The organism is Companilactobacillus crustorum JCM 15951, from assembly GCF_001434585.1.
Classification (GTDB): Bacteria; Bacillota; Bacilli; order Lactobacillales; family Lactobacillaceae; genus Companilactobacillus; species Companilactobacillus crustorum.
Map to the genome: position 1 here is coordinate 1 of NZ_AZDB01000018.1, position 42,174 is coordinate 42,174.

General features: G+C 35.3%; 40 protein-coding genes. 31 read left to right on the forward strand and 9 right to left on the reverse strand.

Features of this window, described 5'->3' with window-relative positions:
• The first annotated feature begins 225 nt into the window (after positions 1–225).
• Positions 226–558: a helix-turn-helix domain-containing protein gene (locus FD26_RS06230; RefSeq protein WP_057867606.1), complete on the forward strand. Its 333-nt coding sequence runs from the start codon at positions 226–228 to the stop codon at positions 556–558.
• Here the strand turns inward: FD26_RS06230 and FD26_RS06235 are convergent.
• Entirely contained in the window at positions 541–906 is a 366-nt protein-coding gene (locus tag FD26_RS06235) for a winged helix-turn-helix transcriptional regulator (RefSeq protein WP_057867569.1), read from the reverse strand. The genes FD26_RS06230 and FD26_RS06235 overlap by 18 nt on opposite strands.
• A 183-nt stretch (positions 907–1,089) precedes the next feature.
• On the opposite strand from FD26_RS06235, the gene FD26_RS06240 reads away from it, so the two are divergent.
• Together FD26_RS06240 and FD26_RS06245 are read left to right on the forward strand one after the other, a co-directional pair.
• Positions 1,090–2,280 (forward strand): MFS transporter, encoded by a 1,191-nt coding sequence (locus tag FD26_RS06240; protein WP_082596244.1) that lies wholly within the window; start codon positions 1,090–1,092, stop codon positions 2,278–2,280.
• 112 nt (positions 2,281–2,392) lie between these two features.
• Positions 2,393–4,144 (forward strand): collagen-binding domain-containing protein, encoded by a 1,752-nt coding sequence (locus FD26_RS06245; protein ID WP_057867570.1) that lies wholly within the window; start codon positions 2,393–2,395, stop codon positions 4,142–4,144.
• A 94-nt stretch (positions 4,145–4,238) separates the two neighbouring features.
• On the opposite strand, the gene FD26_RS06250 is transcribed toward FD26_RS06245, so the two are convergent.
• On the reverse strand, positions 4,239–5,318 hold the full coding sequence (locus tag FD26_RS06250; RefSeq protein WP_057867571.1) for an acyltransferase: 1,080 nt from the start codon (positions 5,316–5,318) through the stop codon (positions 4,239–4,241).
• 112 nt (positions 5,319–5,430) lie between these two features.
• On the opposite strand from FD26_RS06250, the gene FD26_RS06255 reads away from it, so the two are divergent.
• Positions 5,431–6,096, forward strand: a complete 666-nt coding sequence (locus tag FD26_RS06255) for a CPBP family glutamic-type intramembrane protease (protein WP_057867572.1) — start codon at positions 5,431–5,433, stop codon at positions 6,094–6,096.
• 584 nt (positions 6,097–6,680) lie between these two features.
• Here the strand turns inward: FD26_RS06255 and helD are convergent.
• A complete protein-coding gene (helD, locus tag FD26_RS06260) occupies positions 6,681–8,954 on the reverse strand; it encodes an RNA polymerase recycling motor HelD (RefSeq protein WP_057867573.1) in 2,274 nt (757 codons plus the stop codon).
• Between the two features lie 351 nt (positions 8,955–9,305).
• Here helD and trpS point away from each other — a divergent pair, with 351 nt between their 5' ends.
• The 9 genes from trpS to FD26_RS06310 all read left to right on the forward strand — a co-directional run bounded on the left by trpS (position 9,306) and on the right by FD26_RS06310 (position 18,866).
• The gene (trpS, locus tag FD26_RS06270; RefSeq protein WP_057867575.1) at positions 9,306–10,322 is read left to right on the forward strand and encodes a tryptophan--tRNA ligase; all 1,017 of its coding nucleotides are present in this window, start codon (positions 9,306–9,308) and stop codon (positions 10,320–10,322) included.
• 130 nt (positions 10,323–10,452) lie between these two features.
• Complete coding sequence (locus FD26_RS06275) at positions 10,453–10,890, forward strand: MarR family winged helix-turn-helix transcriptional regulator (protein WP_057867576.1); 438 nt, start codon at positions 10,453–10,455, stop codon at positions 10,888–10,890.
• A gap of 24 nt (positions 10,891–10,914) precedes the next feature.
• Positions 10,915–12,420, forward strand: a complete 1,506-nt coding sequence (locus FD26_RS06280; protein ID WP_057867577.1) for an MDR family MFS transporter — start codon at positions 10,915–10,917, stop codon at positions 12,418–12,420.
• Positions 12,420–13,151, forward strand: coding sequence for a DUF4811 domain-containing protein (locus FD26_RS06285; RefSeq protein WP_057867578.1), 732 nt, complete (start codon positions 12,420–12,422; stop codon positions 13,149–13,151). The genes FD26_RS06280 and FD26_RS06285 overlap by 1 nt, the downstream gene beginning before the upstream one ends.
• Before the next feature lie 211 nt (positions 13,152–13,362).
• A complete protein-coding gene (locus tag FD26_RS06290) occupies positions 13,363–14,577 on the forward strand; it encodes a C39 family peptidase (RefSeq protein ID WP_235525343.1) in 1,215 nt (404 codons plus the stop codon).
• Between the two features lie 11 nt (positions 14,578–14,588).
• Positions 14,589–16,046 (forward strand): NlpC/P60 family protein, encoded by a 1,458-nt coding sequence (locus tag FD26_RS06295; protein WP_057867580.1) that lies wholly within the window; start codon positions 14,589–14,591, stop codon positions 16,044–16,046.
• A 417-nt stretch (positions 16,047–16,463) separates the two neighbouring features.
• Positions 16,464–17,108, forward strand: a complete 645-nt coding sequence (locus tag FD26_RS06300; RefSeq protein ID WP_057867581.1) for an ABC transporter ATP-binding protein — start codon at positions 16,464–16,466, stop codon at positions 17,106–17,108.
• Positions 17,101–17,874, forward strand: coding sequence for an ABC transporter permease (locus FD26_RS06305; protein WP_057867582.1), 774 nt, complete (start codon positions 17,101–17,103; stop codon positions 17,872–17,874). Before FD26_RS06300 ends, FD26_RS06305 begins: the two co-directional genes overlap by 8 nt.
• Positions 17,875–17,945: 71 nt before the next feature.
• Entirely contained in the window at positions 17,946–18,866 is a 921-nt protein-coding gene (locus FD26_RS06310) for a Ppx/GppA phosphatase family protein (protein WP_057867583.1), read from the forward strand.
• A 5-nt stretch (positions 18,867–18,871) separates the two neighbouring features.
• Here the strand turns inward: FD26_RS06310 and FD26_RS06315 are convergent, their stop codons facing one another.
• Positions 18,872–19,378, reverse strand: coding sequence for a YbhB/YbcL family Raf kinase inhibitor-like protein (locus FD26_RS06315; RefSeq protein WP_057867584.1), 507 nt, complete (start codon positions 19,376–19,378; stop codon positions 18,872–18,874).
• 31 nt (positions 19,379–19,409) lie between these two features.
• On the opposite strand from FD26_RS06315, the gene FD26_RS06320 reads away from it, so the two are divergent.
• The 14 genes from FD26_RS06320 to FD26_RS06385 all read left to right on the forward strand — a co-directional run bounded on the left by FD26_RS06320 (position 19,410) and on the right by FD26_RS06385 (position 32,575).
• Positions 19,410–20,366: a hypothetical protein gene (locus tag FD26_RS06320; RefSeq protein ID WP_057867585.1), complete on the forward strand. Its 957-nt coding sequence runs from the start codon at positions 19,410–19,412 to the stop codon at positions 20,364–20,366.
• A gap of 23 nt (positions 20,367–20,389) precedes the next feature.
• Positions 20,390–21,091 carry an NAD-dependent protein deacylase gene (locus FD26_RS06325; protein ID WP_057867608.1) on the forward strand — a complete coding sequence of 234 codons (702 nt, stop codon included), beginning with the start codon at positions 20,390–20,392 and terminating at the stop codon, positions 21,089–21,091.
• Positions 21,092–21,136: 45 nt separating this feature from the next.
• Entirely contained in the window at positions 21,137–23,158 is a 2,022-nt protein-coding gene (metG, locus tag FD26_RS06330) for a methionine--tRNA ligase (RefSeq protein ID WP_371862031.1), read from the forward strand.
• A complete protein-coding gene (locus FD26_RS06335) occupies positions 23,158–23,919 on the forward strand; it encodes a TatD family hydrolase (RefSeq protein WP_057867587.1) in 762 nt (253 codons plus the stop codon). The genes metG and FD26_RS06335 overlap by 1 nt, the downstream gene beginning before the upstream one ends.
• Before the next feature lie 2 nt (positions 23,920–23,921).
• Positions 23,922–24,497, forward strand: a complete 576-nt coding sequence (gene rnmV, locus FD26_RS06340; RefSeq protein ID WP_057867588.1) for a ribonuclease M5 — start codon at positions 23,922–23,924, stop codon at positions 24,495–24,497.
• Entirely contained in the window at positions 24,484–25,365 is an 882-nt protein-coding gene (gene rsmA / locus FD26_RS06345; RefSeq protein WP_057867589.1) for a 16S rRNA (adenine(1518)-N(6)/adenine(1519)-N(6))-dimethyltransferase RsmA, read from the forward strand. Before rnmV ends, rsmA begins: the two co-directional genes overlap by 14 nt.
• A 75-nt stretch (positions 25,366–25,440) precedes the next feature.
• On the forward strand, positions 25,441–25,722 hold the full coding sequence (locus FD26_RS06350) for a Veg family protein (RefSeq protein WP_057867590.1): 282 nt from the start codon (positions 25,441–25,443) through the stop codon (positions 25,720–25,722).
• Between the two features lie 175 nt (positions 25,723–25,897).
• Complete coding sequence (gene purR / locus FD26_RS06355; RefSeq protein ID WP_057867591.1) at positions 25,898–26,740, forward strand: pur operon repressor; 843 nt, start codon at positions 25,898–25,900, stop codon at positions 26,738–26,740.
• Between the two features lie 74 nt (positions 26,741–26,814).
• Complete coding sequence (gene glmU / locus FD26_RS06360; protein WP_057867592.1) at positions 26,815–28,203, forward strand: bifunctional UDP-N-acetylglucosamine diphosphorylase/glucosamine-1-phosphate N-acetyltransferase GlmU; 1,389 nt, start codon at positions 26,815–26,817, stop codon at positions 28,201–28,203.
• Positions 28,204–28,217: 14 nt separating this feature from the next.
• Positions 28,218–29,192 (forward strand): ribose-phosphate diphosphokinase, encoded by a 975-nt coding sequence (locus tag FD26_RS06365; RefSeq protein WP_057867593.1) that lies wholly within the window; start codon positions 28,218–28,220, stop codon positions 29,190–29,192.
• Between the two features lie 185 nt (positions 29,193–29,377).
• On the forward strand, positions 29,378–30,247 hold the full coding sequence (locus FD26_RS06370) for an alpha/beta hydrolase (protein ID WP_103429339.1): 870 nt from the start codon (positions 29,378–29,380) through the stop codon (positions 30,245–30,247).
• Positions 30,247–30,594, forward strand: a complete 348-nt coding sequence (locus FD26_RS06375) for a tautomerase family protein (protein WP_057867594.1) — start codon at positions 30,247–30,249, stop codon at positions 30,592–30,594. The genes FD26_RS06370 and FD26_RS06375 overlap by 1 nt, the downstream gene beginning before the upstream one ends.
• Positions 30,595–30,608: 14 nt before the next feature.
• Positions 30,609–31,724, forward strand: coding sequence for an NADH-dependent flavin oxidoreductase (locus FD26_RS06380; RefSeq protein ID WP_057867595.1), 1,116 nt, complete (start codon positions 30,609–30,611; stop codon positions 31,722–31,724).
• A 5-nt stretch (positions 31,725–31,729) separates the two neighbouring features.
• Positions 31,730–32,575, forward strand: coding sequence for a DsbA family protein (locus FD26_RS06385; RefSeq protein WP_057867596.1), 846 nt, complete (start codon positions 31,730–31,732; stop codon positions 32,573–32,575).
• Between the two features lie 97 nt (positions 32,576–32,672).
• Here the strand turns inward: FD26_RS06385 and FD26_RS06390 are convergent, their stop codons facing one another.
• The 5 genes from FD26_RS06390 to FD26_RS06410 all read right to left on the reverse strand — a co-directional run bounded on the left by FD26_RS06390 (position 32,673) and on the right by FD26_RS06410 (position 37,802).
• Entirely contained in the window at positions 32,673–33,032 is a 360-nt protein-coding gene (locus FD26_RS06390) for a winged helix-turn-helix transcriptional regulator (protein ID WP_057867597.1), read from the reverse strand.
• Between the two features lie 153 nt (positions 33,033–33,185).
• Positions 33,186–33,596: a large conductance mechanosensitive channel protein MscL gene (gene mscL, locus FD26_RS06395; RefSeq protein ID WP_057867598.1), complete on the reverse strand. Its 411-nt coding sequence runs from the start codon at positions 33,594–33,596 to the stop codon at positions 33,186–33,188.
• 134 nt (positions 33,597–33,730) lie between these two features.
• Positions 33,731–35,425, reverse strand: a complete 1,695-nt coding sequence (locus FD26_RS06400) for a glycerol-3-phosphate dehydrogenase/oxidase (protein ID WP_057867599.1) — start codon at positions 35,423–35,425, stop codon at positions 33,731–33,733.
• Positions 35,426–35,550: 125 nt separating this feature from the next.
• Positions 35,551–36,894 (reverse strand): HD domain-containing protein, encoded by a 1,344-nt coding sequence (locus FD26_RS06405; RefSeq protein WP_057867600.1) that lies wholly within the window; start codon positions 36,892–36,894, stop codon positions 35,551–35,553.
• Positions 36,894–37,802: a lipoate--protein ligase family protein gene (locus FD26_RS06410; RefSeq protein WP_082596245.1), complete on the reverse strand. Its 909-nt coding sequence runs from the start codon at positions 37,800–37,802 to the stop codon at positions 36,894–36,896. The genes FD26_RS06405 and FD26_RS06410 overlap by 1 nt, the downstream gene beginning before the upstream one ends.
• On the opposite strand from FD26_RS06410, the gene FD26_RS06415 reads away from it, so the two are divergent.
• The 4 genes from FD26_RS06415 to FD26_RS06430 all read left to right on the forward strand — a co-directional run bounded on the left by FD26_RS06415 (position 37,762) and on the right by FD26_RS06430 (position 41,993).
• Entirely contained in the window at positions 37,762–38,202 is a 441-nt protein-coding gene (locus FD26_RS06415; protein WP_057867602.1) for a YwiB family protein, read from the forward strand. The genes FD26_RS06410 and FD26_RS06415 overlap by 41 nt on opposite strands.
• Before the next feature lie 46 nt (positions 38,203–38,248).
• Positions 38,249–38,902, forward strand: coding sequence for a DNA-directed RNA polymerase subunit delta (rpoE, locus tag FD26_RS06420; protein ID WP_057867603.1), 654 nt, complete (start codon positions 38,249–38,251; stop codon positions 38,900–38,902).
• A 162-nt stretch (positions 38,903–39,064) separates the two neighbouring features.
• Positions 39,065–40,678: a CTP synthase gene (locus FD26_RS06425; protein WP_057867604.1), complete on the forward strand. Its 1,614-nt coding sequence runs from the start codon at positions 39,065–39,067 to the stop codon at positions 40,676–40,678.
• A 34-nt stretch (positions 40,679–40,712) separates the two neighbouring features.
• Positions 40,713–41,993 (forward strand): UDP-N-acetylglucosamine 1-carboxyvinyltransferase, encoded by a 1,281-nt coding sequence (locus FD26_RS06430; protein WP_057867605.1) that lies wholly within the window; start codon positions 40,713–40,715, stop codon positions 41,991–41,993.
• Positions 41,994–42,174: the final 181 nt, after the last annotated feature.

The following is a 42,174-nucleotide window of genomic DNA, read 5'->3' on the forward strand; positions in this document are numbered from 1 at the left end:
CAACTCTATTTATCGTACAGCCTAAAAAATTCGATTTTTGTGGAAGGCGGCATCCCTTAATCAAAACCAGTTTAATATTCTAAGCGTTTTGCCATCGTTATGAGGAAGTGCTACCACAGTTGCAACCGGTGGTTGACGTTTTCTCTAATAATGTGCGGCTTTTATTGATGACAAATAAATTGAAAGAGAACATACTCAAATTAATTTAAAAGGCGGTGATTGATGATGATCTTAGGAACAAGAATTAAAGAAGAACGTGAGAAAAAAGGCTGGAGTCAAAATGATTTAGCAGAAAAATTACATGTCAGCCGTCAGTCAGTTTCTAAATGGGAATTGGGTAGTGCTTATCCAGACATCGAACGCTTGATTCAAATCAGTGATCTTTTTAATGTGACGTTAGATAGTCTAATTAAAGGCGACAATCGGCTACAAAAGAATATTAAAGTTGAACATTCTACAGAGTATCATATGAATGTTTGGGATTTTTTAAGCCGTTATTGGTGGCTGATTTTTCCAGTTGGAGGATTTTTGTATGGGATTTTAAATAATCTCAGATGAGGTAGTATCTTGGATTGTTTTGATATACATCTCTCCCCACTGGTCCATTGATTTGATAAGAGGAACAAGTGATTTACCTAGATCGGTTAGATGATAACTAGTTTTTATGGGAATAAAAGAAACGTCAATTTCTTTTGCGATAATTTGATCCTGTTCCAATTGTGAGAGTTGTAAGGATAACATACGTCTTGTACAACCGGGCAATGTCTTGAGTAGTTCACTGTAACGAAGTTCCTGTTCCATTAGGCGACAGAGAATAATAGATTTCCATTTTCCGTCGAGAATTTTTAAAGTAGTGTCCAATGGGCAGAGTTCTCCATGACGAGTTTTCATATCTAGAGCATCCATAAGTGAGCCTCCTAAATAGTCATAATTTAAGTGAATTGTAGCATTTTATTAGTTGGAAATATAATAATTGAAAAAGCAATACGGGAATTTAATGATACTAAGTATGATTAAATTCCCGTATTGTCTTTTTTTTAATTTAACTTATATTTCGAGATGAATAAAATTATTAAGGAAGCCTTAAAGATGATTAAAAGAATAGATTTTAAATTGAATGAATTCATGATGGTTGTTGGCTTGTTTTTGGTGGTTTTTGTTATGGGTGCTGATTCATTTATTATTTCTCCGTTATTGCCGGCAATAGCCAAAGATTTCAATGTATCAGTTGAAGCCGTGGCTTTAGCAGTAACTATTTACGCACTCTGCTATGCTTTGAGTTCGCCATTTTTTGGACCATTGGGCGACAAATTTAAGCAAAAGAATTTATTAATGCTAGGTATTTTGTTTTTTCTTATTGGCAGTTTCTTATGTGCGGTCTCGCAAAATATTTATCAATTTTATTTTTTTAGAGCAATAGCTGGATTAGGAGCGGCTCTATCGATGCCCAATGTTTGGGCTATAATTGGCAATCATTTTGAAGGCAAAAAATTAAATATAGTTATGGGCATTGTTATGTCAGCTTTATCGTTGTCTATTGCGGTTGGAGTTCCTTTAGGGACAACTTTAGCTCAATTAGCTAATTGGCATATGGCTTTTTGGGGATCAGGTATTTTGATTCTATTAGTTTTACCAGTTCTTTTAGAAGTAATTCCTAAGAATGGAGGGAATTCAGAGAATACTTTGAACTATTTAGAAGGATTTAAAAATCTTTGGAATTCTAAAGAAGCTCTGTGGGCATTATCAATAAATCTTGTCTGGATGTTCGGTTTTTATACGATTTATACGTTTTTGGGAACTTATTTGCACGATGCTTTCAACTTAAATGTCTCAAAAACAGGCTATGTATTCATTGTTTATGGATTGAGCAATTTTATTGCTAGTTTTTTTGGAGGAACGATAATTTCTAAAATTGGGGCTTTGAAAAATATCATTATTAATGGGATATTATCTAGTATTTTTATTTTAGGATTGTCCTTTTATGACAGAAGACTCGTTAATATACTGATTTTTTTGATTTTGATTGCCTTAACTCAAGGAATTGGTGTTACAGCATTAACAGCCTATATAGTTAACGTTGTTCCTAGCAATCGATCAACTGTAATGTCATTTAATAGCTCCTTCTTATACTGGGGGCTAACGTTAGGATCAACATTTGGATCGATTTTTTATGAACAGATTGGATTTAAGGGATTGGGAATTTTTTCGTCACTATTGATTTCATTAGCTGTGTATGCAACTTATAGGTTAAATAATCGTCATAAAAATATAATTAAATAGTAATTTGACAATGATATAGAGTAGAGCAATAATTTTCATAAATAAAATTATTACCGATTTTTATTATTTAGATAATAATTATTCTAAATTATTGAGGGAGATTTAGTTAATTATGTTTATGAAAAAGGGAAAAGAATGGGCTTTATCTTGTGCTGCTGTAAGTACTCTGATTTTAACGGGAATGTGTACAACGGTTCATGCAGATACAACTACGGCTCAAGATACAGCTGCAAGTACAACATCAACAGCTACTGCTAATAACGATAGTTTAAATAGTGTGACAACGGCTACGACACAAGCCAGTTCACAAAATTCTGCCGTAACACAAGCAGCTAACAGTGATGTTCAAGATGGTGGCAAAGTTAGCGATGACTTTTCGAATGAGAATAATAATCAGTTAGGATATGCTTCCAATTTTCATATTTTTGCCAATGAAGCTACTTTAAATGCCCATACAAATGGAAATATTGCCGTGGGAAGACTAACGGGTCATGTTAATTTTGGTACTAATGTTCATGAAGGACACGTGGATAAAGATGTTTCTTATGTACAAGCACATAACAATATTGCCAATAGTTCCTTTGTAAGCCAAACTGAAAATAGAACTAATAAAGTTGTTTTTGGTGAAGGAAATACGATCGATGTATCTAATCCTAATAGAACAAAGGTTGACCAAACTGATATCGATCATTTAACTAAGGATGAAACTTATCAGGATAAGAATGGAAACCAATATATTGATTTTTCAAATTATTTTGGAAAATTAGAGAGTAAATCGAATTCTTTAGCTAACCAAGATCCTCAAGTAACAGTTTCTAATAGTGATTTTCCTGATCAAAATCAAAGAGTTATTAACCTCGAGGATTATCAACCTAATGCTAATAATCAAATTGTCATTAATGTTGATCCAGACGTATTGACTAGCGGTACACCATTAACAATCTTTGGACTCTCGAAGGACAATGGTGGAACCAATATTATTATTAACGTTGATACTAAAGGTCAAGATCCCTATACTGTCAATTCTCAAATCAAACTGATTTATAATGACGGTAAAACAAACGACAATACAGAACGTCCTAACCAAGAGACTGAATATTTTGATGATAATCATTTGCTTTGGAACTTTTATGACAGTACCGCTAGTGACAAATTATATGATGGTCAAATAAATATTGATCGTCCTTTCCAAGGGAGCGTTTTGGCTCCAAAGGCAACTATTAATGTTAACCAAAACCTTGATGGTAATATTGTGGCTGATAAGGTAAACGTTAATGCTGAAACCCATAGATGGGATCTTCAAGATGATGATAGTGATAAAGATGATGAAACCGAGTTTGAACTTGCTGTCACTATTCCTGGCGAATTACCGGATTTACCAGGTGAAGAGGAAAATAACGGTGAAAACATTTATAAGCATGATAAAGAAATAGAAGAGGATATTGATCCTGATACCGGTGGCCTAGTAGAGGTTGATGGCGGCAGTGAAGCTGAAAAGCCTGATACAGATGATAACGAGAACGGCAACGAAGAAGATAATAACGGTTCTGAAGAGAACAATGAAGGTAATGAAGAAAACACACCTGATGAAAATACCGATAATGAAGCTGGTTTAATTACTAACGGTGGCTCAGAAGGAAATACTTCTAATGAAAATAATAATAATTTAGAGGATGGATTGTTATCAGGCGTTGTTGGCAATAATAAAGATGAATCGCAAACTCCAACAACTGACTCAACTACTTCAACAGGTACTTTGCCACAAACCGGAGAAACAACGGGGATAATGGCAACAATTATTGGCTTGATTCTAGCTGCCTTTGCATTTATTTTGAAAACAACTCGAATTAAAAAAGAAGATTAAGTAGTAAATACAGAGCCAAAATAATTTTTTCCACATAAAAATCCAGTGTGACAACCAATAAAACGGTTGCTACACTGGATTTTCTTATTGCTAGTTATTTAGAATTTCTTTTGCGTGAATTTCCGGTTAGTAAGTAATTGATACCAGGAATTAAATTTAAAATCCAAATGATAATAATTGAAAGAACTGTTACTACAATGTAACGAATAAAAGTTGCAATCAAACCATGGATAGCAATATGGTTCATAAAGAAAGGTTCGATATAAAGAATCAATAAGTTATGAATTAGATAAACACCGAAAACTAAAGGTGATAGGAATTCAAAAACTTTGATGGTTGTGGCAGATGTAATACGATTACCCCATTTTTGTAACAGAATAAAGGCCGCTACAGACATGATCGGGATGAAAATAGAAGTGACATAGTAATTATTGTTTGTATCAAAAATATTAGGAAAAATTTCCGAAACAAAGTTGCCACCAATACCGACGACCAAAAAGATTACTATCAAAATTAAATTATTAGTATTTTCAACTTTTAATTTGGTTAATAGATAACCTAGAATGAAATATCCTGTAAAGCCACCGACTAAGAAAAAGTTTGCTACAGGCGATAACTCTAGTACATGTTCAAAATTCTTAGGTAACATGACAGCAATTGATGGGATTAAAGAGCAGGTTACAAGCCAGATACCAGTAACATAGATAAGCATCCCATTAGTAGCATTTTGAACGAATGTTTTGATCACAGGAGAAAGAATATAGATTCCTACTAGAGGGTACATAAACCAAAGTGTAGGGGATGTCGGTTGATAGAGAATTGTTTTAACAGCGCTTAAAACATTATGTAACGATAGTGAGTGAGCGTAGATCCCAACGACAATTGGTGAAATAATTGACCAAAGAACAAAGGGAATTACTACTCGAGGAATTCTTTGCTTCCAAGTGTAGGACAGAGAAGTAGTTTTTTTACTGTTAAGTAATAAAGAACCAGAAATCATAAAGAAGATTGGAACACTAATATGAGCTAAATAATTTAAAATTTTAGTTATTTGCCACTGACCAGTTCCGACATTTAAAGTAGTGTCGATAGCCGAAACGTGAATAAAAATAACTAGTAAAATAGCGATAACACGGATGAAATCAAGATAAAAAATACGATGGTTTTTATTCATTAAAAATCCCTCCATAAAATACTCTATTAATAATAGTTGAAAACGGAATGAAAATGAAGTATTGGCGTATGATATAATGACAAAGTAAAATTATTGATTGGAAGAAGTTATTATGCGCGTAGGAGAATCCCCAGGAACAGATTTCGTTAGATATATAATTTGGATTGCATTTTCTATCGTTACTTTAATGTTAAAAAATAATTCAGCCAATAAAAGCGGCTTAGATACACCAATAGTAATTGCCTTTTTTGTGGTTGGCTTAGTTACATTATTTTTAATGATAAGAAAGTATATACGTGAGGAAAATTCGTTTTCTGACACGGCTGAAGGATTTGTATATTCTTTAGTTTCTAATATCGGCTTAGTTGGTTTGATGATTATTTTAGTTTGTCTGCTGAGAATTATGGTCAGTTATTTACAAGTAACTGGTAAATTACCTAGTTTTCAAAATGATGATGTTTTAAGTTCAGATCAAAATGTTTTTGTCTTCAATATGGTTGCAAATGTCTTTATTGTAACAATTCAACAACAGTTAGTTCAGACAGGATTTTTCTTTAATTACTTCTTTAGAAAGAGTTCTGCATACAGTGCTATCATGGGTATTTTGTTGAGTGGAGTTGTAGCTGGATTGATCAGTCTACCTGGTTCCCTCATTCAATTTTTGATGATGATGGCCTTGGGCTGGTGTTATGCTTTGACTTATCTATATACCAAAGATGAAAAAATGGCCATTTTTGTAGCTATGGTTAGTGCCGCCGTTGGTACAATAATTATTTAGAGAAATTAAATTAAAAAAATAGATTTAAGTAAGCTTCTAGTGTTTCTTGCTTAAGATTGGTTAAATCGCAAGTATTAAAGGATGCCATCTTCCACTGCGCTAGGAATGGTCTGGAACGTAGTGGGCGGACTTGGAGTCTCTTGGCTTTGCCAACAGTCTTCAAGCTCCACCTTTATCTAAGTGTGTTCCACACTAAGATAAATATCACTACTGAGACCATCCTAGCTCCGTTCCAGATTAGTTTATTAGTTAATATTATTAACCTTCAAACTTGCAACAATGATAAAATTCAAATCTAAAAAAAGAGCTAATGACTTTTTATATTATAGTCATTAGCTCTTTTCGTGTTTAAAATATTTAAAATGAAAAATTATATAACAGTGACATTAGCCTGGAACGAAAATTGAAATTGGCTCAGCTGTGAGATTATTCTTGGCAATTTATTGCTTAGAATAAGGCCGAGCTTGGAAATTATGCGTAGCATAAGTTTCAAGTCGTGCCCACAGCGTTCCAGCCAAATTTCAATTTTTGTGGAAGGCGGAATACTTATACTTTAACCAAGTATATGAAGAATCAAGCTTAGTTTACTTCTCAGAAATAAGTTCGGCAGGTTCGCTGTTCAATAAAGGTGAAATATTTTTATCAACGCACAAGGTTAAACTGTGCATAGCTCTGGTACAAATAGTGTAGAGAACATCAACACTACGTTGATCAGGATAATTGGTAGCAGAAATGTCATGACCAATTACAGCGTCAAATTCAAGTCCCTTAGCCAAATAAATTGGTAAAATCAAAATTCCCTTAGGAATGGAACGGAAATCAGCATCAACTAAAGTAACAATCGATTCATCGCTAAAGTGAGTATAAATTTGTTCAGCCTGAGCTTGGTTTCTAGTTAAAATTGCTACAGTTTCGTATTTTTTATTAAGATCTTTGGCAGTTTCTTTCAAGCCTTGGTAATAATTGTCATCTTCAAAAACTTTAATGACAGGATCTTCGCCTTGGCGTGAGAAAGCTTTAACTTCATCGCCATTAGGCAACAGTTTGGTAGCAAATTTAGTGATCTCGGCGGTAGAACGATAACTTTGATTGAGGGTAATTGTAGTTATTCTCTTTTTGCTAAAGAGATCGTTAACTTCTGTAACTAAATCGTTTTGACGATAAGAACTTGTTAATACGTCTTGAGCTCGATCGCCCAAGAGTGTCATTTTGGCATTAGGGAAGGCATGAGAAATATATTTCAATTGAGCCATTGTGTAGTCTTGAACTTCATCGATAAAGATATGTTGAATGGCATGATTGATACCACCATCGGTAATAATATCGCGAAGATAAAGAATTGCTATAGAATCGCTAAGTTTTAACTTGTGAGATTCTATTTGATCATCAATTGATTCAATCATTGTCTGCCAAATATTGTCAGAAACTAAGTTTTGCTTCATTGTGCCCAATAAGAAAAGATATTCTTTATAGGGATTGAAGAAATAGTTATTGAGCAAGGCATTATAGATAGGAGCATAGCGTTCACGTAAGAATTCTTCTGCAATAATTTCACGTTGGTTCGAAGATTCCTCAATATTATGATCAGTAATGATCTGTTGGAAATCTTCATCTGAAAGATTATCAATTTCTGCTTGAACCCAATCTTCATTACGATCTTCATGGATTCGTTTTTGAAGTTGTTTAATTAAGATGTTTTTAGTTTTGAGGAAGCGGTCAGGAATGTGATAAGCATGGTTAACATGATCATAGATATCTGAAATTTCCTCTTTAGTAAAGAATGGTTTACCTTCAAAAATAACATTTTCAAAATGCAAAATATGTTCGGGATGTTGTTCTTCAAGTTCCTGCAATTTATCTAAGAAGTCGCCACTTTCTTTATACAAACGCATCTTGATAGCTGTACTAGGAAGATTATGTTCATCTCTTTCATAACGTTCAAAGAGTGTTTCAACCTGAACTCCGGTTAGACGTAAGAAAATGAACTCGTTTAAAGTAACTTGGCGCATATTTCTTTCACCTAAACTAGGCAAAACTTCAGAAATATAGTTACTGAATAATTTATTGGGTGAGAACAAAACAATATTGTCCGCATTCATTGTTGAACGGCTGTGGTAGAGCAAGTAAGCAACACGTTGCAAGATAGCTGATGTTTTACCAGAGCCAGCAACACCTTGGACTAATAGGACGTCAGAGTGAGTATCACGGATGATTGTATTTTGTTCATGCTGAATGGTAGCAACAATATTTTTTAAGTATTCGTCGCTGTATTCGCTTAAGACAGATTGGAGTATTTCATCGCCGACGGTTTCGTTGGTATCGAACATGGTACGAATTTTGTTATGAACGATTTGAAATTGACGTTTTTTCTTTAAATCGACCTCGGCAGTTCCATTAGGTGTTTGGTAATGAACTTTGCCTAACATTCCGTTGTAATAAATACCTGAAATAGGAGCACGCCAATCGTAAATCAAAAATTCGCCATCATCATCCTGAAGGGTAGAAGTACCTATATAAAGCGTGTCTTTTTCACCATCTTCAACAATATCGATTCTGCCAAAATAAGGCGATCCTTGTAAGTTTTCGAGTTTCAAGCGATTAGAATTTAAAATATTTTCATTTTCAACAGCCAAAGCCACCAACTGTTTCTGTTGTTGAACAGAGGCGTTAGTTTCCATTTGGTCATCGACTTCGGTAGTATTGACTTTGGTATTTTCACCATAGTTACGCTCAATTCGATTTGTTTCTTGATGAGTTTGTTCAATACTTTGATCAACACGTTCAATTTTGTCATCAATTTTTTTAGCAACTGAATTAACACGTTCTTGTTCTTCAGCTTTGGTTTGGTTAATCGTCATTAAAAACACCTCTCGTTGACAATTTGTCGGTTTTTAATTATGCTAATAGCAATTAGAGTACATTAAATCATAGACATTTTTGAGTACTAATTCAAGTAAGTTAGTTCAGAGAATAACTCCATGGCTGGAAGAGTTATTAACCTTGATTTAGGAAATGGGTACGGGTGGCTACCTTATAGCTTTGAGTGGTAGATTATTTAGATCTACAAAACAGGTGGCACCACGTGTAAGCGTCCTATTATTTTATATGAATAATAGGACGCTTTTTTATTACTGCAAGGTTAATACTTTAACAGCTCTTGATCAAAAACTCAAATTTGTTAACTTTAATGATAGTCCAGGAGGAGAAACATGAAAACAAATACAATTTTAACTGGTGATCGTCCAACCGGAAAATTACACATTGGGCATTACTTAGGATCTTTAAAAAATCGAGTAAAGCTTCAAAATGAAGGTAAGTATAAGATGTTTATCATGATTGCTGATATGCAAGCATTTACTGATAACGCTCGAAATCCTGAAAAAGTTCGTAATAGTTTGATTCAAGTAGCGCTTGATTATCTTTCTGTAGGAATTGATCCAAGTAAAACTAATATTTTAGTACAATCACAGATTCCAGCTTTGAATGAATTAACAATGTATTATCTTGATTTGGTTTCTGTTTCTCGTCTGGAAAGAAATCCAACAGTTAAATCTGAAATTCGACAAAAGAGTTTTGGTGAAAGTATCCCTGCTGGATTTTTAACATATCCAGTCAGTCAAACCGCTGATATTACCGCTTTTAAAGCTGATACTGTTCCTGTCGGCGATGACCAAGAGCCAATGATGGAACAAGCTCGTGAAATCGTGCGAACTTTTAACAATACCTATAATGTTGATACATTGGTTGAGCCAGAGGGCTATTTCCCACCAAAGGGTCAAGGTAGATTACCTGGAATCGATGGCAATGCTAAGATGAGTAAATCATTGGGAAATTGTATCTATCTATCAGATCCAGCTGATGTGGTAACTAAGAAGATTATGTCTATGTATACTGATCCTGATCACATCCATGTTGAGGATCCCGGTAAAATTGAAGGCAATACTGTCTTTACATATCTTGATGCATTTGGAACTGATAAGGAAAAGATTGCTGAATTGAAAGCACAATATCAAGCTGGTGGTTTGGGTGATGTTAAAGTTAAACGTTACTTGAATGATGTTTTGCAAGAAATCCTTGAACCAATTCGAAATCGTCGTGCAGAATACGAAAAGGATATTCCTGGTGTTTACGATATTTTGAAAAAGGGTAGCGATAACGCTAACATCGTTGCTAATCAAACTTTAACAGAAGTTAGAAAAGCCATTGGCGTTAATTATTTTGACTAGTTTCTGAAAACAAAAAATATTTTTTCTGAAAAATGCTATGCTTAACTCTTGATTTTATCAAGAGTCGGGTATAGCATATTTTTTGTTGTAAAAAAATGAAAAGTTTTTTTTAATAAAATGAGGTAAATTTATGGATGATTATAATTTAGTTGGTTTCGTAATGAAATATACTCAAATTAAAAGGCGTATTGCGGCTTTTTATCTAAAGGATAAAGGTCTTAATACTTTTGAGAGTATCCTTTTAGCAATTGTCTATAAAAAGCATGAATGCAGTCAGGATAAAATTGGAGAAATCACTTTATCTGATGGTGCAATCATCGCTCGTTCATTAAAGAAACTTGAAGATCATGGTTTTGTTTTTCGATATCCTGATCCCAGTAATGGACGTAAGAAGATTGTAAAAATTACCGAAACAGGGGAAAAGTTTTACGATGTGATTCGAAATGCTTTTCAAAAAGGCAATAGTACAATGTTCAAGGGAATCAGCTTTGAGGAACAAAAGCAACTAGAGAGTATATTAGAAAAGGTTTATAAAAACTTAGACAACATCGAGATACCTTCTAAATAAAATAGAAAAAAGGAGTTTATTATTATGGTAAGTAATAATAAAGCAATTGTGGATGCACATGGAAAAACATTTAATCGTAACCTTCTGGTTTTGGTTTTACTTGTTGGTACATTCTGTACTGTTTTAAACGGTACAATTTTAACTACCGCTTTCCCAACCTTAATGAAGGAATTTAGTGTTACAACTTCTGATGTTCAGTGGTTGACAACTGGTTTCTTGATGGTTAACGGTATTATGATTCCTGTTACTGCTTGGTTAAGTAACAACTTTAGTACAAAGATTTTATATATTATCGCAATGTCGACTTTCTTAGTCGGTACAATTATGTGTTTTGTGGCACCAAGTTTTGGCGTGATTTTGGCAGGACGTTTGATTCAAGCAGTCGGCGTTGGTATTACAATGCCATTGATGCAAGTTGTTATGCTGTCAATATTCCCTGCTAATCAGCGTGGTGCTGCCATGGGTCTGGGTGGTTTAGTTATTGGTTTAGCCCCTGCTATTGGACCTACGCTTTCAGGATTTATCATTGATAACTTCACATGGAGAGATTTGTTTGGAATGATCATTCCAATTGTTATTTTAGTTTTGATCTTGGCCTGTATCTTTATGAGACCAGTTATTCAAACTCATCGTACGAAACTTGATGTTTTGTCCTTGATCGAGTCAACCGTTGGATTTGGTGCCATTTTGTATGGCTTCTCATCTGTTGGTAACGACGGCTGGGGTTCAATAACCGTTATTGGTTCAATTGTGGCTGGTATTATATTTATTCTATTGTTTGGTTTCCGTCAATTACATATGGATAAACCTTTCTTGGAATTACGAGTTTTCACAGAAAAGAAATTTGCTATCGCCGCAGCTTTGTCATCAGTTACAAATATGGCAATGATCGGTGTTGAAATGGTTCTACCATTGTACCTTCAGATTGTTAAAGGTATGTCAGCTTTCCACTCAGGATTAACGCTTCTACCAGGTGCTTTGATGATTGGTATCATGAGTCCTATCACTGGTAATGCCTTTGATAAGTTTGGACCTAAGGATTTGGCACGTATGGGTATGTTCTTATTGACTGCCGGTACAATTCCTTTCTTATTCCTAACTAAGTCAACACCAGTTCTTGATATTGTTGTTCTTTATATGATTCGTATGTTCGGTATTTCTATGGTTTTGATGCCTGTTACAACCGATGGTATGAATGCTTTGCCATTTAACTTAATGAGTCATGGTACTGCTGTTAATAACACAGTTCGCCAAGTCTTCAGTTCTATGGGTACGGCTATTTTGGTTAGTGTTCTAACTAACGTTACAAACAATTTAAAGCCTGGAAAATCATTATTAGCTCAATCACCATTGAAATATAAGGATCATTTTTTCAATGCTACTTTAAGTGGATACCACGCTGCCTTTGCGGTCGCTATTTTGTTCTGTGTGATTGGTTATCTGATTAGTTTAATGGTTACTAACAGTTCAAAATCAAAATCAGTTGATGTTGATACATTAAAGAAAACAAGATTGGCAGGTGATAAATAATGATATTAGTTTCAATTCTAATTTGCGCAGGTTTGGCTTATTACTTCGCCGTATTTTTGAAAAATAAAAAAGTCGGTTATGGACTATCATTTACATTTATTGCCTTGTTTATTATTAGTTTGGTTTTATTAGTGTCAAATGAGTATGGACACTTTGGAATGCAAAAGGTTGATGATGAAAAGACTTATCAAATTCAATCAGTTCAAAAAGGTTCTAAACTTTTGCTAAAGAAGGAACTTGGTACTAGTGGCAAAGAGGATGTCTATGTTTATCGGACACCTGAAACAGCTAATAAAAAGAAACCTACTACAACTAAAGTTGATTATAATGTTAAGAACGTAGTTAAGACTGGTAATTATTCAGCCGCTACATTAACTAAGAAAACAACTCGTTGGGAATATAAGAATGACTTTTATTCATTTCTATTTGGAATTTCCGACAATAATAAAGAATTTGTCAAACAAACAAATACCTTTAAAGTCGGTAAAGATTGGTTAGTCTTGACAACAACTCAAGCTAGTCAACTACAAAAGAAAATGAAGAGTAAATCATTCCAAGCTCAAATGAAGCAAGATGGTGCAGCTTATGTTAAAGCAGCAGTAACTAAAGCAATGCAAACCAATCCTTCAATGAGTGCTGATCAACAGAAACAAGTTACACAACAAGCTGAAAAAGCCTTTAAGGCTGAAGCTCAAGCTAAATTGATCCAAGAAATTAAAAGTCAAAAATAATTTAGAATATTAAAAAGCTGAGAGTCGAATCTATGAATATTTCATAGTCCGATATCTCAGCTTTTTTGTCTAAAATGACCTAAATTTAATTGGAAATTATAATGAATTATATAATATGAATTTATTGTTTTCATAAGAAATAATAAATTTATATATTGCTATTTCTGTTCAATTATCTCATACTATTTCCTTGAAAGGGAAAAATATGGGGATGAAGAGAAAATTACTTTATGCAACTCTGTTTGCGTCTAGTTGTCTTTTTTCAACGAACGTTGTTAAAGCTGATCAAGTAGATGTCAATCAGGAAACGAATGTAGCTCAAAATACTGCAGCGAATACTCAAGGCGATACGGAAACTAATACTGATGATCAAGCGACAGTTAATATTAAGACTGATCAAACTGATGAGGTCACGAAAACAAGCAATCAAGCTCAAGACATGGTGACGGATACTCAGCAGACACAGTCAGAAAACAGTCAGCCAGCTGGACAAAATGTAGCAGATCAATCGGTTGATGGCGTTTATACAACTAATAGTACAACTAGTTATATTCCGCTATATACAGCAGACGGAAATGTTATAACGGGACGTGGCTTGTCAGGCAATAGTGGATGGTATGCAGACACTCTGCACAATTTTAATGGTACGAATTATTATCGGGTTTCAACATCGGAATATGCAAACTCAAATGATGGAACTTTCCAATCATATGTACAGCCATATCAAGGCGATGCAACCATAGTTTATAAGGCTGGAGCTAGTGTGCATTCATTTAATAGTTACGGTAATCGTGCAGTTTATGAAGGTAACAATTTGGATACGGGAACTAGTTGGAAAATTAGCAATCATGCTTTGATTGGTGGTAAGGAATGGTATCAAATTAGTTCAGATACTTGGTTGCCACAAGATTATGTAGTTGTTAATAATGGTCAATATAAAGATGCTGATTGGATTACGGGAGTACCTTTGATTGCTCAACGTCCAGAGTTACCTAATGGTTGTGAAATTACAGCTGTGACTATGATGTTGCAATATGCTGGTGCAAATGTCGATAAGATGCAAATGGCCCGTGAAATGCCACGAAGCAGTGATCCTAATTATGGTTATATTGGTCAACCATGGGATTCGACTGGGATTACAATTTTTCCATCAGCATTGATGGGCTTAGTTGAAAAATATACTGGGACAGCCAAGAATCTTACTGGACAAGGTTTTGATGCGATAAAGTATCAAATTAATTTAGGGCATCCAGTTGTTACATGGAATACGCTTTATGGATTTCCATATCACGCTTTAGTAGTTACGGGTTACGATTCAAAATATGTATATTATAACGATTGCTGGACTGATCAAACCCTTCAAATGGGGATTGACCAATTTATCAATAATTGGAACACACAAAATAGACGTGCAATAAGTTATTAGGGGATAAAAGAATGAATAAAAAATCAAAATTATTTTTTGTCTGCAGTTTTGCTTTAGCAATGCTATCAATAACGACACAACAAAATGTTAAGGCTGATACAGTTGAAACAGCAGATAGTCAAATTGAGAATACCGCTGACAATACACAAGGCAATCAAACTCAAGCAGTGTCACAAGCTACGGCTGTAGAAAATACAGATCAACAAGCTCAAACGACAGCAGTTACCGACACAACAGATAATAACGCAACAGTTGCCAATGCAACTGATCAATCTCAGACAGCAACTGCAACCACTCAAGCAAACAGTACTACAACAAGTACTACACCAATGCAAGCAGTTGTTACAACTAAGAATGTGGCTGTATTGTATACCCAAGATGGCAAACAAATTTCTAATCGAGCTTTAGGCAATAATACACCTTGGTATACAGATCAAAAGTTGAGCTATAACGGCGATATATATTATCGTGTGGCAACAAATGAATATACTAATGGCAAAGATGTCGTAGTAGCTTATGGTAGTGCTGCTGATGGCGATGTCCGTGTTAAATCATATGGTGCCGTTAATTATTCTCGTAATGATGCTGGTTTTGTAAAAAGTGGTCAACGTAATTTTGATGGCAATTCTGTTTGGAAATATAACCGAACAGATAATGCCAATGGAAAAACTTATTATCAAATAGCTAATAATGTATGGATAAATAGTGATGATGCTACAACGGCAGCAGTATATCAAAATCCTAATGGCTGGTTGCAAATCCAAAATACACAAATCAAACCTAGTGGTGGCAATGTTGGCTATGAATTGTATAACGGCGTTGAAGGTATCAAAACTTGGTTAGTACGAAGATACTTTGGTTATTCTAATGCTCATACAATTTATGACGGTGCCGTAGCAAGCAGTGTTAGATCTTTACAAGCTAGAAAAGGTTTGCCTGTAACAGGAACAGTTGATTTGGCAACTTGGGAAGCTATGGGATTAACCGAAAATAGCTGGTATGGAATCGATTCATACATTGCTCCTTTAAGAACAAATATGACAAGTACTCGTTCAGACCATATTGAAGCTATGATCAATGAAGCCTATAGATATTTAGGCCAACCATGGATTTCTGGTGCTTCAAGTTCACCTGATTATGGGGTTGATTGTTCAGGATTAGTTACTCAAGCACTTTATGCTTCAGGAATTGATTCAGCACCAATCTCAAGTATTCAACATGCACAACCAGGAAACGAATGGAATTGTCAAATGTACTGGAATGACGTTAGAATTCCACAAGTCAATTTCAATGATCGTCAACGTGGAGACTTGATCTTCTTTACAGATCCTTCAAGTGGAATGTTATGGCATGTGGGTATCCTTTTGGATGCTTCAACAATGATCGAATCATGGCCTTATGCAGTTCAAGTTCACTCAATTTACTCAGATCGTGGAAATATTGCCGGTGTAAAACGAGTTTTTGCTTAAATTTAGTTAAAGTATAAGTGTCCCACCTTTCACAAAAATCGAAATTTGGCTGGAATACTGTGGGCACGACTGAGCTAATTTCAATCTTTGCTCCATAATGTAACTGTTACATGATTTTTTATTTTAAATATTTGAACACGAAAATAGCTAATGACTTTTTATATCAAAGTCACTAGCTATTTTTTATAGGTGTAAATCTTATCATTGCTAAGAGGCGCTGAGTCCGTCACTAGGTCCCAGACCGTTTCTAATGCAGTGGAAGATGGCACTTTTTAATACTTACGATAATTTAGTTTTCGTGGATAAGTGGTAATTAGCGGTTAACTTAGTTGGTTTTATGAGGAAATTCTTGTAAGCTAGTTTAGAATATAAAACTAACACAATAGATAATACTAAAGTGAGAGCGAAGGTGATGTCATGACAAATATATTTAATGTTCAGGATTTGTCATATCAAGTTGGAGAAACAAAAATTTTAAAGAATATTAACTTAGATATTGAAAAGGGTGCCTATTTGACGGTAGTAGGTCCGTCAGGAAGTGGAAAAAGTACTTTCATGCGCATATTGGCTTCGATGATCAGTCCCACTAGTGGACAAGTGCTTTTTAACGGACAGCCTCTTAATACATTTGAACCTACTGAATATAGACAAAAGGTGTCGTATGCTTTTCAACAGCCAACTTTATTTGGCAAAACAGTCAGAGAAAATTTAGTTTTTCCATTTGAAGTTAGAAAGCAAGAACTAGATGAATCCAAAATGATTGCTAATTTGGAGATGGTCAATTTAAATGAAACATATCTCGACAAAAGCGTTAACGATGTTTCTGGTGGTGAAAAGCAGCGGATTGCTTTGATTCGTAATTTGATTTTTCCACCGGAAGTGTTGATAACTGACGAGGTAACAGCAGGATTAGATGCCGAGAATAAAAATATTGTGCATCGAATGTTAAATGAATTCAATCAACGGGGATTGACTATTTTGCGGGTCACTCATGATGAAACAGAGATTGATGATGCCACTGATAAAATTATGATTAGAAATGGGGAACTTCAAAATGACTAATTTAACAGTTTCTAATTCGACTTTAGCCTTGGGCTTTGTTCTAGTCTTAGTAGCCTTAATCATTGGTTATATTGAAAAATTACATATTGATAAAGATATTATAATTGGTGTCATTCGTGCCATTGTTCAGCTATCTATCGTAGGTTATGTTTTAAAGTTTGTGATCAAGGCTAATGATGTTTGGCTGACTTTGGCTTGTTTCGTCATTATTGTTATTAATGCGTCTTATAATGCTGGTAAACGTGGCAATGGTATTCCTAAGGCTTTTCAGTCGTCGCTTTTGGCTATTTTTGTAGGAACGACTATTACTCTAGGTACTTTAGTTTTTACCGGCTCGATCAAATTTATTCCTGAACAAATTGTGCCAGTTACTGGGATGATTGCCAGTAATATTATGGTGGCAATTGGTCTTTGCTATCGAAATATGAAACAGACTTTTACAGATCGTCATCAACAAGTTTTGGAAAAATTAGCTTTAGGTGCTGATATCAAATTGGCTTCTTTGGATATTTTACGAGATAGTATTAAAAGCGGCATGCAGCCAACTATCGATTCGATTAAAACTTTAGGATTAGTCAGTTTGCCGGGAATGATGTCCGGATTGATTTTTGCTGGGGTTGATCCAGTTAAAGCTATTAAATATCAGATTATGGTAACTTTTATGCTTTTAGCGTCAACAAGTATTGGATCAATTATTTCCTGCTATTTAGGGTATAAGCAGTTCTTCAATGAGAGAAAACAATTAAAAAATGACTTAATTTCTTAGCTTTATTAAAATAGACCTACTATGTAGGCCTATTTTTTTATATAATTGATACAATGGGATGTGATGTAAATTTGAAGTTAGCAGTTATTGAAATTGGATCTAACTCCATTAGAACATCAGTGTATAAATCTTCAAAAAAAAATCGTTTTAAAACATTAGATCGCTGGCGTGAACCGGTCAGATTGGGAAAGTCAATCGCTCAGAGCCGATTATTGACCAACGATCAAATTGAAGAAACAATTGATGTGCTAAAAAAATTTCAAGACCGAATTGAAAGATATCAAGTGGATCGTACGAGTTTAATTGCTACCGCTGCAGTAAGAATGGCTAAGAATCAAGAACAATTGATTTTTGCAGTTCTAAAAGAAACTGGTTTGCAGTTAGAGATCATCAATGAAAAGGAAGAAGCATACTATGATTATGTGGCCGTCAGAAGTACAATGCGGATTAAAGATGCTCTTATTGTTGATGTTGGTGGTGGAAGCAGCGAGATTAGTTTGGCTAAAAAAGGCCGTCTTAAGCATGGACTCAGTATTCCAATTGGAGCTATTTCAATTTCTGACTTGTATTTAGCGAGTGATCCAATAAAAGAAAATCAATTACGAGCCGCCAGAAAAGATATCAGTCAGCGTTTAGCTGATTTACAGTGGATGAGTGCGCCTGCCAATTTTGTTGGCCTTGGTGGAACTTTAAGGGCTGTGACAAGCATTTTGAATCGTGAAGGTAAAAATAAAAAGACCTTGCATAATTCTGTTATTTCGTGCGATCAAATTGATGAGCTTTTTAATAAATTGATCCACTCATCGCTTGAGGAACGTAGTCAAATTAAAGAATTAAGCGATGGCAGATACGAAGTGATTTTAGGGGGGATTTTAATTATCTCCGAAATTATTAAAAAAACCCCCTCTAAAGAAATTCGTTTTTCGAATTTCGGTGTTAGAGAAGGTTATGTCTTTAATTACTTTCATAAAATGAATCTTCAGAACAAATAATGCGATTATGCACGACTTGGGATCGTCTTTTGAGCAGTGGCTACAATATGACCGTCCATTTTGTGCAATAATTCATTCATCCAGAAACCATTTTCCAAATCAAGATTGTCATCTAGAGCAAATACCTTGAGTACATAATCATGGGTTTGGTCTGGTGGATTGGGACCATTGTAGCCAATTGCTACATCTTTTGGTCCATCTAGAAGGGGACTTGCAGAACTATTTTTGCCTTGAACGATTGGCAGCGTGGCTGTTTGACTGAAATTTTCTGAAATCTCTGATTGAGAACTAGGAATATTGGCAGCTACCCAGTGAATCCATTCAAACCCACAAACGGGAATTGAATCAGGGTCGGTAAAGGTTAAAGCAATAGTTTTTGCGGGTGCCGGAATATTTGATAATTTAATTGGGAAACTGATAATAGGTTTCCCATTTTTTATGTTCTGGCTCGAGGCATGCTTGCCGTACTTATCTGGCAATAGATTATTTGGTAAATCCACATTTATTTCCATAAAAAAATCTCCTTTATATGAGGTATTAATAATGAAACAATTAAATAATAATGAATTATCTGACCATATTGTAAAACAGGTTGAAAAGATTGAACAACAATATAATAAGAAAATTGAACTGTATTCAAATTATCTTCAACAAGATTTTCTGACGCTTGATCAAGCTAATCATGAGATGAATGGCGACACGATCGAAGTGGTTATTACCAACGAAAAATATAGCGATTTTGTTCTATCGCATGAATTGCATCATATTGAATTGGAATTATCTGACGAACCTAGCATTTCTTGTGCAGTTACAACTGGCAAGCCTGATCAAGATGGTAGAGTTTTATCGATTGCTAATTCTATTTTTGAATCTTTAGAGCATGTTACTGTTTTGAAACGTCAACAGGCTGATGGAACATATACTGCTGAAGTTAAAGAAGAATATTTAAAGGGAATCGATGCTGCCTTGCATCCCAACGTACAATTGGACTTGGCTAATATGCTCTTTTATAGAACTTTAATTATGTTTGATGGAATTATATTCAGTGAACATGAAATGGACTCAAAATGGCAAAATGAGTTCCCTAAGTCATATAAGAATGCTAATAGTTTAGTTGAAATTGCTGAGAAAAATGATTTAAGCGTACCATTCCAATTTAGACGAGCCTTGGTTAATGCGTTGGATACATATAACGAGATTATTATTTCCAATGGCTATCAAGGGATGCATTTCCATACATTTTTGAATGTCACGCCAATAGTTTCTGAACGTCAACTACGCTTGTCCTTAAATCAAGCTTATCAAATTAAACATTCAGAATATAAGAATCGAGCTACAGGAAAAGATGGCTTTGCTTTGATTGCTATTAATGATGGTCAAAGCATAGCTACTTTGAATTTGGACCCAGCTAAGGTGACACCAGAGTTTTATAAAGTTTTCTATCAATATCAAGTTAAAAAGGTTTTTGATGAACAAGGTATCAAATACTTAATTAGATAGAGGTAAAACATATGACCGATAAAATCGAGGAGTTTAAAGAATTATTAGCTCAAGCTAAGTTTGTAACCTTTCTAACTGGTGCGGGTGTCTCTGTGCCATCGGGTATTCCTGATTATCGTTCTAAAAACGGACTCTATAAGCGAGAAAAGTATGATTTTCCACCAGAATATATGTTAAGCCATGATAATTTGGTAAAACATCCTGATATTTTTCACGACTTTGTAGTTCACAATATGTACTTTCCAAATGCACAGCCTAATGTCATTCATCAAAAAATTGCTGAAATTAGTAATCAAAAGGGAGCTATTGTTACGCAAAATGTTGACAAGCTTCATACCAAAGCGGGGGCAAAAAATGTCGTTGAATTTCACGGCAACTTATATGATGATATTCACTGCTTAACTTGTGGCAAAAAATTTGATTATCAGTACTATTTGAAAGATTTCAGACATCATGAAGATAATGGAATTATTCGTCCTGGAACAACTGTTTTATATGGCGAAAATATTAATCCAGACAACTTTCAAAATGCGGCTTTAGCAGTTCAAAAAGCTGATTTGTTAGTGGTTGTAGGAACTAGTTTTAAAGTTTATCCATTTGCTGGTTTATTGGAATATAGTTCGCCTAAAGCTAAATTAGTTGTCATTAATAAGGAAGATTTAAATCTTGATTCATCGATTTTGGCTATCTCTGACGATGCCACGAACGTTTTTTCACAAATATAAAATAATGCTATACTTAATAACAATTTAGTAGCGGTGGAGGTTAATATATTGACTGAAGAGAAAAAGACATTTTACATTACAACACCCATTTATTATCCATCAGGAAAATTAACAATTGGGAACTCATATACAACGATTGCAGCGGACACATTGGCTCGTTACAAACGAAATGAAGGCTATGACGTTTTCTTCCTTACAGGAACAGACGAACATGGTCTCAAGATTGAACAAAAGGCCGAAGAAAAACATATGGAACCACAAGAATATGTTGATATGATGGCTAAAGGGATCAAAGAACTTTGGAAGAAATTGGATATTTCTAACGATAAGTTCATCCGTACAACTGATGACTATCACGTTGAAGCAGTTCAAAGAATTATTGAACGTCTAATTAAACAAGGGGATATTTATTTAGGCGAATATTCAGGTTGGTATTCAGTTGATGATGAAGAATACTTCACTGAATCACAAATGGCTGAAGTTTATCATGATAAAGACGGTAACGTTATCGGTGGTAAAGCTCCTTCAGGTCACGAAGTTCAACTTGTTAAAGAACCATGTTACTTCTTTAAGATGAGCAAGTATGCTGATCGTTTATTGAAGTATTACGAAGACAATCCTACCTTCATCGAACCAGAAATTCGTAAGAATGAAATGATCAATAACTTCATCAAACCAGGTCTAGAGGATCTAGCTATTTCTAGAACAACCTTCAACTGGGGAGTTAAAATTCCAAGTAATCCAGAACACGTTGTTTATGTCTGGATTGATGCACTTTTGAACTATATCACGGCTTTAGGTTATGAAAGTGACGATGACTCGCTCTTCAAGAGATACTGGCCTGCTAATGTTCAATTTGTTGGTAAGGAAATCGTGCGTTTCCATACAATTTATTGGCCAATCATTTTGATGGCATTAGGTGTTGAATTGCCTAAACAAGTCTTTGGTCACGGTTGGTTGTTGATGAAAGACGGTAAGATGTCTAAATCTAAGGGTAATGTTGTCTATCCAGAAATGCTTGTTTCTAGATATGGACTTGATTCATTACGTTACTACTTAATGCGTGCTATGCCATTTGGTAGTGATGGTGTCTTCACTCCTGAAGATTACATTGATAAGATCAACTATGATTTAGCTAATGACTTAGGAAATCTTTTGAACAGAACGGTTTCAATGATCAACAAGTACGATGATGGCAAAGTGGTTTCTGTTGCTGCCGTGACTGATCTTGATAAAGATCTTGAAAAATCATATGCCGATACTTTGATGGCTTATAGAGAACATATGGATAAATTTGAATTTCCCGAAGCTTTAGCTAGCGTTTGGTCATTTATCAGTCGTGCTAATAAATATATCGACGAAACTAAACCATGGGTCCTTGCTAAAGACGATAGTAAGAAAGCTGAATTACAATCAGTTCTTGGACATTTGGCAGAATCACTTCGTTTGATTGCATTACTTATCAGTCCAGTTATGACACAAGCACCAGTTAAGATGTTTGCTCAATTAGGACTTGATTACGATAACGATAAATCACTTGATTTTGGCGACACAGTGGTTGGTAAGACAGTTACTGCTAAACCAGAACCAATCTTCCCACGTTTAGATACTGAAGAAGAAGTTAACTATATCAAGGGCAAGATGGCTGAAGAACAAGCCAAGCATGGTGCTGGCAAATTGAGTAAATCAGCTCAAGCTAAGGCCAAAGCTCAAGCAGATGCTGATGACGGCTTCCCTAAGGAAATTGAATTCGATGATTTTACTAAAGTAAAGATGGTCGTAACAGAAATTCTTGATGTTAAACCAGTTGAAAACTCAAGTAAATTACTTCAATTCAAGTTGGATGATGGTTCTGGCGTTGATCGTCAAATCCTTTCAGGAATGCACAAATTCTATCCTAACTACAAAGAATTGATTGGTAAAAAAGTCCTAGCAGTTGTTAACTTGAAACCACGTAAGATGGTTGGTGAATGGAGTAACGGTATGTTGCTTTCAACTGAAAAAGGCGATGAAGTAAAACTAGCTATCGTTGATAATTCACATAAAAATGGAGCTATTTTAGGCTAATGAAAATTTTTGATACGCATACGCATTTGAATGATGAAGCTTTTGCTGGCAAGACTCAACAATTCATTGATAATGCTAAGGAACTGGATGTCGTGGAAATGGCGATAATTGGTTCGAACGAAGAATTCAATATTGAAGCAATTCGGTTAGCACAAAATTATCAACCCTTGCACGCGGTTATTGGCTGGCATCCAGAATTTGCTAAAGAATATAATGAAGAACAATTAGTTAATCAGATTAAATTACCTGAAGTTGTTGGTATTGGCGAGATTGGTCTCGACTACCATTGGGAAGAAGATCCTGATCCTAAGATTCAACAAAAAGTTCTAATTCAACAGTTGGATGTTGCTAAGCAATACAATATGCCAGTTTCGATTCATTGTCGGGATGCTTTTGATGATATGTATCAGATTTTGAAAAATCATGATATGTCTAAGTCAGGGATTATTATGCACAGCTTTAATGGCGATGTTGACTGGTTGAATAAATTCTTAGATTTGGGACTCTGGATTTCGTACAGTGGAGTTGTTTCGTTCAAGAATGCTCCAGAAGTTCATGAATCAGCTAAGCAAACGCCACTAGATCGTTTACTTGTAGAGACCGATGCACCGTACTTAACTCCAGAACCATATCGTGGTCATGCTAATCAGCCTGCTTATACTAGATATGTGGTTGATGCGATTGCTAAATATAAAGGCATTACACCTGATGAAGTGGCGGAACATACTTTTAACAATGCTCACCAAGTGTATAATCTATAACTATGACAAAAATAAAAGAAATTATTGTAGTTGAAGGCAAATCAGATACCAATCGTTTAAAGGATTGCTTTGGCGATATTGATACGATTGAAACTACTGGTTCCGCTATTGACGAAGAAACAATTAAGCAAATCAAGATTGCTCAAGCAAAAAGAGGGGTTATTATTTTTACTGATCCTGATTTTAATGGCAATCGACTCAGAACAATTATCCAAAAGGCAGTTCCCGATGCTAAACAGGCTTTTTTGCCCCGTGATAAAGCCGTTCCTAAAAGAAGCGATGGCAGTTTGGGAATCGAACACGCTAAAGACGAAGATATAAAAGCAGCTTTATCGGCTGTCTATACTAGAACTAATGAAGATTTTCAAGCATATGATCATGCTGATATGGTTGATTTAGGTTTGATTGGTGAGCCAGATTCTCATCAACGAAGATTGTTTGTTGGATCTGACTTAAAAATTGGTTATACAAATGCTAAACAATTTTTAAGCAGACTAAATATGTTTCAAATTGCTCCTAGTGATTTATTAGCAGCAGTTAAAAAATTTGATGAAGGAAGAACTCATGACACAAAATAGATTAAGTATTGCTGATCCTATTCGTACGAATGATATCATGCGTAAATACAAATTACGTGCTAAAAAAAGTTTAGGACAAAATTTCTTAACCAATGAAAAAGTCTTGGATGACATTGTTGATGCTAGTGGCTTGAAGTCAGACGAGATTGCCATTGAGATCGGACCTGGTATCGGTGCTTTAACTGAAAAACTAGCGCAAGTAGCAGAACATGTTTATGCTTTTGAAATTGATGAAAGTTTGATCCCTATCTTGGCTGATACATTGCAGTATTACGATAATATTGATGTTATTAATCAGGATATCCTAAAGGTGGATTTAGATAAGTTTGTTGTAGAACATGATTTACAAGGTAAAACAATCAAAGTTGTTGCCAATTTGCCTTATTACATAACAACACCAATCATGCTGAATCTGATTGAAAGTGACTATCCGTTCCAATCTTTAGTTTTGATGATGCAAAAGGAAGTTGCCGAGAGAATTACGGCTCAACCGGGGCATCGTGAGTATGGCTCTTTAACTATTGCAGTTCAAACCCAGATGAAAGCGAGAATTGATCGGATTGTTGGTAGCAAATCGTTTATTCCTCGACCAAAAGTGGATTCAGCAGTAGCAGTTTTAGAACGTTTGCCTAAAGAAGAGATTCAAATTGAAGATCCAGCATTCTTTAATAAATTAGTCCGCTCATCTTTTATGCAAAAGCGTAAGAGTTTAATGAACAATTTGTTAAATTGGCTTGGTCGAACTGATGAAAATCGTGAAATAATTAAAAATGTGTTTGAAAAGTGTGGAATTGCTGAGAATGCCCGAGGCGAACAAGTTTCGATTGAGCAATTTAAACAAATGGCAGTTGAATTCAACAAAAAATAGATTACAAATATATTATTTTCTTGAAATTTTCAACAAATCGTGGTAAAATTTCACTCCTAAGGAGTGATTATTATAATGCCAACATCATTGAAGACAATTAAGAGTCATTTGGATTCCCATTTAGGTGAGAATTTGACTATAGTTGCACAAGCGGGTCGTAAAAAGGTTGTTCGCCGTCGCGGAACCTTATCAGAAACATTCCATTCAGTTTTTGTTGTAGATTTGGATCAAAATGAAAACTCATTTGAAAGAGTTTCTTATAGTTATGCTGATTTATTAACAAAATCTATCGATATTACATTCGATAATGAAGAACAAGCTGATACAGAGACAGATTCTGAAGTTGAAGCTGAATAATAGTTTTCCGGTAGTATAAGGTCTGAACAATTGTTCAGACCTTTTTTTATGAACAAAATGAAGAAATTATTGTTAAAAGTTAAGATAATAACCCGCTTTCATCTTAAAAAAGCATGAATTGTTCATTGTTTTGCTTTATAATCTTGTAGGAAGATATGTTTTAGGAGAAAAAAAGATGAAAACACGAAGAAGCGAACGTTTAATTGATATGACTCGCTATTTACTGGAACGACCACATACATTGATTTCTTTGGTTTTTTTTGCCGATCGTTACGAATCAGCTAAGTCGTCTATTTCGGAAGATTTAGGTATTTTGCGAAGAACTTTCATGATCAGGGGAATTGGTGTTTTGGAAACTTTGCCAGGTGCCGGTGGTGGAGTTATTTTTACGCCAGGAATTTCAAAGAAAGAAGCTACGGAATTTGTTGAAGAAACTTCTAAACGCTTAGTAGAACCAAATCGAATTTTACCAGGTGGTTACTTATATTTGACAGATTTGTTGGCTGATCCAGAGCTTTTGAGAACGGTAGGACGTATGATTGCTACACAGTATTCTCAAAGTTCAATTGACGTCGTTATGACGGTGGCTACTAAAGGTATACCAATTGCTCAAAGTGTAGCTAATTTCTTAAATATACCGTTTGTCATTGTTCGCCGTGATTCTAAAATTACAGAGGGTTCTACTATTAGTGTCAACTACGCATCAGGATCATCTGATCGAGTAGAAAAAATGGAACTTTCTAAACGTAGTTTGGATGAAGGCTCAAGAGTTTTAGTTGTCGATGACTTTATGAAGGGCGGTGGCACAATCAATGGCTTGCAAAGCTTGATTTCTGAATTCAATGCAATCTTTGTTGGTGCTACAGTCTTTGCAGAGAATATCAATATCAATAGTCAATTCAGCGATGCTGATATAACTTCTATTTTTAAGGTAACCAAAATTGACACTAAGAACCGTATTTTGAACGTGCAACCGGGAAATTATTTAACTAATACTGATTTCAGTTATTTTGAATAAATTCTTGATTGAGCAGTCATATAGAATAATGCTATTATATATAAGGATATTTGAATGACTGAAGGGAGTTTCTGATGTCGAATCGTTATGTAATAATTCTTGCCGCTGGAAAAGGAACAAGAATGAAGTCGAGATTGTACAAAGTGTTGCATCCTGTAGCTGGTAAGGCTATGGTCGACCATGTATTAACTCAAGTAGAAAAGGTTCAACCAGACTTGATTGAAACTGTTATTGGTAATGGGGCCGAAAAGGTCAAGGCTTTACTTGGCGATAGAACTAAGTATGCTTTACAAACTGAGCAATTGGGTACAGGCCATGCGGTGTTGCAGACTGAAGATGTTTTAGGCGACAAAGATGGTATTACCTTAGTTGCAACTGGTGATACACCATTGTTTACAGCTGATACTTTTGAAAAACTATTTGATTTTCATGAAAAAGAAGGAGCAGCTGCTACAATTTTAACAGCACACGCTGATAATCCATTTGGATATGGACGCATTGTTCGTAATGCTAATGGCGACGTTGAAAAAATTGTTGAACAAAAAGATGCTTCAAGAAGTGAACAAGAAATTCAAGAAATAAACACGGGTGTTTTGTGCTTTGATAACAAATTGTTATTTGAGGAATTGCACAAAGTTAATAATGATAACGCCCAAGGTGAATATTATTTACCTGATGTTATTTCGCTACTTAAAGAAGAGGGTAAGAAGGTTTCAGCTTATCAAATGGCTGACCTAAGCGAATCATTAGGTGTGAACGACCGTGTAGCGCTATCACAAGCTGAAAAGATTATGCAAAGAAGAATCAATGAAGCTCATATGCGTGATGGCGTTACAATTGTTGATTCTGACAATACTTATATTGATGTCGATGTTGAGATTGGTAACGATACAGTTATTGAACCTAATGTGAAAATATTTGGCAAGACAAGTATTGGCTCTGAATGTGTAATTGGTTCTGGTTCTAGAATTTCTGATTCAGAAATTCAAGACAATGTAGAAGTAATTAGTTCTACGATTGAAAGCGCCGTTATGCATAAAGGAAGCAATATAGGACCTAATTCGCACTTAAGACCTAAAGCAGAGATTGGCCGCGATGTTCATATCGGTAACTTCTGTGAAATTAAGAATGCTAAGATTGGTGATAGAACCAAGGTGGGTCATCTAACATATGTTGGAGATGCTACTTTAGGAACTGATATCAATGTTGGTTGTGGTGTTGTCTTTGTAAATTATGATGGTGTTAAGAAGTGGCATAGTAATATTGGTGATCATTCCTTCATTGGTAGCAATTCTAATATTGTTGCTCCTGTAGAGATGGCTGATCACTCATTTATTGCAGCTGGTTCAACTATTACTAAAGACATCCCTAAGCATGCAATGGCAATTGCTCGTGAGAGACAAACAAACAAAGAAGATTTTTGGAATAGATTACCGCTATCAAATAGTGAAGATTGGAAATAAGGGTGAATAATTAAATGTCATGTCAAAATAACGAACAATCAATGAAGATTTTTGCATTGAACTCTAATAAACCTTTAGCAGAAAAAATTGCTAAAGAAGTGGGCGTACCACTAGGAAAGTCATCAGTAACACGTTTCAGCGATGGTGAAATTCAAATCAATATTGATGAAAGTATTCGTGGTTCTGAAGTTTTCTTGATTCAATCAACTTCAGCTCCTGTTAATGATAATTTGATGGAATTATTGATCATGGTAGATGCCTTAAGACGTGCTTCTGCTAGTGTTATTAATGTTGTGATTCCATATTATGGTTATGCTAGACAAGACCGTAAGTCTCGTTCACGTGAACCTATTACAGCTAAATTAGTTGCTAATATGTTAGAACGTGCTGGTGTTGACCGTGTTCTTGCACTTGATCTTCATGCTGCACAAATTCAAGGATTCTTTGATATTCCAGTTGATCACTTAATGGGTGCTCCATTATTAGCTGATTACTTCTTATCAAATCATCTTGAAGAAGGCGCAGTTGTTGTTTCACCTGATCATGGTGGTGTTACACGTGCCAGAAAGTTAGCTGAATTCTTGAAGACACCAATTGCTATTATTGATAAACGTCGTCCTCGTGCTAACGTAGCTGAAGTTATGAATATTATTGGTAATGTTAAAGGTAAACGTGCCATCATCATTGATGATATGATCGATACTGCTGGTACAATTTCATTAGCATCACAAGCTCTTATTGATGCTGGTGCTACTGAAGTTTACGCATGTTGTACACATCCAATTCTTTCTGGTCCGGCTATCGAGAGAATTGAAGCTTCACCAATTAAAACATTGGTTGTAACAGATTCAATCAACCTTCCTAAGGACAAGATTATCGACAAGATGGTTCAAGTATCAGTTGGACCTCTTATCGGTGAAGCAATCAAGCGTGTTCATGATAATGACCCAGTTAGTCCATTGTTCAATACACGTTTCCAAAAGAAATAAAGTAAATTTGTAAATTAAAAACAAAAAAGATGAGTCAGTAACCTTAAAGGTGCTGACTCATCTTTTTTTGTGGATTCAATTAAATATTTTTAAGGAAGAAAAATATGCGTACTTGTTATTTTATTCTTTGAGTTTATTATTATCCACGTACTCAAAAAGAGATACATGAAAGCGGGGGGACATCTATGATTGAAGAACTCAATATTATTTCAAAATCAGGAACAGAATTGCAAGGCACACTTTTTAAATCGGGTCATGCTTCGACAGTTTTGATAGCTATAACAGGTGTTCACGGCAACTTTTATTCCAATCCCTTTTATGTAAATATTGGAAAAACTTTGATGGATGCAGGTATAGATTTTATTTATGCTCAGACACGGGATGCCTTTAGCCAAGTTGAAGCAATTAATCATGTAACTGGTAAAAAGGAACTTGTAGGATCATGGTCAGAGAATTTTGATGATGCCAATGAAGATGTTGAAGCTTATTTAGAATATGTGAAAAATCATCATTATCAAGATGTGATTTTAGGCGGACACTCACTAGGTGCTAATAAAGTAATTCATTATTTAGCAACGCATAAAAAATCGAATGTGGATAAATTTTTGCTGATAAGTCCAGCAAATATTAAGCGTCTAACTGATACAGTTTCGGAAAAAGAAAAGTTAGTTGTTAAGCAATTGGTTGAAAGTGGCAAAGGAAAACAAATTTTACCATTTCAATTATTTGGATGGTTGCCATGTACTGCAGATACTGCCGATCAATGGTTAAACTCAACGACATTGGATAATGTTCATACACGAAAAAATGCTGATTTTAGTCAGGTTGAAAGAATTGAAAATACTGGCGCACTTTTAATTGGGACAATGGACACTTTTACTTATGGCGATCCTGTCAAATATCTTCAAAATATTAATGAACATTTTCAAAACAAACAGAATAATGATCTGATTTTTATAAAAAATACGGGACATACGTATCAAGAAAAGGAACAAGAATTAGCTAATGAAATTTTGAAGCTGATTCAAAAATGGCAATTTGGAGGTATTTCATAATGCCCTTTATCATGACAAAGGTTAATCGAAAAGTTACAAAAGAACAGGAATTACAATTAAAAGCTGGTTTAGGTAAGGCAATCAGTTTTGTACCAGGTAAGTCGGAGGAGGTCTTGATGGTAGGAATCGAAGACCAATATCATTTGTATCTTCGTGGTGATGGAACTCAAGCTCTGGCATATATTTCAGTAGCAATTTATGGCACAGCTGATCATCAAGGCTATGACAGGTTAAATTTAGCTATTACTGAATTGTTTTATAAAGTACTTCACGTAAATCCGGAAAATCTTTTTATTGATTATGAGGATATTAAGAGCTGGGGTACTAGTGGCTATTTTATTGAATAAGGAGAGAAATAAAAATGAAAGATAAATATCAAAAGTTATTTGACTCATATACATTGAACAATGGTGTTGAAATAAAAAATAGATTAGTTGTTGCACCTTTGACGGTCTATTATTCTGGTCCCGATGGAGAATTGACAGATTCAGCTCGTACTTTTTGGAAAGATAGATTTAAAGGCTTCGGAATGTGGATTATTCCCTTTACAAATGTCCATCCAAGCGGAATTGGTTTTGAGTCGCCTAATGCTTTCCATGAAGAGAATTTACCAACATTAAAAGAGTATGCCGATATTTCGCATGAACAAGGAGCAAAAGCAGTTATTCAATTAGCTCATTCGGGAATTCGTTCTGATACCTCGATGAATCAAGGCTATGATCTGCTCGGTCCTAGCGATCTACCATATATGGGTGTTCGTGGTATGACCGACGAGGAAGTTAGAGAAATAATCCATTCATTTGCTTATGCTACAGAGTTAGCTATTCGAGCAGGTTTGGATGGAGTTGAGATTCATGGTGCTAATGGTTGGCTAGTACAACAGTTTGTTTCAGCTACGTATAACAAAAGAACCGACCATTGGGGTGGCAGTATGGAAAAACGTTTTAATTTTCCAATGGCCATCATTGATGCAATTGATGAGGTTCGTCAAAAATATCATCGTCCTGATTTTATTGTAGGTTATCGTTTTTCACCAGAGGAACCTGGACAAGAAGGATTGACTATGAAAGAGACCCTAGCTTTGGTCGATCGCTTAGTGGAAAAACCTTTGCAATACATTCACATTTCTCTATGGAATTTTTATAAAAAGATTCGTCGTGGCGGCAGCAATAAGATGACTAGAATGGAAGCTGTTCATGATCGAATTGCTGGGCGTTTGCCATTTATCGGTGTAGGCGATCTTTTTGCAGAAGAGAAAGGACTTCAAGCATTCAACACAGGTTGGGCTGATTTCTTAGCCGTTGGTGGAGCAGTTGAGTTGAATCCGCATTTGGTTGATCAAATAAAAAATGATCGTGAAGATGAAATTCAAAGTGAATTTGATTGGAATCAGATGGATTCATATCGTTTTACACCTTCAATGCTTTATGGAACATTGTCAGGTAATGCTATGTTTCCAAAAACTAAACAGGAGTAAGAAAAATGGATCAATTAAAAATAATCACAGTAGCTGATCCGATGATGGGATTATTATGGGAAACTTGGCCAATTCATCGCAAACTTGAAACTCATTTTGGAGAACAGATATCTTTTGGAACGTTGATGGGACAACTAGTGAAAGATGTATACGGTTTGGTAGATCAAGAAATTTTATCCCGTTATGGCAAAACAGTTGCTCTTAATCAATATTGGGTAAAATTAATGCAGATTTATTTACAGGAAGAAAGATTGACGGGCATGCCTATCCAAATGGGTACAAATGAAAGACTGTTTGATGAAAATCACACTTCTTCTTTGCCACTTGATCGAGGATTGCGAGCAATTGCTAAGAGTAATGCCGAATTAGAAGATCAAGTATTGTATGAACTTCAATACGATACAGTTGTAGAAAATAAGCAAACTAATGATATTAATTACCTGACGAAGTTAGCGGCTAACTTTAAAATTGATAAAAATAAGTTTTCTGCTAATTATAAGTCGGTTAATTTAAATCAAGAAATGAACATTATGAGCCAGCTAAAAATTTCTCAATTACCGGCTTATATAGTTACTTATGGAGATAAGAGCTACGTTATAAAGGGGCTGCCTAAATACTCAGAGTGGGTAGATATGATAACAAAAATAAGTCAAGGTAATTTGAAGAGTCGCAAGGTTACTTTTAATAAAGAAATGGTGCTTGATTTTATTAAAATTCATCCGCATATTTCAAGTTTGGAATTAAAAGAGGCATTTGGTTTGAGTGATGAGCAAGAAGTTATAAGGATACTTGAAGACACTGATTTAAAGACCAAAAAAATAAAGAAGACTATCTTCTATAGTTTGAAGTAATAAAAAATCCAGTACGGTAACCATCAATGATGGCTGCTGTACTGGATTTTTATGTAGAAAGAATTAGTAAAAAGCTATGTTTCAAATTTTAAAGAGTTTATCTATTTTTGTGTATCTTTTGGCCCCAATCAAACAAGCCATCCATAGTGTAAACTAATTCTTTTCCTAAATCAGTTAGGTGATAAGTCACAGATGGAGGAACCGTTCCATCGTCGTGTCGTACTAAAAGTTTATCGTCCTCAAGCTCACGTAAACTTTTAGTTAGCATAGTATTGGTAATATTTCCGACCATTCGTTTGAGATGATTATAATGCTGTCCATCTTCAAGCATTAGTTTCCATAAAATCGGAATTTTCCATTTGGAGCCGATGATTTGCATTGAGTATGTAATTGGACAATAATCAGGCATTTCTTTATTGAAACGATTGATTTTTTCCTCAAAGATTTGTTGTTCCATGATTGATTTCAGATCCTTTTTTTAGAAATAAATATATGCGTACAATCTATTTACGTTCCACGAAATACTAACACATATAATCTATGCTAAGCAAAGAAAAAACGTTCTATACCTATTAGATAAAAGTCTGATAGGTATAGAACGCTTTAATTGTTAGTATCTGTCGTTATGATTATTTCTTTGTTGATATCTGAGTAAATCACGGATTTGTTGTAAGTATTCAGTTTGTGGATCGGGAATTTCGTCACCATTTTTATCAAACTTACTACGTGAACCATCACGGCGCATACGGTTCATCATCTTAACGATCATGAAGACGACAAACATGATGATTAGGAAATTGATCAATGCATTGATAAAATCACCGATTAGGAAGTTTGCTCCTAATACTTGAAACTTCATATCTGATAGATCAATTTGCCCAATAAAGAGTCCGATTAGCGGATTTAAAAGGTAGGTAGTAATCGCTGATACCAAACTATTAAAGGCAGCACCAACGATAACACCGACAGCCAAGTCAACAACAGTACCACGGGAAATAAATTCCTGGAATTCCTTAAACATTCTCGCCCAATCTCCTTCATTGATATTACCTTTTTCAAAGTACAAGATTCACTTTACTATACTTTGGAAAATTTTAAAGTAGGAGATTGATATTTATTGAAATTTTAATTGAGCTGTAAAAAAGTAATTTTCAATCAGTCATTTTTAAAATCGGCATATTTTTGCTTAATATTGCTCAAGTCAGTCAGTGCTAATTTTTCGTTAACTTCATCAGTCATCTGCTGCTTAGCTTCGTCGTCCCAATGATAATAATTAGCCATACAATTGATAACAGCTGATTTGATTGTTTTCATATGTTCAATATCGAATAGCATTTGACTGCTACGACGTAGCAAGTAGTCAATTGGATGTTCAACCATTTCGTATTGAAGACCGTAATTTAACATTGCCCAATCGATTCTTGGCAAGCGGACTTTTGTTTTAGTATCAGGTAGTAGATCGTAAACTTTTTGAACATTGGATCCGTATCTTTGTACTAGTTTTTCAGCTTCTTCTCGGTCGAGATCATAATTAATGATACCTTCATGAACAGCATTGTCGAAGAAATCCATCCAACCTTTGCCACCACCGACATCGCCACCGGATAAAGTTAAATCTTTAGTGGTTGTAGGTTGGTAACGTAGATTTTCTTCCATAGCCAATTGCTTGCCAACGCGATCAACAATTTTTTCAGCCATTTTTCGGTAACCAGTTAGCTTGCCGCCAGCAATAGAGAGCAATCCGGATTTAGATTGGAAAATCTCATCCTTACGTGAAATTTCTGAAGGCGATTTTCCTTCTTCTTGAATTAAAGGACGAACGCCAGACCAGCCGCTTTCAACGTCATCTGGAGTTAGATATTGTGGTAGGTCAAACATTTGGTTAGCAGCAGCTAGAATGTAAGTTACATCAAGGGCAGTGATATCTGGTTCCTTAGGATCTTTGTTCCAAGTAGTATCAGTAGTTCCAATATAAGTTTTGCCTTCACGTGGAATGGCAAACATCATTCTGCCATCATGGAACGGAGTATCAAAGAAAATTGAATTGGAAATAGGAAACTTTTCGTGATCGATTACTAAATGAACTCCCTTAGTTAGATGCAAATGTTTACCTTGGTTCGAGTGATCCATTTCTCTAATTTCGTCAACCCAAGGACCGCAGGCATTAATGACTTTTTTGGCCTGAATTTCGCCAGTAGAACCATCAATTAAGTTCTTAAAAATAACTCCGCATACTTTATTGTCAGAATCATACAGCAAGCCAGTTGCTTTAACATAATTAGCGATAAAAGCGCCCAATTCATTAGCTTTTTTGACAACTTCCAAAGTAAGACGAGCGTCATCAGTTCGGTATTCAACATAGACACCAGAACCCTTGAGACTTTCACCCTTGATATAGGGCTCACGTTCTAAAGTATCATGAGCGTTTAACATATATTTACGTTCCGAAGATTTTACTTCGGCAAGACGATCATAGACATCCAAACCAATGGCCGTTGTATGAGGTCCAAAAGTACCGTTTTCGTAAAAAGGCAACATCATTTTTAAAGGCGTTGTAACTTGAGGAGCATTATTATAAACGATGGCTCGTTCACTGCCGACTTCATGGACTTCTTTAACAGCAGCCTGTTTTAAATAGCGTAGACCACCATGCACTAATTTTGTTGAACGACTAGAAGTACCTGAGGCAAAGTCGCGCATTTCAATCAATCCAGTTTGCAAGCCACGACTTTGGGCATCTAAGGTAATGCCGCTACCAGTAATTCCACCTCCAATTACCAGTAGATCAAGGACTTGGTCCTGCATAGCTGCTAGATTATCGGATCTAGTTTTATCTGAGAATTCTTTCATGTTATCCTCCTGCTAAATACATTTTGGTAAAACAAGCATAATCTCATCAAGTGATAATTGCACAAATTAAATATTAAGATTAACTACTTTTATTTTAATAAAATGCCAGGAAAAATGAAAACGTTTTATTGAATAATTTTGTCATTATGAATATGTTTTTGGAATTCAGTATAATCTTGATTGAAAATGTCGTCGGTTGGTTTAGTTAACATGGATTTGGGGAAGTAATAACGTTCATCGCCAAGAATTTTGCCTGTCAAAGCATTTACTAAACGACTAACTGTTGAAAGCTCAATTAAGGAACCGTCGTCTTGCATAATCTCAATTTGCGTACGGCTTTTATTAGAATTAGGATTGTAGACATCGTATGGAAGATCATAGCTAGTGTTAGTGGCGGTGTAATAATTTTTGTCAAAGCCGACGTTCTCTACTAAATTAGATAATTCAGGCAGTAAGTGTTTTGTCTTTTTATCGTATTCAGCAGATTTAAATGGCTTTCGGGAAAGAAAACGATAGGCAAGATCCTTTAGAATCTCATCAGGATAACTTTGCCAGAGGGTAAAGTAAGTATTAAGAATGCCATCATCTAAAAGCAAATAGTCTTCAATAGTAACTTTGTTTTCAAAGAAGGGTACTAACAAGCTGGGCATTTCAAAATCGTTCATATGATTATGCTCATATAGGTCCTTAGCTCGTTGCAACAGTTTGGTTAACACAACTTCCATACCGCGGGAAACGGGGTGGAAATAAACTTGTTGATACATTTGGAAGCGACTGATGATGTAATCCTCAACAGCGTGCATTCCATCATTGTCAAAGGCAATGCCACCTTGATAAGGACGCATAACTCTTAGAATTCTAGTTAGGTCAAACATTCCATATTTTGTACCAGTAAAGTAGGCATCCCGCAATAGATAGTCCATTCGATCAGCATCTACTTGACTAGAGATCATTTGGACAACTTGAGGATTAGGATAGGTGTGAGCAATAACTCCAGCTACTTTTTCAGGAAAATCATCGGAAACTTGGCGTAAAACTTGATTGATTTCCGTTTCAGGCGAAGTAATGATCTTTTGAGTCCACATTTCGTGATCAGTATCGAAAATATGTTCAAAGGTATGTGAATAGGCTCCATGACCAACATCATGCAAAAGGGCAGCACATAAAGCTACAATTCGCTCGTTATCATCCCAAAGACCGTCGCCAGGAGTTTTGGTAGGATAATTTCTTTGAAAGTTATCGCAGATTTGACGAGTGATTTCATAGACACCCATACAGTGAGTAAAACGTGAGTGTTCAGCACCTTGGAAAGTAAAAGACGAAGTTCCTAATTGCTTGATTCGACGAAGACGTTGAAATTCCTTAGTATTGATTAAGTCTAAAATAACTTTATGCTGGATATGGATGTAATTGTGAATAGGATCGCGGAAAACTTTTTCTCTTGGTAGCATTTCAATGTTGTATGACATTATCTTTCCTCCAATAAAACTTTATTTCGTTTAATAAGATCCTTTAAGGTCTTGTCATAAGCTTCTCGATAAGGCTGTGAGTTTTGGATAATAAAAAATTCCTTGCGACTGATTTGGTAATCTTGTTTTAAAACATTAAGAATTTTTTCTTTGGCAAGATCGAGTGTTAGATCGTTTTTTAATAATGTATCTAGATTTTCCATGGCTTGTAAATCGATATCGGGATAATCAATTTGTTGATTTTGAGGATAGTTGCCAATTTCATAAAAACTTTTCATCAGTTGACTTCGCTTTTTTTGATTGCCATTAATACTAATATAAGCCATAATTGCTACAGCATTGCCACTTCTTCTTTGAGAAATACCGGCAAATTTCTTGCCATCAATACTAAGATCGTATGTTCCGGGACAGTAAGAGTGTACGATTTCGCCGGCTTTGATTTGTTCGGAAAAAGTGGCTCGTAATAAAGCAGCCATTTTTTCATAGGCATCGTCAATCAATAAATTATCTTTATCAGGTAAAAATATGGTAAAATTTAAAATTCCTTGGTCTGTTACTACGCCTAGTCCACCAGAATTGCGTAAATAAAATAGGTAATTCTTATCAGACAGCATTTGTAATCCGGCCTTGAAATTGTTCAAACGCTTATCCTGCATTCCTAAAATAACCGTTGGGGGGGTTACCCAAAAATGTATTACGGGTTGCCTATTTTCCGAAACAAATTTTAGAATAGCCCCAGTATCTGAAAAGGGGACAAGCATATCTTTGTTAGAGCTTATTTTTTGGTCGTATAATATAATAGTATTGTTCACATAATCACTTCTTTTAATTAATAATATAATTTTATCATGTAGAGGCAGTAGGGTATTGGAAAATAATAGATTTGACGTAAAAGTAGAGTTAAACATTGATACCGTTCAATCTGGAGAATTGACCCACACAAAAATTTCTGAACCGGGTCAATTTATTCAAATGGGCGATTCAATGTATTTAAGATTCAATGAAAGTTTAGATAATGATGATACAGCCTCGATTCTAGTTAAAATTACGGAATCAGGCGAAATTCATGTAAAAAGGGTCGCTAAATCAACTAATTTAGCTTCATTGTTATATTTTACCCACCAAAAACATAATACAGGGCATTTGGAAACTGAATATGGAATCTTGCCATTACAGACTTTTACCAAAGATTCTAAGGTAGAAATTGTCAGTAATCCGCTTTCTGGGAAAATAAACATTGATTATGACTTGATTTACGACAATAATGTAATAGGTAATTATAAGTTTAGATTGATTTTTAGTGCTTAGGTCTATATCATTATAAGTAAGACGCTGCGAAAGGACGTGTACACGTTTGAAGTTTGACAAATTCAAGGATCAAAACAAAGACGAACTCTCACTAATTGAGGTTGCCTATGAGATCTTAAATAATAATAAAAAAGAAGTAATGAATTTCTCAGATATCATTAATGAAATCCAGGACTATTTAGGTAAATCTGATGACGATATCAAGAGAGCACTTCCTCAATTTTATACAGATTTAAATAATGATGGAAGTTTTCTTTCACTCGGCGAAAATGTTTGGGGTCTACGTAAGTGGTATCCATATGATTCAGTCGACGAAGAAGTAAATCATCCTGAGGATAATGGTACTGAAAATACTCATAAGGATGCTCAAAAGGTTAATGCCTTCTTGAGTGATGACGACGAAGATGATGATGTTGTTGATTATGAGGATGACAGTGATTTGGATGTAACTGACATGGACGATGAAGATGACGATAGCGATGGCTCATCTAATGGTCCTGATCTATCTAAATTTACTAACTCTGATTTAACCGTTGACGACGATGATGACGACGAACATGATGATAGTTTGGAAGATGGTATTGAAGGTCAGCTTTCTGAATTCGATGCAGATGATGACGATGAAGCTGATGATATTGATCTTTCTGATGAAGATGATGACGACGTTGAAGACGACGACGATGACGATGATAATAAATAAGTTCAATTTTTTGAATTAAAAGTTTGACGACTCGAACATATCACGGTATTATATAGTTCGGGCTCTATTAGATAGACAACTTTAAGTTCCCTGTTCATTTGAATAGGGGACTTTTTTATTTTGTGAGTAAGAAATCCCTAGAATTAATATGTGGAGGAAAATATGACTAAATACATTTTTATTACAGGTGGAGTCGTTTCATCATTAGGAAAGGGAATCGTTGCCGCATCCCTTGGTAGACTTTTAAAGAATCGCGGCTTAAAGGTTACAATGCAAAAGTTCGATCCCTATATCAATGTGGACCCAGGAACAATGAGTCCATATCAACATGGTGAAGTTTATGTTACTAATGATGGTACAGAAACTGATCTAGATTTAGGACACTACGAAAGATTTATCGATAACGATTTGAACAAATATTCAAACGTTACAACTGGTAAAATTTATTCCGAAGTTATTCGTCGTGAACGTCACGGTGATTACAATGGAGCAACTGTTCAAGTAATTCCACATATTACAGATATGATCAAACAAAAGATCATGCGTGCTGCAACAACTACTGATTCAGATGTAATTATTACTGAGGTTGGTGGTACTGTAGGTGATATCGAATCACAACCATACTTGGAAGCATTACGTCAAATGAAGGCTGAAGTTGGTTCAGAAAACGTCGTTTACATTCATACATCATTAGTACCTTACTTAAAGGCTGCTGGTGAAATGAAGACTAAGCCAACACAACACAGCGTTAAAGAATTGCGTGGAATTGGTATTCAACCAAATATCTTGGTAGTACGTACAGAAATGGCAATGCCACAAAATATGAAAGACAAGATTGCTTCATTCTGTGATGTTGATCCAGAAGCTGTTATCGAATCACGTGATGCTAGTTCACTTTATGATATTCCTTTGAATTTACAAGCTCAAAACTTCGATGATATCGTATGTCATTACTTGCATTTAGATACAAAAGAAGCTGATATGGCTAACTGGAATAAGCTAGTTAATCGTGTTCATAACTTGAAACATAAGACAAAAATTACTTTAGTTGGTAAATATACTAAATTACAAGATGCTTACATTTCTGTAACAGAGGCCCTACGTGCTGCAGGTTATGCTTATAATACAGAAATAGAACTAGAAAAGATCTCTGCCGATCTTATTACAGAAGATAATGTTGCTGATTATCTAAAGGATTCTGATGGTATTCTAGTACCTGGTGGTTTTGGTAGTCGTGGTCTTGAAGGTATGATCACTACTATCAAGTATGCTCGTGAACATGATGTTCCATATTTGGGAATTTGTTTAGGTATGCAAATGGCTAGTATCGAATTTGCTAGAAACGTAGCTGGAATCAAGGATGCTACAACTGGTGAAGTTGATGCTAATGCTCCACACAAGATCATCGATATTATGGCTGATAAAAAAGATGTCGAAGATCGTGGAGGTACTTTACGATTGGGTGCATATCCATGTAAACTAAAAGAAGGCTCAAAAGCAGCAGCTGCCTATGACAATCAATCAGTTATCCAAGAAAGACATCGTCATAGATATGAATTCAACAACGAATATCGTAAACAATTCGAAGATCTTGGCTTAGTATTTTCAGGTGTTTCACCCGACAACCGCTTGGTTGAAGTGATTGAAGTTCCTGAAAACAAGTTCTTCGTTGCTGCTCAATACCATCCAGAATTCTTATCAAGACCAACTAAACCAGAAGGTCTATTTAAAGGATTCATCGGTGCAGCCTCAGGCCTTGAGGAAGAAGACCTATAATCTTCGGTAGTTAAATATAGTTAGGAAAAAGCTTATGCAAAAACTTGTAATCAACGGTGGAAAGAAATTATCGGGTGAAGTGACAATCGGTGGTGCTAAAAACAGTACCGTAGCTTTAATTCCTGCAGCCATTTTATCCGATACACCTGTAGTGTTAGATTCTGTTCCCCAAATTAGAGATGTAAAAAACTTACGTTCTATTTTGAAAGATATGAACGTTACTTCAGAAATGAATAATGATGTATTGCGAATTGATCCGACAAAGATCCAATTTGCTGAATTACCAAGTGGTAAAGTAAGCAGTTTGCGAGCCTCATATTATTTTATGGGTGCTATGCTAGGACGATTCGGTAAGGCCGTAGTCGGTTTTCCTGGCGGTGACGATATTGGACCACGTCCTATTGATCAACATATCAAGGGATTTGAAGCATTAGGTGCACACGTTGAGAACAAACATGGGCAAATCATTATTACAGCTCCAGAAGAAGGACTTAAGGGAGCTAAGATCTTTTTAGATATGGTTTCAGTAGGTGCAACAATCAATGTCATCTTGGCTGCTGTTAAGGCTAAGGGTACAACAGTGATTGAAAATGCTGCTAAGGAACCAGAAATAATTGACTTGGCAACTTTCTTAAATAACATGGGTGCAGTTATCCGTGGAGTTGGGACCGAGACTATTCGAATTGAGGGCGTTGATACGCTACGTTCAAATAATGCTCATACTATTATTCCTGATCGAATTGAAGCTGGAACTTATTTAAGTTTGGCTGCTGCTAATGGTGGCGACATTTTGATAAAAAATATTATCAGCGAACATTTGGATGCTTTCTTAGCCAAGTTGGATGAGATGGGCGTTAATTTAGAAGTTGGCGAAGATAGTATTTATGTAAAACCTTCAACAAGTCTGAAAGCCGTTAATATTAAGACTATGCCTTATCCTGGCTTTGCGACTGATTTGCAGCAACCAATTACACCACTTTTGATGAAAGCTAGTGGGGATGCAATGATTATTGATACGATTTATCCAAAACGTGTTAAGCATATCTCCCAGTTGAATAAAATGGGTGCTGATATAACCAGTGAAAATGATTTGATTTTTGTTCATGGTGGGGCTAAATTAAAGGGCGCCAACGTGTCTGCAGATGAAATCAGAGCTGGTGCCTGTTTAATGATTGCTGGGCTTTTGGCTGATGGACAAACAGTAATCGATCATGCTGAAAATATCTTGCGTGGATACGATCAAGTCGTATGGAAACTGCATTCATTAGGTGCAGATGTTAAATTAATTGGTGAAGACGATTTAATTGAGTCTTGACATAAGGAATTTAACCTGATAAATTTACTTATAGTTTAAAACAAGAGAGGAAGTGCGCCGTTGAGAAATTAAGTTCAAATTCTAAATTATACAAATATAGAGATATAGTGTGTAGTTTGATTTGGCTTATTTTCTTAACAGTGCTTCCTTATAAAAATGGCTGTTCGTCAAATCAAGTTGA

Coding starts and splice junctions, on each gene's coding strand:
- FD26_RS06280 (WP_057867577.1), top strand. CDS start 10,915: ATGGTAAGTAATAATAAAGCAATTGTGGATGCACATGGAAAAACATTT.
- FD26_RS06370 (WP_103429339.1), top strand. CDS start 29,378: ATGATTGAAGAACTCAATATTATTTCAAAATCAGGAACAGAATTGCAA.
- FD26_RS06385 (WP_057867596.1), top strand. CDS start 31,730: ATGGATCAATTAAAAATAATCACAGTAGCTGATCCGATGATGGGATTA.
- FD26_RS06335 (WP_057867587.1), top strand. CDS start 23,158: ATGAAAATTTTTGATACGCATACGCATTTGAATGATGAAGCTTTTGCT.
- FD26_RS06275 (WP_057867576.1), top strand. CDS start 10,453: ATGGATGATTATAATTTAGTTGGTTTCGTAATGAAATATACTCAAATT.
- FD26_RS06365 (WP_057867593.1), top strand. CDS start 28,218: ATGTCATGTCAAAATAACGAACAATCAATGAAGATTTTTGCATTGAAC.
- purR (WP_057867591.1), top strand. CDS start 25,898: ATGAAAACACGAAGAAGCGAACGTTTAATTGATATGACTCGCTATTTA.
- FD26_RS06315 (WP_057867584.1), bottom strand. CDS start 19,378: ATGGAAATAAATGTGGATTTACCAAATAATCTATTGCCAGATAAGTAC.
- FD26_RS06405 (WP_057867600.1), bottom strand. CDS start 36,894: ATGTCATACAACATTGAAATGCTACCAAGAGAAAAAGTTTTCCGCGAT.
- FD26_RS06375 (WP_057867594.1), top strand. CDS start 30,247: ATGCCCTTTATCATGACAAAGGTTAATCGAAAAGTTACAAAAGAACAG.
- glmU (WP_057867592.1), top strand. CDS start 26,815: ATGTCGAATCGTTATGTAATAATTCTTGCCGCTGGAAAAGGAACAAGA.
- FD26_RS06425 (WP_057867604.1), top strand. CDS start 39,065: ATGACTAAATACATTTTTATTACAGGTGGAGTCGTTTCATCATTAGGA.
- FD26_RS06380 (WP_057867595.1), top strand. CDS start 30,609: ATGAAAGATAAATATCAAAAGTTATTTGACTCATATACATTGAACAAT.
- FD26_RS06410 (WP_082596245.1), bottom strand. CDS start 37,802: ATGTTTAACTCTACTTTTACGTCAAATCTATTATTTTCCAATACCCTA.
- helD (WP_057867573.1), bottom strand. CDS start 8,954: ATGACGATTAACCAAACCAAAGCTGAAGAACAAGAACGTGTTAATTCA.
- FD26_RS06400 (WP_057867599.1), bottom strand. CDS start 35,425: ATGAAAGAATTCTCAGATAAAACTAGATCCGATAATCTAGCAGCTATG.
- trpS (WP_057867575.1), top strand. CDS start 9,306: ATGAAAACAAATACAATTTTAACTGGTGATCGTCCAACCGGAAAATTA.
- rsmA (WP_057867589.1), top strand. CDS start 24,484: ATGACACAAAATAGATTAAGTATTGCTGATCCTATTCGTACGAATGAT.
- FD26_RS06430 (WP_057867605.1), top strand. CDS start 40,713: ATGCAAAAACTTGTAATCAACGGTGGAAAGAAATTATCGGGTGAAGTG.
- FD26_RS06320 (WP_057867585.1), top strand. CDS start 19,410: ATGAAACAATTAAATAATAATGAATTATCTGACCATATTGTAAAACAG.
- FD26_RS06255 (WP_057867572.1), top strand. CDS start 5,431: ATGCGCGTAGGAGAATCCCCAGGAACAGATTTCGTTAGATATATAATT.
- rnmV (WP_057867588.1), top strand. CDS start 23,922: ATGACAAAAATAAAAGAAATTATTGTAGTTGAAGGCAAATCAGATACC.
- FD26_RS06230 (WP_057867606.1), top strand. CDS start 226: ATGATCTTAGGAACAAGAATTAAAGAAGAACGTGAGAAAAAAGGCTGG.
- FD26_RS06350 (WP_057867590.1), top strand. CDS start 25,441: ATGCCAACATCATTGAAGACAATTAAGAGTCATTTGGATTCCCATTTA.
- FD26_RS06235 (WP_057867569.1), bottom strand. CDS start 906: ATGGATGCTCTAGATATGAAAACTCGTCATGGAGAACTCTGCCCATTG.
- FD26_RS06285 (WP_057867578.1), top strand. CDS start 12,420: ATGATATTAGTTTCAATTCTAATTTGCGCAGGTTTGGCTTATTACTTC.
- FD26_RS06290 (WP_235525343.1), top strand. CDS start 13,363: ATGAAGAGAAAATTACTTTATGCAACTCTGTTTGCGTCTAGTTGTCTT.
- mscL (WP_057867598.1), bottom strand. CDS start 33,596: ATGTTTAAGGAATTCCAGGAATTTATTTCCCGTGGTACTGTTGTTGAC.
- FD26_RS06295 (WP_057867580.1), top strand. CDS start 14,589: ATGAATAAAAAATCAAAATTATTTTTTGTCTGCAGTTTTGCTTTAGCA.
- FD26_RS06390 (WP_057867597.1), bottom strand. CDS start 33,032: ATGGAACAACAAATCTTTGAGGAAAAAATCAATCGTTTCAATAAAGAA.
- FD26_RS06305 (WP_057867582.1), top strand. CDS start 17,101: ATGACTAATTTAACAGTTTCTAATTCGACTTTAGCCTTGGGCTTTGTT.
- FD26_RS06245 (WP_057867570.1), top strand. CDS start 2,393: ATGTTTATGAAAAAGGGAAAAGAATGGGCTTTATCTTGTGCTGCTGTA.
- FD26_RS06300 (WP_057867581.1), top strand. CDS start 16,464: ATGACAAATATATTTAATGTTCAGGATTTGTCATATCAAGTTGGAGAA.
- FD26_RS06250 (WP_057867571.1), bottom strand. CDS start 5,318: ATGAATAAAAACCATCGTATTTTTTATCTTGATTTCATCCGTGTTATC.
- FD26_RS06240 (WP_082596244.1), top strand. CDS start 1,090: ATGATTAAAAGAATAGATTTTAAATTGAATGAATTCATGATGGTTGTT.